Genomic DNA, 44968 nt, shown 5'->3' on the forward strand with positions numbered 1-44968 from the left:
CTGGAATATGTAATTAATTCTACATATTTACATTCTATTTCTATAAACTCCCCAGCATTTTGTATTCTACCATATATGGACTGCGTCAGCAAACAATTCCAGTCTCCTGAAAAGTTCCAATTATACACAAAGCTGCGAAATCCAAAAAGAGGGGAGGGGAATGGATCTCGCAGCTTCGTCACATAAAAAGGGGGGAGAGGGGGTTAACTTCTTTCGAAGTTTTTTCTTTTGTTGTTGATATTATAATACATAACTTCTGACAAGAATAAAATTGAAAATTTTTGGATGTTTCTTGAAGATTTTTGGATGTTTTTGAAAAAATGTGATTTATCACAGTTCATATATTACTTCTGGCACATTATCAAACTCTCCTATCATTTTTATTGCTATCATACCATAATTATGTTAGTATCATTTCATATGGGTAAATATGATTTCACAAAGTATCTGCCCCTGTTTATTTATCAGAAACAGATTACCAGTTATGAAATAAGGAGTTAATACGAATATGAATTGTATCGTTGCACAATCTGGCGGACCGACAGCCGCCATCAATGCGTCTCTCGCCGGCGTTGTAGCCGCTGCCAGAGACTTCGGAATATATGATAATATTTATGGTGCGATTCACGGAATTCAGGGCGTGTTGAAGAAACATTTTCTGGATTTGTCAGATAAGGATGACGCGTTCATCCACAGGCTTGCGCGCACGCCAGCCATGTACCTTGGATCCTGCCGGTTCAAGCTACCGGATATGAACGAGGACGTTTCGATATACGAGGAAATCTTCTCGATCTTCAAGGAGATGAACATCGGGGCATTCTTCTATATCGGTGGAAATGATTCAATGGATACTGTTGCCAAGCTGTCCGCTTACGCCGCTTCCATTGACAATGACATCCGTATCATCGGTGTGCCTAAGACCATCGACAACGATCTGATCATGACGGATCATACACCGGGATTTGGCTCTGCTGCCAAGTACATTGCAAGTTCGATCCGCGAAATTGCCTATGACACCTATATCTACGATTTGGAGAGTGTCAATATCATCGAGATCATGGGACGGGATGCCGGCTGGCTGACTGCAGCTTCCGTACTTGCAAGAAATGAATTCAGCCTTGCTCCTCATCTGATCTATCTGCCGGAGGTTGCCTTCGACAAGGAACAGTTCATCACAGACTTAAAAGAAAAGGTAAAAAAATATAAGAATGTTATCGTCGCCGTCTCCGAGGGAATCCGTGACAAGGACGGCAACTACATCTCTGCTACCGATGCTGCCGCTGACAAGTTCGGGCACGCACAGTTGAGCGGTGCCGGAAAGACGCTGGAATACCTCGTGAAGGAAAAGCTTGGCATCAAGGTGCGTTCCGTCGAAGTCAATGTCCTGCAGCGTTGTGCCGGACATATGGCAAGTATGACAGACTTGACGGAATCTTTCCTCTCTGGCAAACACGCAGTTGTGCTTGCCAAGAACGGAGAAAGCGCACAGATGGTAAGTCTGCACCGTCTGTCCGATGCACCATATACCTACGAGCTTTCCAATACTCCAGTCAGCGAAGTTGCCAATCAGGCGAAGGAAGTGCCTATCTCCTGGATTACGCCTGACCACCACGACGTGACTAAAGAAATGATTGCGTATCTGAAACCGCTCGTCGCTGGGGAAGTTCCAACAGACTATGCGGATGGCATCGCGGACTACTTGGATGTTTCGCATCTGACGAAGGTTGGTTGTAAGTAAAACCCGAAGTTCAATACATTAAAATGAAATTCGCTCAGATATACTGTATTGCAGTTAAGAATTACTAGGCACTCCTAATTTATATAATGACAATATACGCAACCGTTGCCAATTCGCCATCCATGGCTCAGTGGCAACTTGCTTGAACATCGTGTTCAAGCATTGCTGCTATATAGAAGGAGTCCCAAGTAATTCTAAAACTGCAAACATATCATATCTGAGCGAATTCCATTTTTTTTGCATTGTCCTCCGGGTTTTATCTACAATAAGGTCGCTTCGAAAGATGCAAACATGCCTCTTGGTAAGTACCTCTTTAATACATCTATATCTTCTCCATACTTCAAGGTTGTGACATTCATTCTGAATGGAATTGGCGCATCCGCACAATCATAAATAAGAATGTGTGCATGCATGTTTGCCAACCTTCGATACGATAATATGAATTGCACACATAATATAAGCCATCAACAGACCATTGGAGCACATCAGCACTTAGCGATTGGAGGGACAATTTGAAAAATTGTTTCTCCAGAGCTTAGTGTCTGTTATGTGCGGAAGTGAGCGAAAGCGCGTCTGTAGATGGCTTTATATTACTGTGTGCAATTCTTATTAAATTTTCATAGGTTGGCAAACATGCCTCTAGAAATCATTTGAGTAGCCATTGAGGAATGTGTCAACTTCCTTCGCTGCGTCACGTCCTTCGCGGATTGCCCATACAACCAGCGACTGTCCACGGTGCATATCGCCGCACGTGTACACCTTATCCACGTTCGTCTTGTGCGCACCCGGAGCGGTCTCCACATTCGTACGCGCATTCAGCTTCACGCCGAACGCATCTGCCACATACTTCTGTGTGCCGAGGAATCCGGCTGCAATCAGAATCAGATCACACTCGATTGTGTACTCGCTGTCCGGGATTTCCTTCATGTTCATACGTCCGGTCTCCGGATCTTTCTCCCATGCAAGCTTCACGCATTTTGCTGCACAAACCTGACCGTCCTTGTTCTTCACAATCTCTTTCACCGTTGTCTCATAGATACGTGGATCGTGTCCAAACTTTGCGATCGCCTCCTGCTGACCATAATCGGTCTTCAGGACTTTCGGCCACTCCGGCCATGGGTTGTTCGCTGCACGTGTCTCAGGAAGCTTCGGCATCATCTCAAGCTGTGTCACAGCAACCGCACCCTGACGGATGGATGTTCCGACACAGTCATTTCCGGTGTCACCGCCACCGATGACAAGTACCTTTTTACCCTTGGCACTGACATATTTTCCATCTGCAAAATTCGAATTGAGCAGGCTTCTCGTTGTTGTCTTTAAGAAATCAACGGCGAAATAAATGCCCTTCGCATCACGCCCGGTTACCTTGATATCACGCGGGTTCGATGCGCCACACGCAAGGACAACTGCATCGTATTCTTCGAGCAGCTTCTCCGCCTTTACGTTCTTCACTTTGGCATCGGTCAGATACGCTGCCATCTCATCGCACTTGGCAACTGCCGGGCTTAAGTTATTCTTTCCATTTGCAATTTCTGTTCCGGTTACGAACTCGATGCCAGTCTTCTTCAGACACTCGATCTTGCGGTCGATAATCTGCTTTTCCAGCTTCATGTTCGGAATACCATACATCAGAAGTCCACCGAGACGGTCACTACGCTCGAATACCGTTACCTGATGACCTCGGCGGTTCAACTGATCAGCGGCTGCAAGTCCGGACGGACCGGAACCAACGATGGCAACGCGCTTCCCGCTTCGCACCTTCGGCGGCTCGCAATTCACATAACCCTTCTCGTAAGCATTTTCGATGATGCTGCGTTCATTTTCCTTGGTGCAGACCGGCTCCCCATTGATATTACAGGTACATGCCGCCTCGCAGAGTGCCGGGCAGACACGACTTGTAAATTCCGGAAAGTTATTCGTCTTGGAGAGGCGCTTATACGCCATCTCCATATTTCCTGTATACACGTTATCATTCCACTCCGGCACGAGGTTATTGAGCGGACAGCCGGACGCCATACCGGCAATCATCTTGCCATATTGGCAGAATGGCACACCACAGTCCATACAACGTGCCGCCTGTTTACGCTGCTCTTCCATCGAAAGCGGCTCATGGAACTCGCTAAAATTTTTTATACGCTCAAGAGGCGGTACTTCCTTGCTGGTCTGTCTTTCATACTCCATAAATCCTGTACTTTTTCCCATAAGTCATACGCTCCTCTCTTAATGATTCTTGATTGCATAGAATGCTTCGATCAACGCCTGCTCGCTGGAAAGTCCCTTGACTTCCATCTGACCGATTGTTGACATCATCTTCTTGTAATCATGTGGGATAATCTTCTTAAATTTCGGCAGGTACTCCTCGAAATGCTCAAGCACTTCCTTACCGCGCTTGGAATTCGTACACTGAACATGCTCCACGATCATGTCCTTCAATTCCATAACATCGTATTTATCAACGACAGACTCAACCTCGACCATCTGCTTGTTGAGCTTCATATAGAGATCACTGTCCATATCAAGTACATATGCGATACCGCCGCTCATACCAGCCGCGAAGTTCTTACCGGTTGGTCCAAGGATCACGACGCGTCCACCTGTCATGTACTCGCAGCCATGCTCGCCGACACCCTCGACAACTGCCGTTGCACCAGAGTTACGAACGGCAAAACGCTCACCGGCAACACCGTTGATGAATGCCTTACCGGAAGTTGCACCATAGAGTGCTACATTTCCGACGATGATATTCTCGGATGCATCATAACGGATGCCATCCTGTGGGTAGACGATGATCTTACCACCGGAAAGCCCCTTACCGATATAATCGTTGCTGTCGCCGACCAGTTCCAGTGTGAGTCCCTTCGGGATAAATGCACCGAAGCTTTGTCCACCGCTGCCGTGGCATTTGACAACAAATGTATCCTCATCCAGAGTTGTTCCATATTTCTTCGTAATCTCAGAACCGAAGATCGTACCGAGTGAACGATTGATATTCGATACGTCAATCTCGATCGTCTTCTTCTGCTTCTTCTCGAGTGCCGGTCCAAGCTTCTTCATAAGAACCGTCTCATCGACAGTCTTCTCAAGTTCGAAGTTATAAGGATTCTTATTCGCATAACTAATCTTGCTCTGTGCATCATTTGCAAATGGATTGTCTATGATACGGGACAGATCTACATTATATTCCTCAGCCATCTTGCCGGCCTTGATCAGGTCTGTTCTTCCTACCAGTTCATCCACCGTACGCACACCTAGCTTTGCCATATATTCACGAAGCTCCTGTGCAGCAAACCGCATAAAATTCATGACATATTCCGGCTTACCCTTGAACCGTTTCCGAAGCTCCGGGTTCTGTGTAGCCACGCCGACCGGACAGGTATCCAGATTACATACACGCATCATGACACAGCCCATTGTTACAAGCGGTGCTGTTGCAAATCCGAACTCCTCCGCGCCGAGGATTGCCGCGATTGCAATATCACGGCCGGTCATCAGCTTACCATCGGTCTCTAGAATTACCTTATTACGAAGGTCGTTCATGATCAGCGTCTGGTGTGTCTCAGCCAGGCCAAGTTCCCAAGGAAGTCCTGCATGATGGATGGAGTTTGCCGGAGCAGCGCCCGTACCTCCATCATAACCGGAGATCAGGATAACCTGTGCGCCCGCCTTTGCAACACCGGCTGCGATCGTACCGACGCCAGCTTCCGATACAAGTTTTACCGAGATACGTGCATCTGTATTTGCATTTTTACAATCATAGATCAACTGTGCCAGATCCTCGATCGAATAGATATCGTGATGTGGCGGTGGTGAGATCAGACCTACACCAGGTGTTGAATGTCTGGTCTTGGCGATCCAAGGATATACCTTTCCGCCCGGCAGATGTCCACCTTCACCCGGCTTTGCTCCCTGTGCCATCTTGATCTGAATCTCTTTCGCACTTGTCAGATATTCGGAAGTAACTCCGAAACGTCCGGAAGCAACCTGCTTGATGGCAGAGCAGCGGTTCACGCCGTCCTCGCTTCCACGCATACGCTCTAAGCTCTCGCCACCTTCACCGGAGTTTGACTTACCGCCGAGACGGTTCATGGCGATTGCCATACACTCATGCGCTTCCTGCGAGATGGAACCATAAGACATCGCACCGGTCTTAAATCTCTTTACAATGGAATCAACCGGTTCTACCTGATCGATCGGGATTCCACCATTCTCCGGATAATTGAACTCCATCAGTCCACGCAGATGGAATGCTTTTTCTTCATCGTCAATCGCTGCAGAATACTGCTTGAACAGACCATAGTTATCCGTCCAGGTTGCCTGCTGCAGAAGATGAATCGTATTCGGATTGTACAGATGCTCCTCTTTTCCGCTCCGCATCTTGTGACTTCCGATACTCTCTAAACTTAGGTTCGTATACAATCCAAGCGGATCAAACGCAGAGTTATGCAATTCCTCTACATGACGCTGGATATCTTTGATTCCGATGCCACCGACACGGCTTACTGTATTCGTGAAATATTTCTTCACAAATTCCTCGGACAGTCCGACCGCCTCGAAAATCTGTGAACCCTGGTAGGACTGCACCGTAGAAATACCCATCTTCGATGCAATCTTTACGATACCATGCAGAACTGCGCTGTTGTAATCGTTGACTGCTGCATAAAAATCCTTGTTCAGGAAATGCGTATCAACCATGTCCTTGATCGTATCAATTGCCAGATATGGGTTGATTGCACAAGCTCCATAGCCGAGCAAGGTTGCAAAATGATGTACCTCACGTGGCTCTGCACTCTCAATAACCAGTGCAACCGAAGTACGCTTCTTCGTCCGGACCAGATGCTGCTGCATTGCAGATACCGCAAGCAGAGACGGAATCGCTACGTGGTTCTCATCGACGCCACGATCCGATAAGATCAGGATATTTGCACCATCTCGGAAGAATTTATCTGCCTCAACAAAGATTCGGTCGATTGCCTTCTCCAGGGATGTATTCTTATAATACGTAATTGGCACAACGGCTGCCTTCAAGTTCTCTGTGTTCAGGTTCTTGATCTTCAACATATCTGTATTCGTCAGAATCGGATTGTTGATACGAAGCACCCGGCAGTTCTCCGGCTTTTCTTCAAGAATATTACCATCACGTCCAAGGTACACAGTCGTTGAGGTAACAATTTCCTCACGGATTGCATCGATTGGCGGGTTTGTTACCTGCGCAAACAGCTGATGGAAATAATTAAACAATGGCAATTTCTGATGGGAGAGCACAGCAAGCGGTGTATCATCACCCATTGCTGCAATTGCCTCGGCTCCATTCTGCGCCATTGGAAGAATCGCAGTCTTAAACTCCTCATAGGTATAACCAAATGCTTTCTGCAGACGGCTTCTCTCCTCGTCGGAAAGCTCCGGCACACGCTCATTCGGAATCGGAATATCGGTCAGATATGTCAGGTTGCTGTCGAGCCATTCACCATATGGCTGTGCATTTGCATACTGGTTTTTCAGCTCGTCATCGGAGATCAGCTTTCCTGCCTTCGTATCGACAAGAAGCATCTTACCCGGACGCAAACGATCCTTCATCACAACATGCTCCGGTGCGATATCCAGGACACCGACCTCTGAAGAAAGAATCAGATAATCATCATCGGTAATATAATAACGGGAAGGACGAAGTCCGTTACGGTCAAGCACGGCGCCCATGTAATCGCCATCAGTAAAGAGCATAGATGCCGGTCCATCCCAAGGCTCCATCATCGTTGCATAATACTGATAGAAATCACGTTTTGCCTTCGGCATATATTTATTGGAATCCCAAGGCTCCGGAATCAGGATCATAACTGCCAGCGGAAGCGGCATACCGTTCATAACGAAGAACTCCAGTGCATTGTCAAGTCTTGCAGAATCCGAACCATCCGGATCAAGCACCGGCGTGATCTTATGGAACTCACCTTTAAAATACTCGGAATCCATCGTCTCTTCACGGGCGATCATACGATCTTCGTTACCACGGATCGTGTTGATCTCGCCATTGTGAACCAAGAAACGGTATGGATGTGCACGCAGCCAGCTCGGCGTTGTGTTCGTAGAGAATCTGGAATGTACCAGACCGATGGCTGACTCATAATCCTCATCCTGCAGATCCTGATAGAATAACCGGAGCTCGCCTACCAGGAACATCCCTTTATATACGATTGTACGACTTGAAAGAGATGGCACATACGTATCTTCATTTGACTGCTCAAATACACGACGTACTACGAACAGCTTCCGGTCAAAATCAAGTCCCCGCTCCACGTTCTTCGGACGCTTCACGAATGCCTGCATAATATATGGCATAACAGCGACAGCCTTATGTCCAAGGATGCCTGGATTCGTCGGAACCTTTCTCCAGCACAAGAATTCCAATCCTTCCTTCTCCACGATGATCTCGAACATCTTCATTGCCTGCTTACGCTGAAGCTCATTCTGTGGAAAGAAGAACATACCGATACCATAATCACGTTCCTCTCCAAGCTCCACGCCAAGCTCGTTCGCTGCCTTCTTAAAAAACTTATGTGAGATCTGAAGCAATATACCAACACCGTCACCGGTCTTTCCTTCTGCATCCTTACCGGCACGATGTTCCAGATTCTCCACAATCCGAAGTGCATCGCTGACTGTCTTGTGTGTCTTAATACCCTTAATGTTTACTACTGCACCAATACCGCAGTTATCATGTTCAAAGCTGCTATCATACATGCCTTGCTCTGCGATATGCGCTCTTTCATCTCTTATCTGCGTCATGCTTGTCTTTCCTTTCTCAAAAAATCTGTTGCTGGCGAAAATAAAGCAAAACTTATTTTTTACTTTGTTTTCTCAACTCATGCGCCTATAATACAACACTTTATTCGAAATGTAAACCATTTTTTGTATATTTGTGGAAAATAACAAGCAAATACATATTTTCACGAAGGTTTTTCACTATCATTTCAAATTACATATATTTATTACGCAAAAAGAAACGCGTCTTTCGCAGTATTCTGTAAAAAACGCGTTTCTTCTATATATAATATAATTTAATTATAATTGTTTTACTCTGATGGTGGATTAAAGACATTCATATCTATCTCTTGTGCCCCAACGCCTGTTTCATTCTGTAAAGATCCACTGATTTCCTGCACCTTTGAAGTTGGCGTATATCCATCTGTTCCAAATAGGAACTGATGCAAAGCAGATACATTGTTTGTCAAATCTGCCGGAACTAACACTGCTCCCTTTGCTTCTGTTGTCACTGGTGTATAAGCCATTGGGAATCCAATTGTATCTCCAAGGTTATAATCAAACATATCCTTGGCAAGACTCATCAGTTCTTTCTTTGTCAAACTTGTATAGATGTTCGGGAACACATCATCAATGATGCTATTGATCGTTGACAGATCGGAACTCTTGGCCTTCTGGATCATCTTTGCAATGACAGTTCTCTGTCTCTCCGTACGGGTGATATCTCCCTGATCTGTACTACGGATACGCGCCCAGCCAGTTGCCTGTGTACCATTCAGCAACTGTGTTCCGGATGAAAATACACCGTCGGAATATTCTCCTGAAATACCAATCTGTTCTGTAATACATGCGTTCAGCATCTCAAGCTCTGCATCGCGGACATCAATCGTAATTCCGCCCAGATCATCAATTGCCTGTGCCAATGCTGTGAAGTTCACTGTTACAAAATCTGTAATCTCCAAATCAAGATTCGCATTCAATGCACGAACTGCCATCTCAGGACCACCATATGCATACGCATGTGTAATCTTCGTTGTGATACCACCTTCATAATCAACCTGAAGCAGGGAATCACGATATACCGAAGCCAGTTTTACTTCCTTTGTATCATTGTTGATACTTGCTATGATAATGGAATCACTTCGATTTCCTTCTGCCATCGAAGCAGTGCTTCTGGAATCAATACCAAACAGTGCAATCGTACGGAAACCTTTCTGCGCTTCATTTGCATCTTCATTGATATCCAGGTTCTCTTTACTGTCATCCCAATTCTGCGGACGATTGATATTGTCCAGTTTCCGATTGGCATAAAAGAAAACATATCCTACAACCATGAAAAGCATTACGACGATTTCTACCAGAAATGCAATTCCCCATTTGGCATTTGCACTCATTCCTGCCTTTTTCTTGCTCATTTTTTTATCCTTCCATCTATAAAATTTTATTATGATCAAAACTATTTACCTATCATACATGATTCTTGAAAAAATTACAATATTCTTTTATGTGTTTTGATGAGATTTCAAAAAACTTTCATATTTTAATTATTGTAAACCCCAGATACCTATGCTATACTAAATTAAATTTTGACTATTTATATAGGGAAGGAATTATTTTATTTTCATGAATTTTGAGGAACGAAAGAATCTGTTGGCGGGGAAAAAACAGTCTCATATACTCGATTTTTACGACCAGCTGAATGATGAAGAAAAACATATCTTACTGTCACAAATCGATGCGATCGATTGGGATTTTCAGCAGGCATTCCAGAACAAAGACCACCCTTCTTCCGATACTGAAATCGAAGAAATCGACGCATTACATATACAGCAGATCATAGCACAAAGGGATACATTTCAAGCGATTGGTCTGGATGCTATTCGAGAGGGAAAGCTTTGCCTGTTACTGCTTGCTGGCGGACAAGGAACACGTCTGGGATTCGATAAACCAAAGGGTTGCTTTAATATTGGTATCCACAAAAAATTATATATTTTTGAGCTTTTGATTGCCCACACACTGGAGGTCGTTCATGCAGCGCATGCGTGGATTCCACTCTACATTATGACAAGCAATATCAATTACAAGGATACTGTTAATTTCTTTGAGGCGCACAACTACTTCGGTTATCGTGCGGAATATGTTCACTTCTTTGTGCAGGAATTGAATCCTGCCACAGATTTAGATGGAAAAATTCTGTTAAAGTCGAAATACGAGTTAGCTTTATCTCCAAACGGTAACGGTGGCTGGTTTTCTTCCATGCATAAAGCAGGCCTGCTAGACACAATCTTCGAATCTAATCTGGAATGGATCAATGTATTCTCCGTTGACAACGTACTCCAACGCATTGCTGATCCGGTATTTCTTGGTGCCACGATTGCAAGCGGCAAAATGAGTGGTGCAAAAGTTGTACGAAAAGCCTTTCCGGAAGAAAAAGTCGGTGTTATGTGCAAGGAAAATGGAAAACCTCATATCATCGAATATTATGAAATGAACGAGGAAATGTTAAATAAACGACTTCCGGATGGAAGTCTTGCCTATGGATTTGGTGCAATTTTAAATTATCTTTTTCCAATCCATCGCTTAAAGGAAACTCTGGATCAGGCAATGCCTTTGCATGTAGTTAAGAAAAAAGTACCTCACATTGATAAAAATGGAGTTCTGATTATTCCTGATGAGCCAAACGCCTATAAATATGAGACACTGGCGCTGGATCTGATTCACAAAATGGACGACTGTCTGATCTTCGAGGTTGAACGTGAAAAAGAATTTGCACCTGTAAAAAATAAGGAAGGCGTCGATTCTGTGGATACCGCGCGTGTTCTTCTAGAAAAAAACGGCTATACACTTTAATTTATACAGCTATAAAAATGGAAGCATTTCGAATATGAAATGCTTCCATTTTTTTAATAAATAATTTTATGCATCATAAACCGTTTGCAACATCAACCAGATATTGTCCATATGCAGTCTTCATCAAAGGTTCTGCAAGCTTAAGCAACTGCGCTTTATCAATAAATCCCCGGCGATATGCAATCTCTTCAATACAAGAGATATACATGCCCTGTCTCTTCTGGAACGCTGCAACAAAATCAGCTGCATCCAAAAGCATATCATGATTTCCTGTATCCAGCCATGCAAATCCCCTGCCAAGCGTCTCAACCATAAGGTCTCCTCTTTTGAGATACTCATTATTGACACTTGTTATCTCGATTTCCCCTCTTGCAGATGGCTTAACATTCTTTGCAATCTCAACGACATCGTTATCATAAAAATATAACCCCGGAACTGCGTAATTTGACTTTGGATGTTCTGGTTTTTCTTCAATAGAAAGTGCCTTACCATTCTCATCAAACTCAACAACGCCATATTCTCTCGGATCTTTTACATAATATCCGAATATTGTTGCACCCTTTTCTCTTGATGCTGCACTCTTTAAAACCTTTGAGAAGCTCTGTCCATAGAAGATGTTATCTCCCAGCACAAGAGCCACATTATCATCACCGATAAATTTCTCCCCGATTATAAATGCATCGGCAAGTCCTCTCGGACTCTCCTGCACTGCATAAGAAAAATTCATACCCAACTGCTCACCTGTACCAAAAAGTTCTTCAAATACAGGAAGATCACGAGGTGTAGAAATAATCAATACTTCCCGGATGCCTGCTAACATCAGTGTTGACAATGGATAATAGATCATCGGTTTGTCATACACCGGCATAATCTGCTTGGATACCGCTTTTGTAAGCGGATATAATCTTGTTCCGGATCCCCCGGCTAAAATAATACCCTTCATAGAAATCTCCTTTCATGAATCATATCCCTATATACGACGTACGCACATAAGCCGTACCTCCTCTCCGCTTCGCGCCGAGTCGGTCGCATTATGCGCCGTATGAAATCATCTATAATTGCCGATTTACGAACAAGCTCGCACCGGCATTATAGATGATTTCGCACATCTTATTTATTTGCGTACATGTCCTCGTAATATTTCTGGTAGTCGCCACTCGTTACATTCTTCATCCAATCCTCGTGTTCGAAGAACCAAGCGATTGTCTTCTTAATACCAGTTGCAAAATCTGTCTCCGGATACCAGCCTATCTCTGCCTTGATCTTATCTGGTGCGATGGCGTATCTTCTGTCATGTCCCTTACGATCTTCCACATAAGTGATCAAATCTTTGGAAACAAGTGCACGTCTCGGATCACCTGCCGGAAGCATCTCCTGCAAAGTGTCAATAATAATATTGATAATCTCAATATTCTGCTTCTCGTTATGTCCACCAACATTGTAAGTCTCGAACAGACGTCCCTGTTCCTGAACCATGTCAATTGCCTTGGCATGATCTTCAACGAACAACCAGTCACGCACATTTTTACCATCACCATAAACAGGAAGCTTCTTGCCTTGCAATGCATTATTGATAATCAAAGGAATCAGCTTCTCCGGGAACTGGTAAGGTCCATAGTTGTTACTGCAGTTTGTGATATTGGCCGGGAACTTGTAAGTATCCATATAAGCCTTTACCAGCATATCTGAGCTTGCCTTGCTTGCAGAGTATGGGCTATGTGGCTCATATGGAGATGTCTCATAGAAAAATGCATTCTCATCATCCGGAAGAGATCCATATACTTCATCCGTAGATACATGCAGGAACTTCTTTCCTTCCTTGAATGATCCATCCGGAAGCTCCCATGCAGCCTTTGCACAGTTCAGCATAACAGCTGTACCAAGTACATTCGTCTGTACAAATACTTCTGGGTGCTTGATGCTTCTGTCTACATGTGACTCTGCTGCAAAATGTACGACACGGTCGATATCATTTTCTGCAAAAATCTTAGAAATTGCTTCCTTGTCACAGATATCTGCCTTTACAAATGTATAATTCTCACGGTTTTCAATATCTTTCAGATTCTCAAGATTTCCAGCATACGTGAGTACATCCACATTGATAATACGAATCTCGTTATCATACTTCTTAAACATGTAATGAATGTAATTCGAACCGATAAATCCGGCTCCACCAGTTACTAAATAAGTTCTCATCTTATTTCCTCCTTAAAAATTCTTTTTTATTTTTGCTTCAAAATTTCGTCTACATGTATTATACAAGGTGCCCTTAGGGCATAGTCAAGTGTTTTTTTATTTTTTTGCAACAAATATTCCTGCATCCTTCGTAATATGAAATCCACCTGCTGTTTTTTTCTTCATAAAAGTCCGAAACTCTTTATATTTATGTGCAATATACTGATTCTGATTCCCATGACACGACAAAACATACGAAATCAGCGGTTCTGCATCATTAATTTCTATTGCATCCTCATACTGTTCCCAGGAAATATCGTGAAAAACCTCTGACAAAATTTCTTTACCATTTTCCTTTCCAAACCGGTCATACAGATTTTCCGCAGCCAGTATAATACGATTATCAAACTCCGACACTAACTGACTGATTTCTTTCATATGTGCTGCCCCATAAGTTCCCGCCACCAGTTTACCTCCAGGCTTTAACACCCGTCTGATTTCCCGACACGCCTTTTCAATATCTTCACAATAAAATAATACATGATTGGCAATCACCAAATCAAACGATGCATCCGCAAACGGAATCTCTTCACACCCACAAATTGTATAAGAAAATACCGCATCCTCCCTGCTGATTTCGCGTCTCGCATCGCGCAGCATGCCATCAGAAATATCTGTGACCGTAATAGAAACATCCGCTGGCAGTCTTTCTGCATTTTCCACCCAGATATCACCTGCGCCGCAGCCAAGCTCCAGAATCTTCTGCCCTGCTTTTATCTGCATTTGCTCATAAATCCATGGAAACCATCCCTGTTTATTTACCGAATACTGCCTGTGCAGGTTGATCCGCGCCATGATATTGGAAGCATCTTTATACTGCTTCTTCAGTATGCTCTCCAGATCCGTTACCTGTATCAATTCAAAAAGCTTCGACCAATCCACTTCCCGGTCAGCCTGCAAATCATCCGTTGCCTCCCGGATTGTACTCGACACCAGTTGCAGTTGCTCAATGCGGTCTTCCACCAGCTTCTGCTGGATATTCAGAGAGTTGACGATAAAATGCTTGTCCGCATCGTCCACCTGCATCTCTTTGATATCACTGAGCGAGAATCCAAGATACTTTAACAGAAGAATCTGCTGGAGCTTCGCGAGATCCTTCTCCGTGTAGTAACGCGCGCCGGAATCGCTGACAAAGGATGGTTTCAGGATATCCTTCTCGTCGTAGTAGCGGATGGTTTTCTTCGTAATATTCGCTTGTTTCATAAACTCGCCTGTCGAGTAATATCCTTCTTTTTTCATAGTGTTTTTCCTTCAAACCACGGAACACTGACGGGTGAAAAATCAAATTCAAAAAATTCACGTTACAATTTTTATGAATTTGATTTTTCATCCCGGCGTGTTCCTTACATACTGAATAAATTAATAATATCTATTCAAATATAGATATTACTTCTCCGTTGTGCTTACCTTTATACTCTGATTTTATTATAATTTTTTGTATTACACAAGGCGAACTGTTTTAAGTGAAGAATATTTTCAAAATATTTTTACATTCCGTTTTTCCTTTACCAGAACTCCGGGATGTAAAAAGTCCACCTCACAAAAATTGTAACGTGAATTTTTGGAGGTGGACTTTTTTACAGCCTGGAGTTCGTCCGTAAAGCAACTCGCAAGCCAAAATTATTTACTTAATTCTTCGCGCAGAATACGGTTAACCTCGGATGGATCCGCCTTCCCCTGCATTGCCTTCATCGTCTGTCCGACAAGTGCACCGATTGCTTTCTCCTTACCGCCTTTGAAATCCGCAACAGACTTCGGATTCTTCTCGATTACCTCTAAGATGACAGTACGAAGTGCGCCCTCATCATTGACGGTCTTCAAGCCGTGTTCCTCCACATAAACTTCCGGATCGATATCCTCTGCAAATACCTTCTCGAACACTTCCTTCGCAACGGTACCATTGATGACTTTGTCATCGACCATCTTGATGATAGCTGCAAGGTTCTTCGCTGAGAATTTTAAGTCATCGGCATCGATGGATGCTTCCTTCATCAGACGCATCGTCTCAACCATCAGCCAGTTCGATACCTTCTTTGGTGCTGCACCAAGTGCAATCGCCTCCTCGAAGATATCAGCCAGCTTCTTGGAGTTCGTCAGAATGTCAATATCATAATCCGGAATATCATACTCTTCCTTGTAACGGATGCGCTTCTCGTCGCGCAACTCCGGCTGACGGCTGCGAATCTCTTCCATCCATTCATCGCTGATCATAACCGGAACCAGATCCGGATCCGGGAAGTAACGGTAATCCTGTGCATCTTCTTTCGAACGCATCGCATAGGAATATTCCTTTGTATCATCCCATCTTCTTGTCTCCTGGATGACCTTCTCACCGGATTCAATCAGATCGATCTGACGCTCCTTCTCGTTCTCGATGGCTCTCGCAATCGCCTTGAAGGAGTTCAGGTTCTTCATCTCGGTTCTTGTACCGAACTTCTCTGCACCGACTTCACGGACAGACAGGTTGACATCGGCACGCATGGACCCTTCGTTCAGCTTGCAATCCGAAGCACCAAGGTACTGGATAATCAGTCTTAATTTCTCAAGATAAGCAATGACTTCCTCTGCGGAACGCATATCCGGCTCGGATACAATCTCAATCAGAGGCACGCCCGAACGATTGTAATCAACCAGCGAGCTGTCTGTATACGGATCATGTACCAGCTTACCTGCATCCTCCTCCATATGAATCTCATGAATACGGACATATTTCTTATTCCCGTCAACCTCGATCTCTACCTTACCATTCCGGCAGATCGGATAATAAAGCTGCGAAATCTGGTAGTTCTGCGGGTTATCCGGATAGAAATAATTCTTACGGTCAAACTTACAGTTCTGTGTGATTGTACAGTTCGTTGCAAGACCAACCGCAACTGCTTTCTCAACTACCGCCTTATTGAGCACCGGAAGGGATCCCGGCATACCGGTACAAACCGGACAGGTATGTGTATTCGGTGCACCGCCAAATGCAGTCGAACATCCACAGAAAATCTTCGTCTTCGTGGCAAGCTCTACGTGAACCTCCAGGCCGATGACTGTCTCATATGTTTTACTCATTAGATAAGCCCCCTTTCTGCTTCCACGGTGCCAAGAGCATCCGGACGCTTATAAGTCTTTGTACATTCAAATGCATACGCTGCGCGGATGATTGATTTCTCGTCAAATGTCTGTCCGAGCAGCTGCATGCCAACCGGCATACCATCCTTATCCTGTCCGCATGGAAGGGAAATACCCGGCAGACCGGCAAGATTTACAGATACTGTATAAATATCTCCCAGATACATCTTGATCGGATCACTTAAAGATTCGCCCATCTTCAATGCCGTCGTTGGTGCAACCGGTCCTAAGATCACATCGTATTTTGCAAATGCATCGTCAAAGGCTTTCTTGATCAGCGCCTTTGTCTTCAGTGCCTTTACATAATATGCATCGTAATAACCGGAGCTAAGGACGAAAGAACCAAGCATGATACGACGCTTTACCTCTGCACCAAAGCCTTCGGAACGTGTCTTCTTATACATATTGTGAAGGTCGCGGTACTCTGCGGTACGGTAACCATATTTCACACCATCGAAACGCTCTAAGTTTGAAGATGCCTCCGCAGATGCAATGATATAATACGCAGGAATCGCATATTCTACCATACCAAGGTCGAACTCTTCCACGATCGCGCCCTTTTCTTCAAGCTTCTTTGCAGCTGCAAGCACAGCAGTCTTGACATCCTCGTCGATACCCTCTGCGAAATAATCTCTTGGAATACCGATCTTCATGCCCTTTACATCGTCCACTAATGCAGATGTGAAATCATCCTCCGCCTGTGCATAGGAAGTGGAATCCTTGTCATCATGCTTACAGATGGCTTCGAGGATTGTTGCACAGTCTGTTACATCCTTGGCGAGTGGTCCAATCTGATCAAGCGAGGAACCATACGCGATCAAACCATAACGGGACACTCTTCCGTATGTCGGCTTGATACCTGTCACACCGCAAAATGCGGCTGGCTGACGGATACTTCCACCTGTATCGGAACCAAGTGCATATGGAATTTCCTCTGCAGCAACGGCTGCTGCCGAACCACCGGAAGAACCGCCCGGTACCTTGTCTGTATCCCACGGATTTCTTGTCACACCATAGTAAGAAGTCTCGGTTGTACTTCCCATGGCGAACTCATCCATGTTTGTCTTTCCGATGATAACCGCGCCTGCCTCCTGCAGTTTTTCAACGGCAGTTGCTGTATACGTCGGAACGAAATTACTCAGAATCTTGGAAGAACAGCTTGTAAGCATGCCATTGATACACATGTTATCCTTGATGGCAACCGGAACACCTGCCAGCGGTCCGGTAAGCGCTCCACTGTCAATCTTTGCCTGAATTGCTTTCGCCTGTGCCAGTGCGCCTGCCTCATCCACAGTGACGAAACAGTTATATGTCTCGTCCAATGCTTTGATTCGCTCCAGACACGCCTTCGTTGCCTCTACGACGGTCACTTCTTTGTCTTTAATTTTCTTGCCGAGTTCAACGGCGGTTAATTTCATTAAATCTTTACTCATCTATACCGCCCTCCTTAGTCAAATGTCTTCGGCACTTTATAACAGCCATCTTTTTGCTCTGGTGCATTTGCCAGAAGATTGTCTCTGTCATCCGAATTTGTCACAACATCCTCACGGAATACGTTGCTGACCGGAAACGCATGGCTCATCGGTTCCACGGAATCGGTATCGAGCTCATTTAATTTGCTGACGTATTCCAGCATATTCGACATATCCTGCTTCGCCTGCTCTTTTTCCTCATCGGAAAGCTCGAGCTTTGCCAGAATACCTACATAATCAATTGTTTCGTCTGTAATTGTCATATTTTCCCTCCTGTTATGCTTGCGAATCTACATATTCTGGTTTGCGGATAAGCAATTATCTCGTAAGAGTTGTCATGATTCATAAGTCTACGCAGACGCGCTTCCGCTCGGTTCAGCACGCAACGGTACTAAATTCGTGCTCCGCACTCATTAAGTGTCGGCGTGCTTCAACGGTCTGCTTTAGACTTATAAATCATTTCCAACTCCTTATACATATCTAAGTATCGTTATCCGCAAACACATATTTTATTATCGCAAGCATTTCATGCGAAAATCAACCTTCATTGCTACTGGCGTACTTTGATATGAACTTCACGCAGCTGCTGCTCTGTGACTTCGTTTGGTGCGCCACACATGAGATCCTGTGCGGTTCCACTCATAGGGAATGGAATAACCTCTCGGATATTCTCCTCGTTACGAAGCAACATGATCATACGATCGACACCCGGAGCCATACCTGCATGTGGTGGTGCTCCAAACTGGAATGCATTGTAAAGTGCTCCAAACTTCTCCTCCAGAACACTCTTATCATAGCCTGCAATCTCAAATGCCTTCTCCATAATCTGCATGTCATGATTACGAACGGCACCGGATGAAAGCTCCACGCCATTACATACGATATCGTACTGGTATGCAAGAATCTCCAATGGATCTTTCTCATTTAATGCCTCTAAGCCGCCCTGTGGCATAGAGAATGGGTTGTGTGTAAATCCAATCTTCTTCTCTTCCACATTGTACTCAAACATCGGGAAGTCGTTAATGTAGCAGAAACGATATGCATTCTTCTCAAGCAAGTCAAGGCGGTTACCAAGCTCGGTACGAATCTGTCCTGCAAAGAGAGCTGCCTGCTTCTCTGTATCGGCGATGAAGAAAATCGTATCAAGTTCCTTCAAACCTGCGAGATCTTTGAGCTCCTGCTTCATATCATCCGGAATAAACTTGTCGATTGGGCCCTTGTAAGAACCATCTTCCAATACTTCGAGATATCCGAGTCCGCCCATACCGATAGACTGCGCGAACTTCAGCATCTTCTCATGCTGTCCCTTGGAAAGCTTCTTCTGTACTGCAATCGCACGAACGGTCTTGCCATGGAATGGTGCAAATGTACATCTCTGGAAGAACTCTGTCACATCGATGATCTCAAGCGGATTGCGAAGATCCGGCTTATCTGTACCATATTTCAGCATTGCTTCCTTGTAGCTGATGATTGGGTATGGTGCTTCTGTAACGGTGTATCCCTTCGGAGCGAATTTCTTAAATGCTGCGGTAAGCACTTCCTCGCCAACCTTGAATACGTCTTCCTGGGTTGCAAAACTCATCTCGAAGTCGAGCTGATAGAACTCACCTGGGGAACGGTCGGCTCTTGCATCCTCATCTCGAAAACAAGGTGCAATCTGGAAATATTTATCAAATCCGGACACCATCAAAAGCTGCTTGTACTGCTGTGGTGCCTGTGGAAGTGCATAGAACTTACCCTTGTATCTTCTGGATGGCACGATATAATCACGTGCACCCTCCGGGGAAGATGCGCAAAGGATTGGTGTCTGAATCTCCATGAATCCCATCTCTGTCATCTTCTGACGCAGGAATGAAATTACGTTGGAACGGAAGATCATGTTCTCCTTTACCTTGCGGTTACGAAGGTCTAAGTAACGATATTTCAGGCGGACATCCTCACGGACTTCCTTGGAGGTTGTCACCTCGAACGGAAGCTGCTTGTACACCTTTCCTAAGATATCTACCTCATGTGCTTCCAGCTCGATCGTTCCGGTTGGAATCTTCGGATTGTATGTCTCCTCATCACGATGCTGTACCAGTCCTGCTACGGAGATGCACTGTTCCTTGGTAATTCCATCGAGCAACGTTGTATCTCGCATAACAACCTGCATTACACCATACATGTCACGTAAATCCACGAAGGATACACCACCGTGGTCACGGATGTTCTCTACCCATCCTGCCAGTCTGATTTCTTTTCCGACAAGGTCTTCTGATACCTGCGCCATTGTCATGTCTCTGTAAATGTTTGCCTGCATTTTCCTATCTCCTTTTACTTGCTACTGTAATGCAAAATATGTTTTACTCTTTCTCATATATATTCTAATATAAATTCATTCCATATAGGATGTATTGGAACTAAGAAGAACTAAATGTTCTAAATCCAATTCCCTCATTTCGAACGCCACCGTCGCCAATTCGCCATCCATGGCTCAGTGGCGACTTGTTTGAACATCGTGTTCAAACATGGCTGGCTCTCTCAAAGAACATTAAGTTCTTCTAAAGTTCCAAACATATCTATATTCCATGAATTTATACCAGAATATATATGCTATACACTTTGTAACATATTTTGCATTTAACATTCCCTTGCATTAAAAAATCCCGAAGTCAAATGTGCTTTGACCTCGGGACGAATGTACATATGTTACATCCGCGGTACCACCCGCATTGAAACCATCTGTAATAAATATATATAAGACGGATTCCTCTCTTCATTCGTAACGTGAATGCTCCGGATAAACCTAGACCTCTTAGAATTTGAAAATCCACGTAGGCTTCAGCCTATCAGCTCCGGTAGTGTTCCACCTGGCATGGTGTCATGTTATGGCTCTCAGTCGGTGACCATATTCCCTGTCATGTCCTGTTGTCGGTAGTCTCCTTCAACGCTTTTTCCCTATAATTGTCTCGATTATAAGCTAATTATCGGCAAATGTAAAGGGATTTATACAATTTTTTTATTCCTTTACCAGATCACAGGTCTCGTATTTCAGGATCTTCCGGAGTGCTTCCGGACTCACCTCCACCTGATAGCCGATCTTTCCTGCCGAGAACATAATTGTCCCAAAATCATTGGCGGTCTGATGGAAGAACGTGCGGAACTGCTTCTTCATTCCAAGTGGCGAACATCCGCCATGAATATAGCCGGTTAACGGTAGCAATTCCTTGGACTTGATCATCGCGATGGATTTTTCACCGGCAGCCTCTGCCGCTTTCTTCAAATCAAGCTCCTGATTGACCGGAATCACAAACACATAGTGTTCGCCGGATTTGCCGACTGTGACCAGTGTCTTAAATGCCTGATCCGGATCCTGGTGCAGTACCTCGACAACCTCCATGCCGCCGACCGCATCCGTGCCTGCATAGCAGTAATGTTTGTATTCGATTTTCGCCTGATCGAGCAGACGCATCACATTTGTTTTCTCTTCTTTTTTACCCATGTTGTTGCCTCTTTTCTATTTTGCTTATTGAGATGTATGGGCACTGCCAATCACATTTTGTCATAATATGAATCAATCAGAGCACAATCCATAATCAACACATAAAATACATTTCCATAATATCGGTTCTTTACGATTCTTCCATGATCGAATACAGGACGATACGTTCCGTCTTTTTTCGCGAAGCGGAATTTGACATAGTCATTGTTTCCACTTTTCTCCGAATCAATCTGCTTCCAGATGCTCGTCTCAACCGCATCCTGTTCCTCCGGATGAATCAGATTCCGGAATCGCTGATCCGTATATGCAAGAAACTCTTCGTAGTCCTTACATCCTGCAAATTCTATCAACTCCTGATTCGCAAATAAGATGCGGTCATTCGTTTTATCTGCAATGTATATCAGAAATGCCCCCGGCAGATTCCTTGACACATCCTGAAGTGCAAATCCCAACTGGCTTCTATTCTGCACTTTGTAGTTACCCTCATACGCGCAGCAACTATGCTTTCCGTGTAATTTCACCGCATAAAGTGCCATATCCGCACAGCGGATTAATTCCGATACATCATCACAATACTTCGGATATTCTGCATACCCAAGCGAAATATAAAATGGACGTTTCTCTCCATTCTGTGTGATATATCTAGGCTGCAAGGTGAATTTCTCGATCTTTTCCTTCGCTTCTGCCTCCGTCATTCCTATCAGAACCGCCGAGAATTCATCGCCACCATTTCTGCATAGAATCGCATCCTTTTCAAAAGCATTCCGCATACTCTGCGCAAGTATCCGAAGCGCGGTATCACCTGCTTCGTGTCCATACATATCATTGATAAATTTGAAGTCATCAATGTCTGTCTGAATTCCCACGCAATGCACATCCGGGTTATCCTGTATTGCACTTTTGATTTGTTCATCAAACCCATCCCGGTTCAAAAGTCCGGTTAGTGGATCCGTGATTGCTATCTTCTTTAATACCTCCCGATGGAATTCGATTACAAGAATGACAATCATCAATCCCGTCAAAAATAATACAATAAAAAAGCCAAGAAACAGATTGGGAAGTATCTTCCGCCCTTGCTTCCATCCCTCTTTTGGCGTAACCGCCAGATAAAATGTACAATCTCCGAATTCAAACGTATATGTAACCGGATCTGTCAGATTCTCCTTCGAAAAGGATATTATCTCGCGTTCTTCCGAAAGTGGAGTAACCATCTTAGTCAGACAGTAATCATACCCAAAATCCGTAAGAGCCTGCACCGACTCTTCAAAAATTTCCGGAACCCGGATGATCACAATGGTAAATCCCCAGAATACAGGATTCCCATCCGCCGCCTCAAGATAGACAGGGTTGCGAACTGCAATTCCACAGCCTCCCTGCTTTAAATCAAAAGGTCCCTGCATCGTTACACAGTTGTTATCTCTTCCATAGCGGCAGATTTCTCCACGACTTTCATCATGAAGCAGGTCTATCTTTCCTGCCTCATTTCCTTCCGCTGGGTAAATCTCTGTGACAACCCCATCCGGTGCAATTTGTATGCTTTGAACAAAATCTGACATCAGATTCTCAGATACCTTTTCAAAATTGTCAATTGTCCCATTCCCGCTGATTATGATCGCTTTCAGTGTATCGGCAATAGCAACCCCGCGGTTCATATCGTCGCGCAGTCGTTCCGCATAGGTGCTTGCATTCAGCTCCGTAATCATCCGCACCTGTTTTCGGTTTGTATCATAAGAATGATGTATAAATGCTGTCAAAATCAAACATCCGACTACAAAAGTCAGCAACGGCAACAACCATTTTTTATTATATTGTTTCTGAAGAAATCTCATTATTTTGTGTGTCTCCTCAATCCGCATTCAGTCTCGTTCGATTAAATAAATTGTCCTATATTTTATCGTATTTTTTTCCATTTGACAATCCAATGATTTCTTCCGACTTCGTCACATTGTTCATAATTTCTGCATTCTTTCTATCTTTATCGTCCAATTATATATTTCTTCCTTGATATTGAACTGTCACAACAAAAACCTTCTTTGAATCCTTGTCTATCTTAAACACTACAACATAGTTATCAATAAGCAACTGCTTATAACCCTTTCCGGCATACCTTCCAACCAAACGATCTTGATGCGCCTCAGGTATTTGTTCCAATGTTCTTAATGCATCCCATATTCTATCTGTTTGTCCCTTCGCATTTTCAGGTGACATTTTTTCAAGTGCAATATATGCGTAGATATCATCTATGTCACGAAATGCTTTAGGATATAACATAACGTCATATTTATCCATAGTATTTCTGATTTAACCTTTCGATCGCACGATTCATTGATATTGGTTCTGCACCTTCTTCAACTTCCTTTTCCGCCTCAAAAATAGCCTGATCGATTCTATTAATTTGCGCAAACCGCTCATATAATTCTGCACTCATTACAACCAAATCGCTATATCCATTTTTGGTTACAAAAATTGGCTCTTGTTGATTATGAGCTAATTCAGATATCTCACTGGTATTTCTCAAATCTCTAATAGGAATAATTGTCGGCATTGTATACACCTCTCTTTCTTGTGTCACCATTGTAGCATTATTATGCTGCAATGTAAATTAAAATATCCGTAAAGTGAAATTTTTAATCGTATACTAAAAAAGAGAAAACCTCTCTCTGGGAGCAAGCTCCCTTCCGACAAGCCATGCCCCATTCGCACCCCTTCGGGGCGCTTCATGGACGGCTGGCGCCGTATAATAAAAAGAGAGAAAACCTCTCTCTGGGAGCAAGCTCCCTTCGATGTTTTCTCTCTTTTTATTGCATGGCTTGTAGCTTAACCAAAGTACCTCTTAAGAAGTCCCTCTAATGCTTTGCCATGTCTTGCTTCGTCTCTTGCCATCTCATGAACCGTGTCATGGATTGCATCCAGATTATTCTTCTTAGCACATTTTGCAAGGTCAACCTTACCTGCTGTTGCGCCATATTCGCAGTCAACTCTCCATGCAAGGTTCTTCTTAGTAGAGCTTGTCATGTTTGGCTCTAAGTCCTCACCTAACATCTCAGCAAACTTTGCTGCATGCTCTGCTTCTTCGTAAGCTGCCTTCTCCCAGTAGAGACCGATCTCAGGGTAGCCTTCACGGTGTGCGATTCTTGCCATGCAAAGGTACATACCAACCTCTGAGCACTCACCATTGAAGTTTGCCTTAAGCTGATCGAAGATAAACTTCTTATCCTCGTCGCTGATTTCCGGGTTGTTCTTAACAGTAGAAGCATATACGCCAAACTCATGCTCTGCAGCCAGTGTCATCGCTCCGTCTTCTACTTTCTTGAACTTATCTGCGCCAGCATGGCAGATTGGGCACTCTGCCGGAGCTGCGTCACCTTCATAAACATATCCACAAACTGTACATACAAATTTCATAATAAATCTCCTTTCATTCTTCCACATGTTTATACACATGATATACTTTGCTATAATATCTGCAATTATACAAAATGATACTTACGAGAACTGATTGATCCACATTTTTCTAAATCAGTAATGATTATCATTTTTGTTATTGTTAATATAGCACACCATATTCTGACTGTCAACCTGTATTTTCATAATTTACAGATTTTTCACAATTACATCCTATCATGCCGCCGGACGATTCCATGTATATTTTCACACTTTACCAGCTCATGCATACAACCGCAGCACTGCTGCTTGTACCAAACCTGATTATTCCATATTAACTTTCATATTCCGCCGACCCATGCAAGTATAGATGATACAATACGCACACGCTTATCTATATATAGTTCCACGATTTCGCGAATCAACATATGTACAGGCATTTCCATTACTTGCCACATTAAAATCAAAGTATCTGATCATGTAGATGTGCATACATAGCATTTCCATACTTACCACATGAAAAATGAGGTCCTATGCATCCATAGAACCTCATCGGATACACAAATTGTTTCATCGCCATACCACTGTCACAATTCATGTATCTTATTATCCAAGCATATTATTTACAACTTCTTCCAGATGCATACCATTCGAGCCTTTGATCAGCACGATATCTTCCGGCTGCATCACAGAAAGCAGATACAAAGCAACCTCGCCATTGTCCTTGAAGCTGTAACAGTTGATATCCGAGTTGCTGTCCTTCACGCCCTGCATGATATGCTGTGCCAGATCCCCGACCACGACCAACTCGTCGATTTTCTTCGTCGCCACGTATTTTCCGACTTCATAATGATACTGCTCTGCATTTTCACCAAGCTCGAACATATCGCCAAGCACCGCAATTTTCTTACCCGTTGTTTCCAGGTCCTCCAGCACATCCAGACTTGCCTTCATGGAATCCGGACTTGCATTATAAGTATCATCGATAATCGTATATTTGCCCGGAACACGAATCAGCTTCTGACGAAGCCCCTTAAACTTGGAAAGTCCGGCTGCTGCCTTCTCCAGATCCAATCCCATATAGTCTGCGATCGCAAGACCGACCAGTGAATTTCCGACATTGTGCCTGCCAAGTGCGTTGAGCCGCACATGCACACGCGTGTCTCCATGCACGAAATCATATACATACTGGTAATCTTCCATATGAAGATTCTCTGCCCGGTAATCGCAGTCCGCACCAGTGCCGTATGTAAATGTACGGACGCCGGTATCACCTTTCACTTCTACAAGCAGTGCATCATCGCCATTTAGGAACAGCACACCATCCGGGCTCATATGATTGATAATCGACAACTTCTCTTTGCGGATATTCTCACGCGTCTTCATAAATTCGATATGCGCAACACCGATCATCGTCACGACACAGATATCCGGCTTCACCATGTCAGACAGAATCTCCATCTGTCCCGGTTCGCTGATACCCATTTCAAGCACGGCTGCCTCTGCGTTCTCGTCAATCCGTCGAAGGGTCAGCGGCACACCGATCTGGGAATTGAGATTGCCCTCGGTCTGGTAGACATTTAAGCATCCCGAAAGCACGGTTGCTATCATCTGTCTCGTTGTCGTCTTTCCAACACTTCCGGTCACGCCGATAACCGGCTTCTTAAACTTCCTGCGCACGTAAGCGCCAATGTCCTGCAATGCCTTTTCTGTATCACTCACATAGACAAACGGTTTCTCCGATACAACAATATCGGTATGCTGTGATGTCAGAGTTGCCGCACCTGTGTGAAGTGCGCTCTCGATAAAACGATGCGCATCGACCCGCTCCCCGATGATCGGGACAAACAAATCACCCGGCTTGATCTCCTTGGAATTGATGCAGACATCTTTGATCTCTGTATTTTCATCGCCACACAGCAATACGCCGCCTGTTGCTTCCAATATATCCTTTATCGTTAATCTGTACATAACGTCCTCCCGATTGGAATTACCATTTATAAACTATACTATTCGCCAAAGACTTCGCTGTTTCTTCATCCTTCAGAATTGTAACCAATGTGAGTGCAAATGCAATCGCCGTTCCTACGCCCCGGCTTGTCACGAAGTTTCCGTCGACAACGACCGGCTGCTCCTGCCAGTTTGCACCAAACAGCTTATCCTCCATGCCCGGATAGCAGGTTGCATTCTTTCCTTCGAGAAGTCCCATCTCTCCATAGATGGTTGGTGCTGCACAGATTGCTGCAAGCAGCTTACCATCCTTATTTGCTTTTCGGATCAGATCTGCCAGACCTTCATGCGCCTTTAAATGCAGGGTTCCCGGCATACCGCCCGGAAGCACGATCACATCCGGATCGTCCTGCTCTTCAAAGAGCTTATCTGCCAGCACGGGAATCTTCCGTGCTCCGGTGATTTCCTTCCGTCCCATGATGGATATCATATCTGTCTCAATGCCTGCGCGCCGCAGCAGATCTACAGCGGTCAGCCCTTCGACCTCTTCAAAACCATCTGCAAGATATACATTTACTTTACTCATATGCATCCTCCTTGCCCTGCGCATCATGAAACCGGTTGATTTCCGACCCGCAAACATGTATATTCATATTCTAAAATTCCACTTTCCTTCTATTATAAAATACATTATAATTTACAAGGAATTATTGATTGGTTATGGTTTTACGAATTTGTATCCAGCAAATGTTACAATTCCATCCCATAATTACATGTAGTATATAATAGTTTGGGAAAATCTTCAAGATATTCCAGACACGGAGGAACAAAATATGGAAATCGAACGCAAATTTTTATTTCATAAACTGCCAGATCAGCTAGACACATACCCACATTACGGCATTGAGCAGGCATATGTGACAACCAATCCGGTGATCCGGGTACGCAAGAAAACCTTATACGACGCAGCATCTGCAATCTCCGATTACCAATACGTCCTGACTGTCAAAAGCAGTGGTATGTTAGCCAGACAGGAATTTGAACTTCCGATTGACGAAGATGCTTACCGGACACTCTGCGCCAAAGCAGACGGCAATGTGATTGCGAAAACGCGCTATAAGATTCCGCTTAATCAGGGGCTTACCTTAGAGTTTGATATCTTTGAAGGATTGTTTGATGGACTTGTTATGGGTGAAGTGGAATTCCCGGATGAAGAATCAGCCAAGAACTACACTTTACCGGATTCTTTTGCAGTGAAAAAAGAAGTGACGTATGATACGCATTTCCACAACAGTACGATGAGTGCCATGCGCAAAGAGGAAATCACGCAGTTTATCGCATCGCTTTCTGCCTGATATCCACAGAGAATAGAAATTTTATCGTTTCGACGCTCAGATGCAATGTTCCAAGCAGCAACAAACTGATAATGTTCGCTGTCAGTACAGAGAACAAAAGATTTGAGTTCATGGTGTCAAACTCCGTGAACTTTATAATTCCAACGAATCCTCATTTAATACATAAATACCATCTCATCGTTTTAATTTTCGAATATTCGGATTAACATTTCTTCTATCGTATTGTATTATCTATTCATAAAAGAAATGGGTTTTGTGCCAAGTAAAGCCCTATGGCTCCAACGGGGTGCTCGTTTCTTTTTTTTATCCAGAATATCACACTGATCCCGAATACCCACTTGGCAGATCAGATCCGATATATATCACATCGCCGGTAGACGCCACCTTATAAAAATCACCGACATATTATTTCAAATATGCCCGCACTTTCTTGTCCGCTCTCTGTATCTGATCGTCGATATAATTCAATCATATATCTTCATGGCACAATACCCTTTCCTCTGCTTTTTCATTTCCGATTTTTCGGATATTGTGTCATGAATAGTCTCTTTTATCAATACTCTAACAGCCCTATAAACTTGAAGTTATTTTAATACATCAAAGAAGTGTGCCTATCCATGCAATCGCAACACAAATAGGTATGTATATAATAAAATGTATAATATGTGTCTTTTTGTTGTAGCCAAACATATGCGGTCCCACTATACCTTTAAGTTCCGGATAAAAATGCGGAAAGAAGTTTGAGTGGCAGAGCAACACCCAATCAAAGAATACTATATCATAAAGCTCCATGACATAAAGCATGATCAGAAAACGCACAAAGAATTTCAAAAAACTAAAATCGTTTCTTACACCATCCCATATCCCAAGAATAATCGCTCCTATAAATAGCAGGATTGCAATAGTAGCTATAAATCCGCCTATAATATGAGCGCCACGAAATCTCTCTTTTTTTTCGGGAATCACAGCAAGATTCTCTTTAGGTGCAGAAGAGAAAAATTTCTTATCCTGAATAAAACCAACTACACTATACAAAAGCAGAAAATAACCTGCCATAATCATCAGCGTTGCAATTATTGTTATTATCATCTTAGTCTTATCCTCCTATAAATCATGATTTGCATTATATCTTTATCTCGCAGACAGCCACATCACCAAAAGTCCTACCGGCAAAGCAATCACCGCCTGGCTGAACATTCCTATCACTGCATATTTAATATGATGCCAATAATCATGGTAAGCATCCACCAAATCCTCAGTTCCCGGAATTATCATCCTCTTACTATGGCAAAACCACAGACAATCCACGACCAATGCGTCAAACCACATCTCAGCTACCCACATAATATATCCGTGAAACCATCCTTCAAAGAACGTGCGCGCACCGCCGATATAGTACGCCAATGCCGTCTGCAAAAATATGTATCCGATAAAAAGTCCCAGTTTTCCTATCGTTGCTTTCCTCGCAAGTTTCCCGGAACTTTCCTGAATCAATCCAAGCTCTCTGCATCGATCCTGTATCGCCTTGGGGTATTCCTGTATCATGCCAAGCTTCCCCTTCTTTGCCATATTGATACCGCAAATTGTGTAAATGATGACATTAAAAATAACGATTTCTAATAAGTAATTCATTTTGCCTCCTTTGGAAGAACTTATTCGTCTACCATAATCCAATCATGCAGCGCCGCCGAAAGTCTTTTGTCTATGTCTATTCTTGCTGCTTTCATCGCCATTTCCTTTCGCCAAATTCCGATTCGTTACCTTCTATTCTAATTACAAATCAAATTAGCAAGCTTCATAGTTAGTTCATGCTAACCATATTAGCACATTCATTACTGAAAGTAAACAGATCTTCTACAAGCGGTGCTCATCCATCATTTTTTACAGGAATACTTTTTCCTCTGCAAAGATAATAAGTCACCAATCCTGCTGATATGCCTTGTGAGATTACAGTTGCCAGTGCAGCACCTCTTACTCCCATATGAAATACATTTATAAATACTGCATCCAACAGAATATTTGAAATTGCACCTATGGCAACATTATACATGCTGACAAATGTATTCCCCTGTGCAGTAATGAAAGCATTCAACCCCAGTGTGAGCTGTGTAAATAATGTTCCCAGGCAATAAATCTGCATATAATCTGTAGCAAGAGCGGCCACACATTTTTGTGTTCCTGTCAAGTTTTTTATAAAAAAAGACCCCAGTATTATTTTCTAATACTGAGATCTTGATTTGTCATCTTAACTTAATGACATTGAGCAACAGCCCCTTTGTATTTTTACAAGTTTCGACCTAAAAAAACAATTATTGCACATTCGCATTATACAATTCCTTAAAATAAGAATCCGTATGTAATAGTTCTTCAAAAGTCCCTTGTCCAACAATCTTCCCTTCTCTAAAGAGAATAATTCTGTCAAAACCGGCAATGGAATTCAATCTATGCGCAATCGCAATGACCGTTTTATCTTTCATTTTTAGCATAACCGATTTCATTACATTTTCCTCGGTTAAATTATCCATTGCAGATGTTGCTTCATCCAAAACGACAAGTTCAGGGTTTTCAAACCACAAGCGTGCGAATGCAAGTCTTTGTTTTTCTCCTCCTGATAAGCAAGTACCTTTCTCTCCAATTTCAGTATCTAAACCTTCCGCAAGATTCTCAACCAAATGAGATAATTGCACTTCCCTCAATGCGTCCAGCATTTGTTCTTCTGACACATTCTTCTCAAATACCAGATTTTCCTTTATTGTTCCATCAAAAACAGGAACATCCTGCGATATGTAGCTGACTCTGTCATACAAATTATTAAGGCAAATTCCACTTAACTCCATATTACCTAAGTAGATTTCTCCCTGATTGTATTTTAGTAATCCCAGTAATATCTTAATCACCGTGGATTTCCCAGAGCCACTTTCACCTACAAAAGCTATTTTTTGTCCCTTTTTTATGAACAGGCTCAAATCATCAATAAGTTTCCGTTCTTCATATTGGAACGATAAGTTTTTTATCGATATTTCACCAATGTCCGTATGAATTGCGTTACCGTTTCTTAATTGGTTATCATCTTTTAAATCTAAAAATTCTTCAAATCTCTTATAGGATGCCTTGTCCAATTTATATTGAACATAAAGTACATTAAAAATAGCTATCGGCGTGTAAGCATTTTCAATCAGCGCAATGAGTGCAACTATAGAACCCACTGTAAGATTTTTTGTTTTCCATGCGTAAAATAAAATACCAATATCTAACATTGCCACAAGTAGCGCAAATATTGTAAAAAAAGCTTCATGAATCATATTCATTTTTACTTTTGATGATACAATATCCTCTTTTGCACTACGGGTTTTCTTTATTTCACTCGGAAACTGTTTGCTCATACGGAACACCAGCATTTCCATAAAGCCCCTGACCAGAAAATGATTGAATAGCTCCTCACTGTTCAAAATCTTTTCTTTTATTTTGTATAGAAACTTTAGCAGAATATTGGTTATTATAAAAATAAGTATATAGCCTACAAACAATATGTAAGTAATTTTTTTATCAATCTTCCAAATAAAATATACACTAAAAACAATAGTAGGAAGTAAATCACGAATCAAACGCAACCAGAAATTGAATACCACATTTCTGCCTGCGGATGAACCATTCTCAATCCTTTGAACAAGTTTTCCAGTACCTATTTTCTGATATTCCGTATAATCCATTGTACTTATTTTTCTAAGCGATAAAAGCTTAAAATCCAAATAAATACCATACTCCAATTTCTTTTCTGGATAATTATCCAGATAATTCATACAATAATTTACCAGCAAAATAAGACCGTAGGTTATAACTCCCGCAAATGTAAGTGTTCCAGCCGCCAATCCATCAATAACCTTCTGAAAATAGTCCGTTTTGTAATTAGCCATAAATGCATTAAATATACCTAGTCCAATGTAAGCCAATACCCATAATTTGTTATTCTTTAGAATTTCTTTTATATAGCGCATAACTGTACTCCTTTAATATTATATTTCAATCATTTGGACAGTACAGTTAACGACTGCTAGCAAGTTTATTTTCACCTCAGCACAATCTGCCAACAGTTTACATCAACTGTACTGAGTAGATACCTCGAATAATTTTCATATCCGCTTCACCTCTTTTTATAGTTTTATGCTTTTTTATTTTCCCGTGTTTCCAGTACTTCTGTGGTAATTACATCCACATCATATTCTGGAGCATATTTCTTCACGATATCGTAAATTGGCTGGATATCTTTGACAGATTCTTCGAGTTCATCCGCAATCTGTTCAAGTGTTTTATTCTTCTGCAATACAGCGGTTCACCGCATCTCTGATTGCGGTCTCATAATCCTTGTCGCCCTTTTTTGCCTTTGCAAGATTCTCATTTACATATCCAACAAATATCATATACTCCCGCAGTGTCTGGCTCCGCTTTTTCAAATCCTCATTGTTTCCCGGATTGATATTATATACGGTACACATCACTTTTGTACTCTCTGTTTGCCATATTTCGTCCTCCTTTGGCTTTCGCAGGAGAAATCCATCTGCAAACATAGACTTAAACTATCTTCCTTGAATACCCCTGCATCTTAAATTAAATGAATTGAATTTAAAAGCATGAATGTTCAAGAATAAATAATTTGACTATTCGTAGAAAGCAGCTGTCTTGCAGCTACTATATGAAACTTATGCTTTGAAAGTAGGCTAACATAATTAAACTATGCCGTCAAGGACTTTTTCAAAAACGCTTGACAGATATTCCAGACACGGAGGAACAAAATATGGAAATCGAACGTAAATTTTTATTTCATAAACTGCCAGATCAGCTAGACACATACCCACATTACGGCATTGAGCAGGCATATGTGACGACCAATCCGGTGATCCGGGTACGCAAGAAAACCTTATACGACGCAGCATCTGCAGTCTCCGATTGCCAATATGTCCTGACTGTCAAAAGCAGTGGTATGTTAGCCAAACAGGAATTTGAACTTCCGATTAATGAAGATGCTTACCGGACACTCTGTGCCAAGGCAGACGGCAATGTGATTGCGAAAACGCGCTATAAGATTCCGCTTAATCAGGGGCTTACCTTAGAGCTTGATCTCTTTGAAGGATTGTTTGATGGGCTTGTTATGGGTGAAGTGGTAATCCGGAATTCATTTTAATATCCATGATCAACATGTTGCCATTGTCCGCCATTTGTTCTAACTAAAATCCACTTCCAATCATTGTATGTACTATTTGGATTCAGAGAACCATCTCCTCCAGATGAATCAACATCGAACGAAGATAGCAAAACAATGACTTCATCTGCATTGTTCCTATCTGCCCAATCTTGATGGTCTTTAGAACTGTCATCCCCTGCATAATAAATTTCTGTAAGAGTACATCCATTCCAGTTGCTCTTAAACTCTTTTTTTATGGTGTCAATAGCAGTTGCAATGTCCTCTTCAGAATATATTTCAGATTCTACATTATGCGTATTTACTTCATTAACATTTCCGCCACAAGCACTCAAACTAAATACAAGCAGAATACATAGCATTGCACATACAATCTTTTTCATAATTCACACTACCTCCATCAATTGCGATTTATCACTTATCAATTTCTATTCTCTCAATCTTAAAAATAACAGGTCTTGTACCGTCATTACAGCAAGTAATCATAGCCCTACTTTTATTATATACAAATACCATCTTAACGTTTTAATTTTCGAATATTCGGCTTGACATTTCTTCTACTATATTGTATCATCTATTCATAAAAAGAAATGGGTTTTTTGTCGTGTACAGCCTTACGGCTCAATCGGGTTGCTCGTTTCTTTTTTTATGTCTATTACGTCATACAAATACAGTTTCCCATCCTCTGAATATCTTACAATCAGCGAAGCATGAAAAATGTTATACCTCTCCACCTCTTCATCATCTCTATATACCGGAATTGCAAATCTTGAATCATAACGATACCAGCCATACATTGCATTTCTCCAATGCTTGCTCTCCATATTTTCCCGAAAATGTTTTCCTACTGCTATTTCTATCATTTCAGGAATTCCTTGTACAGCATTTGCTTTCGCTTTCGCATTTGTTCCTTTGATACTATGTGTATATTTTGATCCGCTATACTCACTTGGCAGATCATCCCCAATATATATCACATCGCCGGTAGACGCCACCTTATAAAAATCGCCAACATATTTTTTCAAATATGCCCGCACTTCTTTCCAATCGATGGAACGTTTTCCTTTAAATCGAATATCATTAATCACCACAATATTGTTCCCATCAATATCCTGAATAACGGAAACATTCCGCTGCTGTTTCTTGAACCGGGCACTATCGTTGATTTGCTTGCAGACATCAAGAAGTGCAAGGTAACTGATCATTCTTCGTCTGCTCTCTGTATCTGATCGTCGATATAATTCAATCATATAATTTTCATCTGTTATATAATCGTTGGTTGCAGTCTGTTCTGCATTTTCTTCGTCACAAAGTAATTCCATAAGCGTCATATCCAGTGCCTTACATATAGACACCAGTTTATCCGCCTGTGGATTAATCTGCTTCTTTCGCCAGTCACTGATCGTACTGGTCGCAATACCGGTTCTTCTGGACAGTTCCGTCTGGCTCATATGTAATTCTTCAAGTCTTGCAAATATTTTCTCATATATCTTCATGGTGCAATACCCTTTCCTCTGCTTTTCTATTTCCGATTTTTCGGATATTGTATCATAAATAATCTCTTTTATCAATACTCTAACAGACCTATAACCCGGAATTCATCTATCTGCATCGCAGCCATCTGCAAATATCGACCACCTGCACACCCTGATAATCATAAGTTTCATGATGTGTCCTTGCAATTACCATCTTAGGATATGCATCTCGTATTGCAAGCAATGGCGAATATTCCCTCTCAAATGTTGTTTCATCTGAAATATTGTCACTTACCTGAATGTATATCAGTGTGTCTCGTTTCTTTGCTACAAAGTCCACTTCTTTTTTATAAAGTTTACCAACATATACCTCATAACCTCTCCTTCGTAACTCCAGATAAACAATATTCTCATAAACCCTTCCAAAGTCCATATTTCGTGTACCATTGACTGCATATCGAAATGCTGGATCGCAAAGATAAAACTTACTATTGTTTTCGAGATATTTTTTTCCCTTTAGGTCATACCGTTTTGCCTCATAAAATAGAAATGCGTTCTCTAAATAACCAATGTATTTTGATACTGTCTTTCTGGTAATCTCTCTTTGGTCATTATTTAATGTCTTGCAGATATTATTGGGAGAAAGCAGGTTGCCAATATTATCCATCATAAATTCAGATATACTGGCAAACTCTGATGTATTTCTTATTCTATATTTCTCAACCAAATCTCTTATAAGAATAGTCCCATACACATCTCTGATATAATCATACTGTCTATCCTCTGTCTTATATACATAAGCTCCCGGCATACCACCGGTTCGGACATACTGATCAAATGCATCATCATACCCATCCGTAATTCCATAATAAGTCAGATATTCCACAAAAGAAAAAGGATATACCTTTATTTCCATCGTTCTTCCAGTAAAAAGTGTTGCCAAATCTGAACTTAACAAAAATGCATTTGAACCGGTAACATAAATATCATAGATTCCTTTTGTATAAATACTATTGATTGCAAGTTCGAACTGAGGGCACATCTGAACCTCATCAATCAATAATACGTTATTCATTCCCTCTTTATATTGTCCCAAGATATACTTATGCAATGCATGATATTCCAGCAAATGATCAAACTCTAATTCCTGAAGGTTTATCATTACAATATTGCTCTTTTCCTCTAACGACTGCAGATAAGTGATAAATTCCTGCAGCAAAACAGACTTGCCGCTTCGTCTGATGCCCGTGATTACTTTTATATCTGGCGTCCCATATAATTCAATCAATTCATCTAGATACTTTTGCCTTACAATAAACTGCATATCACTATCTCCCATTCCCATTTTTTGAAATTTCTTTATATTTTGGTAATACATTTCATGCATATTTTAGCACAGTCAGCTGCTTCTGTCCTTATTCTATTCCCATTTTTTTTAAATAATTCATTTTCTGGTAATGGCATTTTCTTATAGAGCAAAAAAGCAGCAGACATTTCGTAAGCGCATGGTTTGACGTTTACATTCTATCTGACTATATTTTCATTGTATCACAATTCAAAATAATTATGGCATATTCTTCCGCACCACAAAACCGGATATATGTTTGACCAAAAGACCGCCAAAGTTTACCAAACATGGCGGTCTTTTGGTGTTTATTTTTGCTCTTAGAACCAACGGTATAACCAAGAGCAAAGCTCATACTGGATATAACCCCTTATAGTTCAGTTTATCAATGCACTTTTTATCAAAAATGCAGTTTGTGCATTGATATTAGTGCTGAAATTAACTCAGTTTTCTTTCATTTTTTTCCACTCTTCTCTTGTAATAGCATAGGCATAAGAAATCGTATTTTTAGGATCTTGATATTCCTTTACTTTTTTCATTCCATTTGCTAAAGCAGTAGAATAAGAGCCTATGTTAGTGTATTTCATGTACGAATAAATTATATCGTATTGCGTATTAAGAAATACCCAATCTCGTACTGCTCTAGCAGCTTCTTTAGCAAAGCCTTTTCTCCAATATTTTTTATGAATATGATAGCCTATTTCCGGAAGCATTTCTCCGTCAATATCCTGTATAGTAATACCACAATCTCCAATAAATTCTCCCGTTTCTTTCAACACAACTGCCCAGAGTCCAAAACCACACTTTATATAATTATCCAAATTCCACTGGATCCAACTCCTTGTTTTATCTTCATCAAAAGGTGCCGGATAATGTTGCATAGTTTCTATATCAGAGACTATCTCAAAAAGTGCGTCAAAATCCTCTGTAACATATTCTCTTAAAGTGAGCCTATCTGTTTCAAGTACCATCTTATTCCCCCGTAAAATACCGATTTCTCAGTTTCAAAAACTGGAATTGTATATTAATTTTTCTTATTTAGTCTAATATGGAAATCGTTGGCTTTAGAACATTCTTCATATGTAAGATTAGTTTCATTCATTAAAAACTCAACGGCTTCCTCCTTTGTATTGTAATTAGATTTTTCTTTCATATATCTTAACAAATTGGTCATATATATTCTTCCGTACTTCTTCTGACAAACCGGCGTATTTTGTATCCAACACCTTTTTTACGGCTTCGTACTTCCTATTTTTATCTTCTAAATCCGGACCACGGTCATAATTAAACCTCACATCATAAAAAATGTGTTTCATATCGTTACTTAAAGCTTGTAACACTCGAAACCCTTTCATAGAAAACTTTCCTTCTTTTATACCATTCTCCACACAGGGCTGTATCGCCCAATCCATCATAAACCAATTCTCCATTGGCATATTTACACCATATCCGGAATCTGACAAAAAGTCATTTATCTCATTCCAATTTATCTGTAACGGCAAATCGTTTTCTTTCGCAAATAAATAGTCATCACGCTGTAATTCCTGTTTTTTTCGCTTTCTTGTATTTCTTTCATAAACAATCCAGTATATTACCATTGCTGCTATAATACACACGCTAAATATCTTCGTAATCATGGTATTTCCTTTATAAATAATCAAGTATACTACGGTTACTACCGCAATACTTATGCTGAGTACCTTTATAATCAAACCATTCATTGTGTATCTCCCTATCACTAAAAATTGGAAATTATCAAGTCGACAAATATCGATTTTCCTCTCATACATATTTTCTTCCAATCTGCGATGCATGAGAGCACAATCAACATAATCGAACTGATGCCGTCAAGGACTTTTCAAAAACGCTTGATAGCATTTTATATTCATTGTGAATCTTCTAAATACACTATACATCTGTTAACATCTTTTGGAGAATAAAAAACCGGGACTTTCTTCTTCATAAATAACTCTTTGTCACTTTGAAGCATATTCTCTAACTCTGGTTCTATTCCTTCTTCGTAATCTCCATAATGCCCGATCGTGAAGCGGCACTCATGTTCCATATTATCTTTTGTCTTAAATATAATATGAGCTTCGGTATAGGGCTGGTTAAAATCATTAACTAACGTTACATCTTCGATGATCCCCTCGACCAGATTCCATTTTATAATCACGAAAAATCGATTGCCCAAATAGATGATAGGAATAATTGCAAAGAGCGAAGCTAAAAAAAGCCATCTGTTAAAAAGTCCGGCAATGATTCCGGGGATAGCCGTTATAATCACCGCAATCATACACCTTTTACATGTTCTCTTTAATACTTTACTTTTGTATTTCCCCATTATCTTTCAGCTTTCCTTACAATTTCATCATCATGTCGGATTCATATTTTATAATCGTTGAAAATCAAAGTATTACAAACACTACTACCAAACATCCAACGAATCCCACGAACCACAGTATTATAAAAGATAGAAAATTTGCCTTATTTTTTCGAAGCAGAATCATTGCGGTTATCATTATGGCTAACCATGCGAACATAATAATATATCCAAACAAAAGATAAACTACAGGACTGGTCAAAATTTAAAAAACCAGAAAAGCTTCCCGCCATATGGATTTTTCTTACTGAGCAACCGTGCCGAAACTGCATGGAATAATAAAAATGCACCGCTTATGATCGTCATCACCAGTTCAAACTGTGATAAGACCGACATGGAATTATCATTATAGCCTATATAAACATTCTTACTGCCCAGAATGCTGCAATTTCCCTCATACCAGAACACATTGGCACCATTGACCGGTGAATCCGGCTTAATCTGCAGCACCGTATAAGTTGACCGAATGCCTTTCCCATAACGTGATTTGTAATTTCTGACAGCATTTCCGCTATATACCTTGACATGATTGGAGCTCTGCCGGGAGCTTTGATATGTTACAGTTCTCATCGAGTTTTATAGCTGATAAAGAAAGACTGAACGCCTCTTGTAATTGCCCATTATAAAAGGAAGTTTCCGCATTTGAAATTAATTCTGCAAGTTGATCTTTTTTGTCCATTGGCATCCAAATCATCCCCTTACGTAACATCGGTTTTTTTCAGTTCGTTTATTAGCTCTATATCATAATCATTTGGAGCATCACTGAATGCTTTTTCTGCTAAAGTGACAGCTTCTTTTGAAATCGTAACCTCATTAGCTAAAACGTTCTCCAAAAAATTTTCAAGAGCCACCCGTTTTTCTCCATATTTCGCCAGTTCTTCAGCATCTTCCACAAGAGCATTCACAAGAGAGTCGTCATGAAATTGCATAGAGATATTTTTGAAGAACATATCATATGCGTCTTTTACCATTTTAATCTCCTCTCATAATTAGCGATTAATAGGAAAGCCAGTTACTATCCCTTCACCGCCTGGTTCAACAATCACTCTAATATCTAAACTATGGTTTTGTCCTTCAACAGTAAATCTAACTGGTCTACCATTTCTTGTGGTAAGAGGAGCGTTTGGATCTGGACCACCAATAGTTTTCGGTGCATTTCGACCACTTCCTGGACCTGTAGCTTGTTGCCAAATTGATTTTGGACTATTCGCAACATCTTCGACAGCCTTAATAGCATTATCATCGGACCAAGTATCTGGAAAAGCACTATTGCCAAATCCGCGATTTGGACCGTGCCCAGGATCATCTGGACCTTCGCCTTCAAGAATATGTCGTCTTCTATTATCACTAACTTTACATTCGGTATTGTGAACCCATACGGTATTTCTTCCAACAAAATATGTATGTGAGTTTTCAACCTGAAAATTATATACATTTACAGATATTTCGAACTCTTCAATCTTATACTTTTCGATTAATAAATCATCACCATTAACGCTAACAAGCTTATCACCCACAAGGAGTCTACCAGCCTCAATAAAGCCTCTGCCCTGCACATAAAATGGATGATTGTCTGTGGTGATGACTTCTTCACCATTGATTACAAGATGAACGAGTTTGTCCACCTTGCGGACATATGTTTCAAGGACAGTTTTTTCACTTGTTTCAAGCGTATCAGGATCAGTTGAAATAACCTTATCACCAGGATTTATCTTTTCAATAGCGAGCAGACCAGCAGTTGTAAGTACCAATGTACCAGCAACAAAGCACGCCATATTCTGAGAAGCAGCACCTGAGAACGAAGATACCAAGCTTACCCCCATCTGGAACTTGTTGTATACATCGCTCTGATGCATTTTGTTGTTAAGTTCCGTGATTGGGTTATTAGGATCAATCATCCCCAATCCTAATGATACCATGTCAAAACCATCCATACTATTAGAAATGGCCCCGCTGATTTTAGAGGTTGTCTGGATTGCGTTTCCTAATTTAGAACCGCAGGTTATGAATTTGCCGGCGATTCCGCCTACGCCGCCCAAGGCACCACCCATTATGGCACCATCTAATGCACCTTGGGCAAATCCTTCTAGGAATGAGCCTCCTGTTAGCATACTGGTAATTCCGCCAATCAAGCCACCGGTCAAAGCACCTTTTAAAGCTCCGATAAGAATGCCAGTGCCTATACCCTGTAAGCCAGGAACACAAATGCAGACAACAGCCACTACGATTTCAATTACCAGAACGATCTCTTTCCAGTGATCTTTACACCACTGACCGACCTTTTTCAAACCTTCGCAAAATTTTTCCCAGTCGGTCTTTTCGCAGTCAGGCTTAAGATAAGAGTATTGTTTGTAAAAGTCCTTCTTAGCACGTGAGATTTCGGATGATGCCGAATTATCACGATCTACCGTCAAGTTAATAAACTCATCGACTTCTCTTTGGGTTGCTTCGAGACCCGCAATCTGCTGTTCTTGTGTCTGAGAAGAGGTTCAAAAACAGTTAACTTCTAAATCAACTGTTTTTTGAAAGGTCGTTTCATCAGATTCTTATAGCAATCCAGCAAATAATCTCATAAATAATTGTCCCAGTCGCAAATATGCACTTCGTCCGGTTTGATATTGGTCTGTCACATCACGACATTCTCCCAGCGTGTTCACTCTTTTTTGAAATAGAACAACACCACAGCAACAACTCAAATCGACTTAAAATTCCAGACTATTCGCATTCAGCAAGAAATACTTCATTCCCATGATGACAAAACCTTCATCATTTCTCCAAGGCTTTTTGCTGCCATTTACAATGACGATCTTCTTGAAAGAGTCCGGGATATTACGCAGAGAATTGAACTCCTGCGTCTGTTTTTCTTCCGAAGTCATGTCATATGCAACCTGGATATAGTATCTCTGGTTTCCTTGATTCACCACAAAGTCAACCTCCAACTGCTTGCGAACACGTTTGCCCTCTTTATCCTTATCGAAGATATCCACGACACCCACATCAACATTGTAGCCACGGATCAACAGCTCGTTATAAACAATGTTCTCCATGATATGAGTAGGCTCCTGCTGTCTGAAATTCAGACGTGCATTTCTCAGTCCCAGATCCGTAAAGTAGTATTTCAGATTTGCACCGATATACTTTCTGCCCTTAATATCGTATCGGCTTGCCTTGGAAATCAAAAAGGCATCTGTCAAATAGTCGATATGCTTGGAGATGGTTTTATTAGCATAAGTCATCTGACGCTCACTGGCAAAGGTATTGGCAATCTTTGAAGGGTTGGTCGGTGCGCCGATTGCAGATGCAAGCACATCAACCAGAATCCCAATCTCATCCACGTTCTGAATCTTATTTCTTTCAATAACATCCTTCAGATAGACATTTGCAAAGATGTTCTTCAGATAGTCCGCTTTCTGTCGTTCGCTCTGGAAACTTACGATCTGCGGCAATCCTCCGTAGATCATGTAGTCATCCCATGCATCATCATAATCGCCGTCATAGACAGAATAAAACTCTGCAAAGGAGAGAGGGTAGATTCTAATCTCATCACCTCTGCCACGGAATTCGGTCACAATGTCGCTGGACAGGAACTTGGAATTACTTCCGGTGACATACACATCAATATTGCTCATGCGGAGCAGGCTGTTCAGCACTTCCTCAAATTGTGACATAAACTGCACTTCATCAAGAAGCAGATAGTATTTGCCATCGTCTTTCATGGCATCTTTGATGTACTTGAAACACACCTTAGGATCTCTTAGTTCCTCATTTTCAATACCGTCCAATGCAATCTCAATAATATGATCAACATCAACGCCGTTCTCCAGTAAGTATCTCTTAAAGATGGTAAACAGCAAAAAGGATTTGCCACATCTACGAATGCCGGTAATCACCTTTATCATTCCATTATCTTTTCGCAGGGTCAGCTGCTGTAGGTAAGCGTCTCTTTTAATCTCCATCGTTACGCTCCCCCTTTCCGTGCATCTGCACACTTTTTAGTAATGCTATCACAGAACGACGTGAATTTCAATATGCATTCCCATTTTATGTGCATCTACACACTTTTATGTAATGTTGATAAATATATTTTCAGATTTTTTTGATTGCAGTGTCTATAATCGACTACTCCAATCGTTATTATAGGTAAACAACAAAAAGAAGATGGTTTCGATGTTTCATTAAATATGTTCGTTAGTCTTTTACGCAAAGGATTCTATCTCCTCTGCGCCCTAATGCTTTTCGGATTCAGTTCAACAAACTGAAATTTGTGGGTGAGATTGAATATCTCTTTAATACTCAATTCCTTTTCGTCTTTACGCAAATGATGACTGCTACAATAATCATTGGAATCATACTGATAATACCAATATATGCTGGACCTAGAATTGCCATATTGGAATATTCAGGTTTTACCAGATATGCAAAGATGGTAAATGCATTGATAGCACCATGCATAAGGGATGGCAACCAAATGGTTTCTGTCTTTTCATATACATAATCAAGTAAAATACCCATCATAATAGTAGAGATACAGAATACGATTGGCCCAAGTACCGGTGCGCCGATATATTCTTTTCCATACTCATAACCGGCAAAAATCATGATCGGCCAGTGCCAAGCACCCCAGATTGCACCACCCACAATACGGCCTTTGGTGTCACCAAACTTTTTCTTCAAATACGGATACAGTGCACCTCGCCAACCAACCTCTTCGCCTAATGCGACAAACATATTCAGAAATGGTGCAATTGTCACAGCTTGAACAGACGTAATCAGCAGATACATTGGTATCGTGATACCCTGTGCCTCGAACTGTTCCAACGCTCCCGCTTCCTCTAAAAGACCTCTTAACGTCATAAATTCAGAGTCAAATGTATCCGGGAAAATCACAAAAAACAAGACCCCTCCAAGGATACTTAATAACGCCGGCATCCAAAGGGCAAAGAATACATAACGAAGTTTCCCTTTTAAATGTGGTACCCATCCCATACCTTTTAGCGGGATTCTGGCTACCAGTACACCAAGGAACGGCATAAACATGGTAATCATCACTATAACAGTAAACACTATCTGATTTCCATTATTACTAAAAACACTTGCTATCATTTCTAAAATCCAAGCTAGTCCAAATGCGACTGCCATGTATATCACAAATTGTTTCTTACTCAAATTAATTGTTTCCATTATGCATCCACCTCTTTTCTATATACTTCCAAACTCCAAATTTTCCTCCTACAATTAGGACAAGTTAACTTTCTCATCTTTGGATTATGATTTGCCAACAGAGTTTCCATTTTCCTTGGTTGAAATCTGGTATGGCATTCCGGACAAATATACTCTATCCGTTTGTACCAATAGTTTGCTAAAAAGACAGCACAAATAGTATACACTGCCGTAGTTACAAAAAATGGTATCCAAATTCCTTGTAATATACCAATAACAAAAGTTACAATTCCTGTGATTTCTACAGGAATTCCTACGATCAGCATTTTTTTGTACATTTTCTTTCGCTTTTCTTTTTCCTCCATAATCGATGATATGTCATGAATTGTTTTTTGCGACCCATCCTTGAAAGAAGCCAAAGAACTTCTTATGCCTTTAATATTTTCTAATTGTTTCGTTTTTTTCTTGACATCCGCCTGAATATTTTTTTCTTGCTCATCAAGCAAAAGTTCGATTACCTTTTTTGACTCATCAGATTCCAATATTTCAGCAATATCTTTTATAGAGATATCCAAATCTCTTAAAAAGCAAATCGTTTCCAATGTGGCAACATCCTCTTCGGAGAACAGTCTTCGTCCCCCTTCCGTCAAATCTGTTGGCACCAAAATACCTCTTTCATCATAGTATTGAATCGTTCTTACTGAAACGTTGCACTTCTTTGCAAGCTCTCCTGTTGTGTATAATGACATATCCTGCCTCCTTTCAAGGTCCATATTAGTACATAACGTAGCGTGACAAGCAATATATCACGCTACGTTATTTTTTGATTTTTTCAAATAATCAAATTTTTATATCAAACCAGACAGCGAGAGAAATTCAAATTTAATAATTAGTTTTTTTCGCAATCAAAACTCCAACAGGAGCTAAACCGCCATCCACCAAATTCACTTTGACGACTGTAAAGCCATAATTCGTAATAAACTCACAAAAATTTTCCTTGTTCCATTCTTTGTATGCTTTAAATCCTGTAATAGACATCAATCGCTTTCGTAAACCACTTGATTTTTTCTCTG

The 44968-nt window shown here is 41.5% G+C and carries 41 protein-coding genes; 4 read left to right on the forward strand and 37 right to left on the reverse strand.

The genetic code is table 11. The annotated features are described in order from the left end of the window. Nucleotides 1-508 precede the first annotated feature (508 nt). Nucleotides 509-1738, forward strand: a complete 1230-nt coding sequence (locus ACZQK9_RS05890; RefSeq protein ID WP_483269957.1) for a 6-phosphofructokinase — start codon at nt 509-511, stop codon at nt 1736-1738. Nucleotides 1739-2377: 639 nt separating this feature from the next. Here ACZQK9_RS05890 and ACZQK9_RS05895 read toward each other — a convergent pair. The 3 genes from ACZQK9_RS05895 to ACZQK9_RS05905 all read right to left on the reverse strand — a co-directional run bounded on the left by ACZQK9_RS05895 (nt 2378) and on the right by ACZQK9_RS05905 (nt 9906). Beyond that, nucleotides 2378-3940 carry a glutamate synthase subunit beta gene (locus ACZQK9_RS05895; RefSeq protein WP_483269958.1) on the reverse strand — a complete coding sequence of 521 codons (1563 nt, stop codon included), beginning with the start codon at nt 3938-3940 and terminating at the stop codon, nt 2378-2380. A gap of 18 nt (nt 3941-3958) precedes the next feature. Continuing rightward, the gene (gltB, locus tag ACZQK9_RS05900; protein WP_483269959.1) at nt 3959-8515 is read right to left on the reverse strand and encodes a glutamate synthase large subunit; all 4557 of its coding nucleotides are present in this window, start codon (nt 8513-8515) and stop codon (nt 3959-3961) included. 287 nt (nt 8516-8802) lie between these two features. Continuing rightward, nucleotides 8803-9906: an LCP family protein gene (locus tag ACZQK9_RS05905; RefSeq protein WP_178017437.1), complete on the reverse strand. Its 1104-nt coding sequence runs from the start codon at nt 9904-9906 to the stop codon at nt 8803-8805. Nucleotides 9907-10114: 208 nt separating this feature from the next. Between ACZQK9_RS05905 and ACZQK9_RS05910 the strand changes: the two genes are divergently transcribed. Beyond that, nucleotides 10115-11341, forward strand: a complete 1227-nt coding sequence (locus ACZQK9_RS05910) for a UTP--glucose-1-phosphate uridylyltransferase (protein WP_483269960.1) — start codon at nt 10115-10117, stop codon at nt 11339-11341. Between the two features lie 73 nt (nt 11342-11414). On the opposite strand, the gene rfbA is transcribed toward ACZQK9_RS05910, so the two are convergent. From rfbA to ACZQK9_RS05980, 14 genes are all read right to left on the reverse strand, one after another. Next, nucleotides 11415-12284, reverse strand: coding sequence for a glucose-1-phosphate thymidylyltransferase RfbA (gene rfbA, locus ACZQK9_RS05915; protein WP_178017439.1), 870 nt, complete (start codon nt 12282-12284; stop codon nt 11415-11417). 167 nt (nt 12285-12451) lie between these two features. After that, a complete protein-coding gene (gene rfbB / locus ACZQK9_RS05920; RefSeq protein ID WP_178017440.1) occupies nt 12452-13537 on the reverse strand; it encodes a dTDP-glucose 4,6-dehydratase in 1086 nt (361 codons plus the stop codon). A gap of 96 nt (nt 13538-13633) precedes the next feature. Continuing rightward, entirely contained in the window at nt 13634-14815 is a 1182-nt protein-coding gene (locus ACZQK9_RS05925; RefSeq protein WP_178017441.1) for a MerR family transcriptional regulator, read from the reverse strand. A 381-nt stretch (nt 14816-15196) separates the two neighbouring features. Further along, nucleotides 15197-16633, reverse strand: a complete 1437-nt coding sequence (gene gatB / locus ACZQK9_RS05930) for an Asp-tRNA(Asn)/Glu-tRNA(Gln) amidotransferase subunit GatB (protein WP_483269961.1) — start codon at nt 16631-16633, stop codon at nt 15197-15199. Further along, nucleotides 16633-18126: an Asp-tRNA(Asn)/Glu-tRNA(Gln) amidotransferase subunit GatA gene (gatA, locus tag ACZQK9_RS05935; protein WP_483269962.1), complete on the reverse strand. Its 1494-nt coding sequence runs from the start codon at nt 18124-18126 to the stop codon at nt 16633-16635. Before gatA ends, gatB begins: the two co-directional genes overlap by 1 nt. Before the next feature lie 14 nt (nt 18127-18140). Then, complete coding sequence (gatC, locus tag ACZQK9_RS05940; RefSeq protein WP_177982154.1) at nt 18141-18428, reverse strand: Asp-tRNA(Asn)/Glu-tRNA(Gln) amidotransferase subunit GatC; 288 nt, start codon at nt 18426-18428, stop codon at nt 18141-18143. Between the two features lie 287 nt (nt 18429-18715). Then, a complete protein-coding gene (gene aspS, locus ACZQK9_RS05945; RefSeq protein WP_117781542.1) occupies nt 18716-20464 on the reverse strand; it encodes an aspartate--tRNA ligase in 1749 nt (582 codons plus the stop codon). 699 nt (nt 20465-21163) lie between these two features. Then, complete coding sequence (gene ybaK / locus ACZQK9_RS05950) at nt 21164-21646, reverse strand: Cys-tRNA(Pro) deacylase (RefSeq protein WP_483269963.1); 483 nt, start codon at nt 21644-21646, stop codon at nt 21164-21166. Nucleotides 21647-21696: 50 nt separating this feature from the next. Beyond that, a complete protein-coding gene (locus ACZQK9_RS05955; RefSeq protein ID WP_483269964.1) occupies nt 21697-23475 on the reverse strand; it encodes a diguanylate cyclase domain-containing protein in 1779 nt (592 codons plus the stop codon). Between the two features lie 157 nt (nt 23476-23632). Then, nucleotides 23633-23935: a type II toxin-antitoxin system RelE/ParE family toxin gene (locus tag ACZQK9_RS05960; RefSeq protein ID WP_483269965.1), complete on the reverse strand. Its 303-nt coding sequence runs from the start codon at nt 23933-23935 to the stop codon at nt 23633-23635. Then, nucleotides 23928-24191, reverse strand: coding sequence for a type II toxin-antitoxin system prevent-host-death family antitoxin (locus ACZQK9_RS05965; protein WP_483269966.1), 264 nt, complete (start codon nt 24189-24191; stop codon nt 23928-23930). The genes ACZQK9_RS05960 and ACZQK9_RS05965 overlap by 8 nt, the downstream gene beginning before the upstream one ends. A gap of 272 nt (nt 24192-24463) precedes the next feature. Beyond that, nucleotides 24464-25054: an NADH peroxidase gene (locus ACZQK9_RS05970; protein WP_117781549.1), complete on the reverse strand. Its 591-nt coding sequence runs from the start codon at nt 25052-25054 to the stop codon at nt 24464-24466. Between the two features lie 582 nt (nt 25055-25636). Further along, the gene (locus tag ACZQK9_RS05975; protein WP_483269967.1) at nt 25637-27001 is read right to left on the reverse strand and encodes a UDP-N-acetylmuramoyl-tripeptide--D-alanyl-D-alanine ligase; all 1365 of its coding nucleotides are present in this window, start codon (nt 26999-27001) and stop codon (nt 25637-25639) included. 19 nt (nt 27002-27020) lie between these two features. Next, nucleotides 27021-27566 (reverse strand): DJ-1 family glyoxalase III, encoded by a 546-nt coding sequence (locus ACZQK9_RS05980; RefSeq protein ID WP_483269968.1) that lies wholly within the window; start codon nt 27564-27566, stop codon nt 27021-27023. Between the two features lie 247 nt (nt 27567-27813). On the opposite strand from ACZQK9_RS05980, the gene ACZQK9_RS05985 reads away from it, so the two are divergent. Then, complete coding sequence (locus ACZQK9_RS05985) at nt 27814-28335, forward strand: CYTH domain-containing protein (protein WP_483269969.1); 522 nt, start codon at nt 27814-27816, stop codon at nt 28333-28335. Nucleotides 28336-28932: 597 nt separating this feature from the next. Here ACZQK9_RS05985 and ACZQK9_RS05990 read toward each other — a convergent pair. From ACZQK9_RS05990 to ACZQK9_RS06015, 6 genes are all read right to left on the reverse strand, one after another. Further along, a complete protein-coding gene (locus ACZQK9_RS05990; RefSeq protein WP_483269970.1) occupies nt 28933-29424 on the reverse strand; it encodes a hypothetical protein in 492 nt (163 codons plus the stop codon). A gap of 42 nt (nt 29425-29466) precedes the next feature. After that, a complete protein-coding gene (locus ACZQK9_RS05995; protein ID WP_483269971.1) occupies nt 29467-29967 on the reverse strand; it encodes a hypothetical protein in 501 nt (166 codons plus the stop codon). Nucleotides 29968-30202: 235 nt separating this feature from the next. Beyond that, nucleotides 30203-30550 carry an MATE family efflux transporter gene (locus ACZQK9_RS06000; RefSeq protein ID WP_483269986.1) on the reverse strand — a complete coding sequence of 116 codons (348 nt, stop codon included), beginning with the start codon at nt 30548-30550 and terminating at the stop codon, nt 30203-30205. A gap of 94 nt (nt 30551-30644) precedes the next feature. Continuing rightward, a complete protein-coding gene (locus ACZQK9_RS06005) occupies nt 30645-32330 on the reverse strand; it encodes an ABC transporter ATP-binding protein (protein WP_483269972.1) in 1686 nt (561 codons plus the stop codon). Nucleotides 32331-32494: 164 nt separating this feature from the next. Beyond that, on the reverse strand, nt 32495-32656 hold the full coding sequence (locus ACZQK9_RS06010) for a hypothetical protein (protein ID WP_483269973.1): 162 nt from the start codon (nt 32654-32656) through the stop codon (nt 32495-32497). Continuing rightward, complete coding sequence (locus ACZQK9_RS06015; RefSeq protein WP_483269974.1) at nt 32643-32900, reverse strand: hypothetical protein; 258 nt, start codon at nt 32898-32900, stop codon at nt 32643-32645. Before ACZQK9_RS06015 ends, ACZQK9_RS06010 begins: the two co-directional genes overlap by 14 nt. 227 nt (nt 32901-33127) lie before the next feature. On the opposite strand from ACZQK9_RS06015, the gene ACZQK9_RS06020 reads away from it, so the two are divergent. Further along, a complete protein-coding gene (locus ACZQK9_RS06020; protein WP_483269975.1) occupies nt 33128-33514 on the forward strand; it encodes a CYTH domain-containing protein in 387 nt (128 codons plus the stop codon). Here ACZQK9_RS06020 and ACZQK9_RS06025 read toward each other — a convergent pair. From ACZQK9_RS06025 to ACZQK9_RS06090, 14 genes are all read right to left on the reverse strand, one after another. Continuing rightward, nucleotides 33511-33915 (reverse strand): LptM family lipoprotein, encoded by a 405-nt coding sequence (locus ACZQK9_RS06025; protein ID WP_117781533.1) that lies wholly within the window; start codon nt 33913-33915, stop codon nt 33511-33513. The genes ACZQK9_RS06020 and ACZQK9_RS06025 overlap by 4 nt on opposite strands. 31 nt (nt 33916-33946) lie before the next feature. Continuing rightward, nucleotides 33947-34048: a TIGR04076 family protein gene (locus ACZQK9_RS06030; protein ID WP_117781532.1), complete on the reverse strand. Its 102-nt coding sequence runs from the start codon at nt 34046-34048 to the stop codon at nt 33947-33949. Nucleotides 34049-34146: 98 nt separating this feature from the next. Then, complete coding sequence (locus ACZQK9_RS06035) at nt 34147-35028, reverse strand: helix-turn-helix domain-containing protein (RefSeq protein ID WP_483269976.1); 882 nt, start codon at nt 35026-35028, stop codon at nt 34147-34149. 106 nt (nt 35029-35134) lie between these two features. After that, a complete protein-coding gene (locus ACZQK9_RS06040; RefSeq protein WP_117781531.1) occupies nt 35135-36331 on the reverse strand; it encodes an ATP-binding protein in 1197 nt (398 codons plus the stop codon). Nucleotides 36332-36795: 464 nt separating this feature from the next. Next, the gene (locus ACZQK9_RS06045) at nt 36796-37323 is read right to left on the reverse strand and encodes a GNAT family N-acetyltransferase (protein WP_483269977.1); all 528 of its coding nucleotides are present in this window, start codon (nt 37321-37323) and stop codon (nt 36796-36798) included. 165 nt (nt 37324-37488) lie between these two features. Then, the gene (locus tag ACZQK9_RS06050) at nt 37489-38073 is read right to left on the reverse strand and encodes a hypothetical protein (RefSeq protein ID WP_483269978.1); all 585 of its coding nucleotides are present in this window, start codon (nt 38071-38073) and stop codon (nt 37489-37491) included. A 164-nt stretch (nt 38074-38237) separates the two neighbouring features. Continuing rightward, entirely contained in the window at nt 38238-38648 is a 411-nt protein-coding gene (locus ACZQK9_RS06055; RefSeq protein ID WP_243023089.1) for a hypothetical protein, read from the reverse strand. Nucleotides 38649-38933: 285 nt separating this feature from the next. Next, nucleotides 38934-39305 (reverse strand): hypothetical protein, encoded by a 372-nt coding sequence (locus ACZQK9_RS06060; protein ID WP_483269979.1) that lies wholly within the window; start codon nt 39303-39305, stop codon nt 38934-38936. Between the two features lie 128 nt (nt 39306-39433). Beyond that, complete coding sequence (locus ACZQK9_RS06065; RefSeq protein ID WP_117781655.1) at nt 39434-39706, reverse strand: hypothetical protein; 273 nt, start codon at nt 39704-39706, stop codon at nt 39434-39436. 18 nt (nt 39707-39724) lie between these two features. Then, complete coding sequence (locus ACZQK9_RS06070; protein WP_118694318.1) at nt 39725-41149, reverse strand: polymorphic toxin-type HINT domain-containing protein; 1425 nt, start codon at nt 41147-41149, stop codon at nt 39725-39727. A 288-nt stretch (nt 41150-41437) separates the two neighbouring features. After that, nucleotides 41438-42691, reverse strand: coding sequence for an ATP-binding protein (locus tag ACZQK9_RS06075; protein WP_008400146.1), 1254 nt, complete (start codon nt 42689-42691; stop codon nt 41438-41440). A gap of 337 nt (nt 42692-43028) precedes the next feature. Further along, nucleotides 43029-43916, reverse strand: coding sequence for a CPBP family intramembrane glutamic endopeptidase (locus ACZQK9_RS06080; RefSeq protein WP_118500665.1), 888 nt, complete (start codon nt 43914-43916; stop codon nt 43029-43031). After that, nucleotides 43916-44644 carry a MerR family transcriptional regulator gene (locus tag ACZQK9_RS06085; protein WP_483269980.1) on the reverse strand — a complete coding sequence of 243 codons (729 nt, stop codon included), beginning with the start codon at nt 44642-44644 and terminating at the stop codon, nt 43916-43918. Before ACZQK9_RS06085 ends, ACZQK9_RS06080 begins: the two co-directional genes overlap by 1 nt. A 133-nt stretch (nt 44645-44777) precedes the next feature. Then, nucleotides 44778-44968 (reverse strand): hypothetical protein (locus tag ACZQK9_RS06090; RefSeq protein ID WP_483269981.1); only part of this gene is annotated, 191 nt, incomplete at its 5' end.

The organism is Wujia sp. (assembly GCF_056872695.1).

Bases quoted from the DNA above. Each gene is read 5' to 3' on its own strand.
- ACZQK9_RS05890 (WP_483269957.1), top strand. From the start codon at position 509: ATGAATTGTATCGTTGCACAATCTGGCGGACCGACAGCCGCCATCAAT.
- ACZQK9_RS05895 (WP_483269958.1), bottom strand. From the start codon at position 3,940: ATGGGAAAAAGTACAGGATTTATGGAGTATGAAAGACAGACCAGCAAG.
- gltB (WP_483269959.1), bottom strand. From the start codon at position 8,515: ATGACGCAGATAAGAGATGAAAGAGCGCATATCGCAGAGCAAGGCATG.
- ACZQK9_RS05905 (WP_178017437.1), bottom strand. From the start codon at position 9,906: ATGAGCAAGAAAAAGGCAGGAATGAGTGCAAATGCCAAATGGGGAATT.
- ACZQK9_RS05910 (WP_483269960.1), top strand. From the start codon at position 10,115: ATGAATTTTGAGGAACGAAAGAATCTGTTGGCGGGGAAAAAACAGTCT.
- rfbA (WP_178017439.1), bottom strand. From the start codon at position 12,284: ATGAAGGGTATTATTTTAGCCGGGGGATCCGGAACAAGATTATATCCG.
- rfbB (WP_178017440.1), bottom strand. From the start codon at position 13,537: ATGAGAACTTATTTAGTAACTGGTGGAGCCGGATTTATCGGTTCGAAT.
- ACZQK9_RS05925 (WP_178017441.1), bottom strand. From the start codon at position 14,815: ATGAAAAAAGAAGGATATTACTCGACAGGCGAGTTTATGAAACAAGCG.
- gatB (WP_483269961.1), bottom strand. From the start codon at position 16,633: ATGAGTAAAACATATGAGACAGTCATCGGCCTGGAGGTTCACGTAGAG.
- gatA (WP_483269962.1), bottom strand. From the start codon at position 18,126: ATGAGTAAAGATTTAATGAAATTAACCGCCGTTGAACTCGGCAAGAAA.
- gatC (WP_177982154.1), bottom strand. From the start codon at position 18,428: ATGACAATTACAGACGAAACAATTGATTATGTAGGTATTCTGGCAAAG.
- aspS (WP_117781542.1), bottom strand. From the start codon at position 20,464: ATGCAGGCAAACATTTACAGAGACATGACAATGGCGCAGGTATCAGAA.
- ybaK (WP_483269963.1), bottom strand. From the start codon at position 21,646: ATGGGTAAAAAAGAAGAGAAAACAAATGTGATGCGTCTGCTCGATCAG.
- ACZQK9_RS05955 (WP_483269964.1), bottom strand. From the start codon at position 23,475: ATGAGATTTCTTCAGAAACAATATAATAAAAAATGGTTGTTGCCGTTG.
- ACZQK9_RS05960 (WP_483269965.1), bottom strand. From the start codon at position 23,935: ATGGATAAATATGACGTTATGTTATATCCTAAAGCATTTCGTGACATA.
- ACZQK9_RS05965 (WP_483269966.1), bottom strand. From the start codon at position 24,191: ATGCCGACAATTATTCCTATTAGAGATTTGAGAAATACCAGTGAGATA.
- ACZQK9_RS05975 (WP_483269967.1), bottom strand. From the start codon at position 27,001: ATGTACAGATTAACGATAAAGGATATATTGGAAGCAACAGGCGGCGTA.
- ACZQK9_RS05980 (WP_483269968.1), bottom strand. From the start codon at position 27,566: ATGAGTAAAGTAAATGTATATCTTGCAGATGGTTTTGAAGAGGTCGAA.
- ACZQK9_RS05985 (WP_483269969.1), top strand. From the start codon at position 27,814: ATGGAAATCGAACGCAAATTTTTATTTCATAAACTGCCAGATCAGCTA.
- ACZQK9_RS05990 (WP_483269970.1), bottom strand. From the start codon at position 29,424: ATGATAATAACAATAATTGCAACGCTGATGATTATGGCAGGTTATTTT.
- ACZQK9_RS05995 (WP_483269971.1), bottom strand. From the start codon at position 29,967: ATGAATTACTTATTAGAAATCGTTATTTTTAATGTCATCATTTACACA.
- ACZQK9_RS06005 (WP_483269972.1), bottom strand. From the start codon at position 32,330: ATGCGCTATATAAAAGAAATTCTAAAGAATAACAAATTATGGGTATTG.
- ACZQK9_RS06015 (WP_483269974.1), bottom strand. From the start codon at position 32,900: ATGTTTGCAGATGGATTTCTCCTGCGAAAGCCAAAGGAGGACGAAATA.
- ACZQK9_RS06020 (WP_483269975.1), top strand. From the start codon at position 33,128: ATGGAAATCGAACGTAAATTTTTATTTCATAAACTGCCAGATCAGCTA.
- ACZQK9_RS06025 (WP_117781533.1), bottom strand. From the start codon at position 33,915: ATGAAAAAGATTGTATGTGCAATGCTATGTATTCTGCTTGTATTTAGT.
- ACZQK9_RS06030 (WP_117781532.1), bottom strand. From the start codon at position 34,048: ATGGTATTTGTATATAATAAAAGTAGGGCTATGATTACTTGCTGTAAT.
- ACZQK9_RS06035 (WP_483269976.1), bottom strand. From the start codon at position 35,028: ATGAAGATATATGAGAAAATATTTGCAAGACTTGAAGAATTACATATG.
- ACZQK9_RS06040 (WP_117781531.1), bottom strand. From the start codon at position 36,331: ATGCAGTTTATTGTAAGGCAAAAGTATCTAGATGAATTGATTGAATTA.
- ACZQK9_RS06045 (WP_483269977.1), bottom strand. From the start codon at position 37,323: ATGGTACTTGAAACAGATAGGCTCACTTTAAGAGAATATGTTACAGAG.
- ACZQK9_RS06050 (WP_483269978.1), bottom strand. From the start codon at position 38,073: ATGAATGGTTTGATTATAAAGGTACTCAGCATAAGTATTGCGGTAGTA.
- ACZQK9_RS06055 (WP_243023089.1), bottom strand. From the start codon at position 38,648: ATGATTGCGGTGATTATAACGGCTATCCCCGGAATCATTGCCGGACTT.
- ACZQK9_RS06060 (WP_483269979.1), bottom strand. From the start codon at position 39,305: ATGAGAACTGTAACATATCAAAGCTCCCGGCAGAGCTCCAATCATGTC.
- ACZQK9_RS06065 (WP_117781655.1), bottom strand. From the start codon at position 39,706: ATGGTAAAAGACGCATATGATATGTTCTTCAAAAATATCTCTATGCAA.
- ACZQK9_RS06075 (WP_008400146.1), bottom strand. From the start codon at position 42,691: ATGGAGATTAAAAGAGACGCTTACCTACAGCAGCTGACCCTGCGAAAA.
- ACZQK9_RS06080 (WP_118500665.1), bottom strand. From the start codon at position 43,916: ATGGAAACAATTAATTTGAGTAAGAAACAATTTGTGATATACATGGCA.
- ACZQK9_RS06085 (WP_483269980.1), bottom strand. From the start codon at position 44,644: ATGTCATTATACACAACAGGAGAGCTTGCAAAGAAGTGCAACGTTTCA.